We start from the raw sequence: 56,035 nt of genomic DNA on the forward strand, positions 1-56,035 counted from the left end.
GGTTTGTGGCTTTGCAGGCCGGTCATGCGCTGATGTTCAGGCCCGCGCTCTGGCAGCCGCATATGGATCTCTATCTTGAGGCGCTGGTGGCGGAATGATCCTTTCGCCCCGCCCTACCGCTACAGGGCAGTGGTCAGGGGGCGGGAGTGACCTCGATCTTCTGGCGCAGGCTGCCATCCTGGTTGAAGATGAGGATGCGGCCTGCGCCAGTGACAACGCCGATCCAGTCCGGGCCGGGCACAACCGAGGCCGCAATCTCGCCCGCGGGCAGCTGCAAGGCTGCGGGCAGGGGCGCTGTCACCGCAGGTGTATCGGATAAAGGCGCGCGCAGGCGCGTGACAAGCAGCAGGGTCACGGTTATGACACCCGCGATCATGCTCAGCATCAGCACGATCACCAGCGCCTTCAGGAAACGCAGCGAGGGCGGCAGCGCAATTTCTTCCGCATTCTCCTTCGGGGCCTGAGCCATGACTGAACCTTTCACACCTGAATCTTTTCTCGACGACGACGATCTTGCGGCTATGGCCCCGGAAGGCCCGGCTCAGGGCGGGCTGATCACCGTCACCCTCGGCCCGGATGCCGCGCCGCGCCTTGATAAGGCGCTCAGCGCCGCTGTGCCAGAGGAAGCGGCATTGTCGCGCTCGAGGCTCGCGCGTCTGATCGAGGCGGGCGCTGTGAGCCGCGCGGGCGTGGTGGTCACCGATCAGAAGGCGAAGACCGCATCAGGCGAGGTCTGGGAGATCCGTATAGGCCCGGCCGAGGCGGTGGAAACCCTTGCCGAAGCGATTCCGCTGACGGTGATCTGGGAAGATGACGATCTGATCGTGATCGACAAGCCGGCGGGGATGGTGGTGCATCCGGCGCCCGGCACGCCTTCGGGCACCCTGGTCAATGCGCTTTTGCATTATTGCGGCGACCGCATTTCGGGGATCGGCGGCGAACGCCGCCCCGGCATCGTGCACCGGATCGACAAAGAGACCTCGGGGCTGATTGTCGCGGCGAAATCCGACCGGGCGCATCACGGGCTCGCGGCACAGTTCGAGGCCCATACGGTCACGCGCCATTACCTCGCGATCTGCAACGGGGTGCCGGAAGGGTCGGATCCGAGGCTGCGCGGCACGCGCGGGGTCAGTTTTGAACCCGGCGGCGTGATCCGGATCGCGACGAACCTCGCCCGACACCGCACCGACCGTCAGAAACAGGCAGTGACCTGGCCGCCAGAGGGGCGCCATGCCGTGACCCGGACCCGGGTGGTCGAGGGGTTTTCAGGGCAGGCGGCCCTGGTCGATTGCTGGCTCGAGACCGGGCGCACCCATCAGATCCGCGTGCATCTGACCTGGGCAGGCCATGGTCTGATCGGCGATCCGACCTATGGCGGGCGGCGTAAACTGTCGGAGAAACTTCTCGGTGAGGCCGCACTGGCCGCCGCCGCCTTTCCGCGCCAGGCGCTGCATGCGGCAAGCCTTGGCTTCGATCATCCGGTGACAGGTGAGCGGCTGGAGTTTCGCTCCGACCTGCCCGAAGATATGGCGGCACTGCTCGGTGCGCTGCGCGCGGCGGGGGCGCCCGGCTGAGGGCGGCTCCGCATCCCCGAAAGAACCGGCGGTGGGAGGCGGATGCTATTCCTCTTTCCAATCAGGTTTGCGGCGATTAGAAAAAGGAAATTCCGGTTTCTTTCAGGTTTTGCGCCTGAGGCCTTTTCCCGGCCAGAGACTGACGCTTTGGCGCAGAAAATGCGGCAGGAGCAGACTGACCGGGGCAGGTGGAACGCGGATCGAAATTCTGCGGCCGGCCCCGTTCCTGTCGTCAGATCACCGGCGGGACGCCCCCGCAAACGCGAGGACAGATGCGCACCATTACCACGACCGAAGAGCTTGCGTCATTTTGCGCAGCGGCCAAATCAGCCCCCTATGTCACCATCGACACCGAATTCCTGCGCGAGCGCACCTATTGGTCAAAACTCTGCCTGATTCAGATGGCGCTTCCGGGCAAGGACGGCGACGCGGTTCTTGTTGATCCGATCATCGGCGAAGAAATGTCGATGGAGCCGCTTTATGACCTCTTCCGCCATGAGGCGACGGTGAAGGTCTTTCATGCGGCGCGCCAGGATCTGGAGATCTTTTTCGTCGAAGGCGGCGTCTTCCCGGTGCCGCTGTTCGATACGCAAATCGCCGCGATGGTTTGCGGTTTCGGCGAGCAGGTCGGCTATGAAACGCTGGTGAGGAAGATCGCGCGGGCCAATCTCGACAAGACCTCGCGGTTCACCGACTGGTCGCGCCGGCCTTTGTCTGACGCACAGAAGGAATATGCCCTGGCCGATGTCACCCATCTGCGGGTGATCTATGAATGGCTGGCGGCGCAGCTTAAGAAGAACGGCCGCGCGCCCTGGGTCGAAGAAGAGCTGGCGGTGCTGACCGATCCGGCGACCTATACGGTGCATCCGGATGAGGCCTGGAAGCGGATCAAGACCCGCACCTCGTCCGGGCGGTTCCTGGCCATTGTGCGCGAACTGGCGAAGTTCCGCGAAAGCTGGTCGCAAGGGCAGAACGTACCGCGCTCGCGGGTGATGAAGGATGACGCGCTGCTGGAGCTTGCCTCGACCCGCCCGACCTCGATGGAGGAGCTCGGTCGCTCGCGACTCCTGCTGCGCGAGGGCAGAAAGCCCGAGATCGCCGAAGGAATTCTTGCCGCGATCCAGGCCGGGATGGAGGCGCGGACCGAAGACCTGCCCAGGGTGGTGCAGCAACCCGATCAGCCGCAGACCAATGGGGCGCTGGCGGATCTGTTGCGGGTGCTGCTGAAAGCGAAATCCGAACAGCTGGGCGTCGCGCCCCGGCTGATCGCGGCCGCCTCGGATCTGGATGCTATTGCGGCAGGCAAGCGCGATGTCGAAGCGCTGAAAGGCTGGCGCGGCGAGGTCTTCGGTGACGAGGCATTGCGGCTGTGCAAGGGCGAGATCGCGCTGACGGCCAAAGGCACGGAAATCCGTACGATCCGGATCTGATCATCAGCCTGGAACTGTGACATAAGAAGAAGGGGGGCTGTCTGCCCCCCGGCCCGCTGCGCGGCCCTCCCCCCGAGGATATTTAAGGACAGATGAAAGACACTTTCTTTTCACGTGTCTGAAAATATCCCCGGGGGAGGCCGAAGGCCGTGGGGGCAGGCAGCCCCCATCAGCGACCGGCGGAACGGGCGTCATTCGCGCCCTGGACCACGATCTTACGCACATTGGCCAGTCTGATCTTCGACAGATGCAGCGCCACGGTCACTTCTCGCGAGCGTTGCGTATTGACGGGCTGCGTCTCGAACGGGGGCGAGATGCGGAAATCCAGCACAAGAACACCTTCCGGTGTTACCGGTTGCGGCACAAGTGACGCTTCCCACCAGCCCTGGGTCGGCGTCAGCCCCGTCGCCCGGACGATCGCGCCCGAGGAGACCTGCTCGATCTTCATATCAAGCACCGTCTGGACCCGCTCGCGCCTGTCCTGAGGTGTCTCCTTGATCACCACCTTTTCCGCAGGCTCTGATGTCCCGAACCAGTTGAACGGGTTCAGCCGGCTGTCTCTCATTCCGCCACAGGCGGCAAGCGTCAGCAAAAGGCAAACAGCGGTCGCTTTGCGGATCATCCGTCATTCTCCATCTTCCACCCCTTCGGTATCGTGAAAGTGGCGCTTTGAAAAGCCGCCGCAGCAGATCCTTGTCCGCATCCTTGCCCCGCGAGCACTCTGGACCTTGCCCGCGCGCGGCGCTAGGCCAGACTGGCAGAAGGAGAACCGCCATGGCCACGCCCGCATTCGAGGAAATTGCCGAGACCCTGGAATTCCTGGACGACTGGGAAGAGCGCTACCGCCATGTTATTGAATTGGGCAAGGCGATGCCGGCGCTGGATGCCAGTTTCCATGTTCCCGCCTATAAGGTCGAGGGCTGCGCGAGCCAGGTCTGGCTGCGCCCGCAGATCACACCGGAGCGGTTCGACTTCCAGGGCGACTCGGATGCGATGATCGTGCGCGGGCTGATCGCGATTCTGCATGCGCTTTACGCGGGCCTGACGCCGGCCGAGGTCCTCAGGGTCGATGCGCAGGCGGAATTCGCGCGGATCGGCCTGAAGGAAAACCTCTCGGCGCAGCGCTCGAACGGGCTGCGCGCGATGATCGGGCGCATTCGCCTTCTTGCCGGTGCCTGATCGGGGCAACTGATCAGAGTGCGGCGCAGGCGGCTTCCAGCCAGGCCCGGGTCGGCGCGGTGACGCGCGGCCCGATCAGCGCCAGCACTCTTGCGTGATACTGGTCGAGCCAGGCGCGCTCATCCGCCGACATCTGTGCCTTATGGATCAGCCTTCGGTCAAAAGGCGCCCAGGTCAGCGTGTCGAAACAAAGCTGGTCACGGTTGTCGCCAAGGGCAGGGGCCTCTGTCACCACGATCAGGTTTTCAAGCCGGATGCCGAAAGCGCCTTCGCGGTAATAGCCCGGCTCATTGGAAAGGATCATCCCCGGCTCCAGCGGAACTTCCGAGATCCGTGAGATCCGCTGCGGCCCCTCATGCACCGAAAGAAACGCGCCGACCCCATGCCCGGTGCCGTGATTGTAATCGAGACCGCGCGTCCAGAGGAATTGTCGCGCCAGCGGATCGAGATCGCGCCCGGCCAGCCCGCGCGGCCAGCGCGCGGTCGAGACCGCGATCATGCCGCGCAGCACAGCCGTATAACAGCTGCGCGCCTCATCACCCGGGTCGCCGATCGCGATGGTGCGGGTGATATCGGTGGTGCCGTCCAGATATTGCGCACCGGAATCGACCAGCAGCAACTCGCCATCGCGCAGAGCGCGGTCGGTTTCTTCCGTCACCCGGTAATGGATAATCGCCCCGTCTGAACCGGCGCCGCAGATCGTGTCAAAGCTGATGTCATGGAGCAGATTGGTCGCGCGGCGAAACCCCTCCAGCGCCTTAACCACCGCTATTTCGGTCAGATCGCCGGGCGCGTTGGCGTCAAGCCAGCACAGGAATTCGCAGATCGCGGCTCCATCGCGCAGATGCGCTTCGGCGGTGGCCGCAATTTCGGTCGCGTTCTTGCGCGCCTTCGGCAGAAGACAGGGATCGGGACCGGCGCTGACCGCAATGCCGGCCTCCGCCAGCTCAGACCAGACCGCCAGCGGCGCTGATCCCGGATCAAGCCGCACGGGGCCGGAAAGCAGGCGCAGCGCCGGCGCGAAAGTGGCGGGCGGGCGCAACGTGACCTCGGGGCCCAGCATCGCCAGCAACTCCGGATCAAACTTCGCGGGTTCCGCAAAGAGACTGACGCGGCCATCGGCAAAGATCACAGCGAAAGCCTGCACCACCGGATTGCGCGGCACATCGCCGCCCCGGATGTTCAGCAGCCAACAGATCGAATCGGGCAGGGTGACCACCGCCGCCGCTTCGCCGCGCGCGGCCAGCGCCGCCCCGATCCGGCGGCGCTTGTCAGCGGCGCCCTCTCCGGCCAGCGCTTCGGGATGCGCAAAGGCTGCCACACAGGGCGCGCCCGGCCGGTCGACCCAGATCTGGTCGATCAGATTGCCACAGGGTCTGAGCGTCACAGCGCTGCCCTCAAGCGCGCGTTCCAGCCGGTGGATCTCATCGCGCGTATGCAGCCAGGGGTCGAAGCCGATCACACCAGCAACAGCTGCGCTCCGGATCCACTCCGCAGCCTGAATTTCCGGCCAGGGAACCGGCGTGAAATGCGCCAGATCGACCTGATCTTTAACCTGGGTCCGATACCGCCCGTCGATGAAGACGCCGGCCCGATCCGTCAACGCTACACAGAACCCGGCCGATCCGGTGAACCCCGTCAGCCAGGCGAGCCGCGCATCGCAATCGGCGACATATTCCCCCTGATGTGCATCGGCGCGCGGTACGATGAAGCCCCGAAGCCCTTCTGCCGCCATGACCTGCCGCAACGCCGCAAGCCGCCCCGGCCCCTCTTCCGGCGAGGCTGGATTGTCAAAGCTCTGAAACATCGCGGCAGCCCTTTTCATCTGTCCGAAAATATCCCGGGGGAGGAGCCGGAAGGCGACGGGGGCAGCGCCCCCTCAGCCCGTTTTCCGCAGTCCGGCCCGTTTGACTGCTTTCGGATCCTTGTCAAAAAGCCCCGCCAGCTGCTCTGTCATGGCTCCCGCCAGCTGCTCGACATCGGTGATGGTGACCGCACGCTGATAATAGCGCGTCACATCATGGCCGATCCCGATCGCGATCAGCTCGACCGCGCGGCGCTTTTCCACCATCGCGATCACATCGCGCAGATGTTTCTCAAGGAAGCTCGCCGGGTTCACCGACAGGGTCGAATCGTCAACCGGCGCACCATCCGAGATCACCATCAGGATGCGCCGCGCCTCGGGCCGCGCCAGCATCCGGCGATGCGCCCATTCCAGCGCCTCGCCATCGATGTTTTCCTTCAGGAGCCCTTCTTTCATCATCAGGCCGAGATTCGGGCGCACCCGCCGCCAGGGCGCATCGGCACTTTTATAGATGATATGGCGCAGATCATTCAGCCGGCCCGGCTGCTGCGGACGGCCCTCGGCGAGCCATTTCTCACGGCTCTGGCCGCCCTTCCAGGCACGGGTGGTAAAGCCGAGGATCTCGGTCTTGACCTGGCAGCGCTCCAGCGTCCGTGCCAGCACATCGGCGCAGATCGCCGCGATCGAGATCGGCCGCCCGCGCATCGATCCCGAATTGTCGATCAGCAGTGTCACCACCGTGTCGCGGAACTCGGTATCCTTTTCCCATTTGAACGAAAGCGGCGTGGTCGGGTTCGCAACAACCCGTGCAAGCCGCCCGGCATCCAGCACGCCTTCTTCGAGATCAAAGAGCCATGACCGGTTCTGCTGCGCCTGCAGACGCCGCTGCAATTTGTTCGCCAGCCGCCCGACCGCGCCTTTCAGCGGATCAAGCTGCTGATCGAGATAGGCCCTGAGCCGTTCCAGCTCTGCCGGTTCCGCCAGTTCTTCGGCGCGGATCTCTTCGTCAAACTGGGTCGTGTAGACGGTGTAATTCGGATCGGCATCGGAATGGGGCGCGGGGGGCGGCGGCTCCAGCGGCGCCTCGCCCTCGGGCATCTCGGTCTCATCGCCAAGCTCCATCTCGGCATTGTCGTCCATCTGGACCTGAGCCTGAGATTCGTCCTGCTGTTCTTCCTGGGATCGCTCGGGCGAGGCCTCGGCCTCTTCGCCCTGCTCCTCCTCGCCATCCTGCTGGTCGGGGCTGTCCTGATCCTCTTCGGCCTCGTCACCGGCCTCGTCGTCATCGGGACGATCCGGGTCATCGCCCAGCTGATCGCCATAGCCAAGATCCTGGATCACCTGGCGCGCCAGCCGTGCGAAAGCCGACTGATCTGAGAGCACCTCATCAAGGCTTCCCAGCGTGCCGCCGGCCTGTTCCTCGATAAAGCCGCGCCAGAGCGACATCACATTCTCGGCGCCCGCAGGCAATTTACGCCCGGTCGCGAGCGCGCGGACCAGATAGCCCGCCGCGACCGGCAAAGGCGCATCCTGGGCTGAACTGATCTGCGAATAACCCTTGCGATCCGCCTCCTGGCCGATTTTCGCATCGATATTGGTGGCGGTGCCGGGCATCACACGGGCGCCCATCGCCTCGCAGCGCGCGGTCTCCATCGCCTCGTAAATATCGCGGGCCAGCTGTCCGACCGGCGCATATTTCGCCGCCGTCTTCTCATCATGAAACTTGCGCCGCATCGCGAAAGCATCCGCCGTACCACGGGCGAGCATTACCTCGTCCCGCGTCATACGCCGCGACACCTGCGGCAGCCGGACGCCATCGCGGTTCATGCCGGGCGGGTCGACCGAATAGGAAACGGTCATCTCCGGATCGTCGGCCAGCACCTTCGTGGCCTCGGCAAGGGCTTTTTTAAACGGATCGGCGGGATTATCGGCGGGCTTGTTCATGGATGGACCCTGTCACCGGCGCGGGTGGAGATGCAAGGGAAATACCAGGGACCGGGAAGGGGGCTGTCTGCCCCCCGGTCCGCTGCGCGGCCCTCCCCCCGAGGATATTTAAGGACAGATGAAAGAGGCTTTCTTTTCACTTGTCTGGAAATATCCCCGGGGGGAGGCCGAAGGCCGCGGGGGGCAGGCAGCCCCCCGTCTTCTTCTTACCTCATTGCCATCGAGGCGGCGGATTCCGGCAGCTCTTCATTGAAGCAGCGCTGATAGAACTCGGCGACGGTCTGACGCTCCAGCTCATCGCATTTGTTCAGGAAGGAAAGCCGGAACGCATAGCCCACATTGCGGAAGATCTGCGCGTTCTGGGCCCAGTTCAGCACGGTACGCGGCGACATCACGGTCGAGAGATCGCCGTTCATGAAGGCGGTACGGGTGAGGTCGGCTACTGTTACCATCTGGCTCATGGTCTTGCGGCCCTCGGCCGTGTTGTAATGTGGGTTCTTTGCCAGAACGATGGCGGTTTCCGCATCATGTGACAGGTAATTCAGCGTGGCGACCAACGACCAGCGGTCCATCTGGGCCTGGTTGATCTGCTGCACCCCGTGATAGAGGCCGGTCGTATCGCCAAGGCCCACCGTATTCGCGGTTGCAAACAGTCGGAAGGACGGATGCGGCGTGATGATCTCATTCTGATCGAGCAGCGTCAGCTTGCCATCATGTTCCAGCACGCGCTGGATCACGAACATCACATCGGCGCGGCCGGCATCATATTCGTCGAACACGATGGCGACCGGGTTGCGCAGGGCCCAGGGCAGGATGCCCTCCTGGAATTTCGTCACCTGGCGGCCATCTTCCAGCTTGATCGCATCCTTACCGATCAGGTCGATCCGGCTGATATGGCTGTCGAGGTTCACCCGCACACAGGGCCAGTTCAGCCGCGCGGCGACCTGTTCGATATGGGTCGATTTCCCGGTGCCGTGATAGCCCTGGATCATCACCCGGCGATTATAGGCAAAGCCTGCCAGAATCGCGAGCGTGGTATCGGGGTCGAATTTATAGGTGCTGTCGATCTCGGGCACGCGATCTGTGCGATCGGCGAAGCCTTTGACCCGCATATCGGTATCGATGCCGAACACCTCGCGGACAGAGATCTCTTCGGTCGGCTTGATCGCATTATCGGGCATGGTTACGTCCAGATTTCGGGCAAATTTCAGGCGGTCCCGAGTTCATGGAACATTACGCACAGACGTGCAAGAGCGGCTTTGGTCGGGAGACTGTAACCGCCATCGGCGCGAGCCTCAGCAGTGATGTCCCAAGTTTTGGCTCCGCAAACCTCGCCAGCAGGGGATAGCAGATGGGCGCCGGGCTTTTCTCAGCCTGGCGTGGCGCTGTTGCTGCCGGCCGAGCACCGCTCACAGATCACTACGGCGGCGACAAGCACGATCAGCGACAGGCTTGCATGTTGCAGGAGAAACGCTGCCAGCGCGGGCAGTGCAGTCAGCAGTTCAGCCAGCGCCCTGGGCAGCGAAGGCACAAGTTTCGCGTCGATCTGGCCCGTCAGGGTCAGCGGCGCGACAAGGCGATCAAAGCTCAGCCCCGCGATCAGGGCGCTGACGCCGTAAACCGGGATGATGAGCGCCGAAGTGATCTGCGGCCACCAGCCGGCCCGTCGCCAGAGCGGGGTGAAAAGCGCCGCGGCAATTGCCGCGAAGCCAATCAGAAACCAGGGCGTCGAGGTTTGGCCATACAAGCCCAGAACCCGCGCCGGCTCTTCCGCAAGGGCAATGCCAAGCGCCAGCGCAAGTAAGGTCGCCAGCGCCATGACCGCAGCATTCTGCATTCTGCTCATTTTGCCCGCCCGCCCTCATATGGCTTGCGGCCGCAAATGCCTGTGGCGATGCCTCTCAAAGCCGGCTCAGTCGCGGAAATAGCGGCTGTCCTTGATCTGATCCCAGGCCCAGACCACCTCTTGCAGCATCTCTTCCTGGCTGCGGTCGCCGCCATTCATATCGGGATGAAGAACCTTGATCAGGCCTTTGTATTGCTTGCGGATTTCCGTTTTGGTCATGGTGTCGCGGGAATCGAGGATCTCCAGCGCTTTGCGCTCGGTTGGCGGCAGTTTGCGCGTCGCGCCGGTCGAGGCGGTCGAGGGCGCCGACCGGGTGCCCTTTTCGCCAAGGATCTCCAGCGGGTCATTCACCCCCATCCGGGCCCAGGCATTGCCGTCATCCTTTTTGGAAAACGGTTTGGTCTCACGTTCCCAGAGCCGGTCTTTCTCGACGATGCGTCTGAATTCCTCATCCGAGGTGCCGTCAAAGAAGTTCCACTTCAGATTGTATTCGCGAATATGGTCCTTACAGAACCAGAAAAATTCATCGAGCTGCTCACGCGATTTCGGCGCACGGAACTCGCCGCCTCTGTCGCAATCAGGGTAGTCACAGCGATGCGTCGAGGTTGCAGCCGCAGAGACACCGGCGCGGCGGCCGGCGGATTTACGCTTCTTATCCGTGGAAACACGGAGATCGAATTCGAATGGGTTCTTACTGACCATTGGATAGAGGGCCTTATGCTGCCTTTCCGACTCGGGCGGCCAAGTTTAGGTGATTTACCGGCGGATTGAAGAGGGGGTGGGTGAAAATGCCCGTGATTGACGAAATCGAGACAAAGCTGCGCGCGGCCTTCGCGCCGGAGGAGCTGGAAGTGCTGAATGAGAGCCACCGCCATGCCGGGCATTCCGGCGATGATGGCACGGGTGAGACGCATTTCGCGGTGCGCATCCGCGCGGGTGTTTTCGCACCGATGAGCCGGATTGCCAGGCATCGCGCGGTGCTGGCAGCGCTTGATGATATCCCCGGGCGCATCCACGCGCTGGCGCTGGATATCGGCTGAATCCGGCTTACGGGCCGGGGGGGACTGCTGCCCCGGCTGCGGATATGCGAGGCTTTCTTTACGTGGATATGCAGGGAGGATGCCATGCCGTTCAATCCCGAGACCGATTTGCGGATCGAGCGCCGCTTTCAGGCCGCGCCCGACCGCATCTGGCGCTGTCTGACCGAGCCCGCCCTGATCGAAGCCTGGTTCGCGCCGCGCCCCGTTGTCACCCGCGATGTCAGCCTGGATCTGCGGCCGGGCGGCTCCTTCCGTTCGGTGATGGATGTGCCGGGGCATGGCGAGATGCCGGGTCATGGCTGCGTGCTTGAGGTGGTTCCCGGGCGGCGCCTCGTCTGGACCGATCTGATGCGCGGCGGCTGGCATCCGAATGATGGCAGCTTTGGTTTTACCGCAGTGATGGAGGTCCTGCCCGACGGTGCGGGCTCGCTTTACCGCGCCAATGCGCTGCACCGCACGGCGGCCCAAAAGGCAGAGCATGAGAAAATGGGCTTTCACGAGGGCTGGGGCGCGGCTGCCGATCAACTGGGAGAGCTTGCGCTGACGCTTTAATCCCCGGATGCGGCAGGGGGGCTGCGGCTTGCCAGCCTGTTAAGCCGCCACGAGGGCTCGCGCAGTCAGCCCCCATCTGGCCCGCGACCTCTGCTGCCAGCGGGCAACGCCAGCCAGAGGCGCAACAGTCAACGTAAAGCCTGTCTTCGGCCAGCCAGGGCTTGTGCCAGGGGCTGGCAGCATCGATCCAGGCTGCCAGCATGCCGCGCGGGTCGCCGGGATCGGCGCCTCGCGCTTCGGCTCGCGTGGGTCGCGCCTATCGACAAACACCTTATCTCCTGCCGCCAGCAGTGTCGTAGCGGCGTCGGCTGCCATGGTGGTGGTCGCGACATTGGTCAGCGCCAGAAGATTGCGATATCCCCGTTTTTCGCGCGGCTCTGTTATGGACTTCACCCCTGATTCTGCTGCCATTCTGCCAGGCCGGGCACCGTCTGGCGAGGGTGCAGATGAAGGAGCGTTTTGCCATGACCCGGATCCCGCCTCCTGTTTCAACCCCGCGTCTGGCTGCGCTTGCCGTGGTGGCACATGAGGGAAGGGTGCTGCTGGTGCGGCGCCGGAACCCGCCTGATCAGGGGCTCTGGGGCTATCCCGGCGGCAAGGTGGAGTTCGGCGAGCGCGTCTGCGACGCGGCCCTGCGCGAGCTGACCGAGGAAACCGGGATCATCGCGTCTGTCATGGGCCAGCTGCCCGGGCTTGATATCATCGGGCCGGCGCAGGCGGGCACAGCGGGGGTGGCCTGGCATTATTTCCTGGTGCCGGTGGTCTGCCGCTACCTTTCGGGCGAGGTCCTGGCGGCGGATGATGCCGAAGAGGCCGCCTGGTTCCCCTGGGACACGGTGCTGGCCCGCGGCCTTCCGATGAGCGCGGATGTCGATGCGGTTCTGCGCGCGGCGCTTCACGAGGCAGCGACTGCCGCCCCCTGAACTGATCTTCAGGCCGGCCCCTTGTAACCGTCGGGGCAGGCGTCCAGGTATTCGTATATAAGGAAAGGGAAATCGCCATGACCGCCGATCATTCCAGCCCCGACGAGCCCTCCGTCGCCGAGCCATCTGTCGCAGAAACCCCCTCCGCTGATGCCGGTTCGGACAGGGCCCTTGACCCGCGCACCGTCTGGCTGGCCGATTACCGCCCCTTCAGCCATCTGATCGACCGGGTCGGGCTGACCTTCCAGCTTGCGCCGAAATCCACTAAAGTTACGGCAAAGCTGCATCTGCGCCCCAATCCCGAGGCGAAGGGCCGCCATGTGCTGCGGCTTGACGGCGAGGATCTGCGGCTGATCTCGCTGCGCCTTGACGGGGCGCTGCTGGATCTGACCCCGGACGAGAGCGGGCTGACCATTCCCGCCGACCTTCTGCCCGATGGTCCCTTCACGCTGGAAACGCTGGTCGAGATCGATCCGGTCTCGAATACCGCGCTTGAGGGGCTTTACATGTCGAACGGCATGTATTGCACGCAATGCGAGGCCCAGGGCTTTCGCAAAATCACTTTCTACCCCGACCGTCCCGATGTGATGGCGCGCTTTCATGTCCGCATCGAAAGCGATCTGCCGGTGCTTTTGTCCAACGGAAATCCGGCGGGGCGCGGCGGGTCCTGGGCGGAATGGGATGACCCCTGGCCCAAACCCGCCTATCTTTTTGCGCTGGTGGCCGGTGATCTCGTGGCGCATCACGACAGCTTCACCACGCGGTCAGGCCGCGCCGTCGATCTGGAGATCTGGGTCCGTCCGGGTGATGAAAATCGCTGCGCCTGGGCGATGGACAGCCTGATCCGTTCGATGAAATGGGACGAAGAGGTTTACGGGCGCGAATATGATCTCGACGTTTTCAACATCGTCGCCGTCGATGATTTCAACATGGGCGCGATGGAGAATAAGGGGCTGAACATCTTCAACTCCAAATTCGTGCTGGCCAGCCCCGAGACCGCCACAGACGACGATTTCGGCCGGATCGAGGCGATCATCGCGCATGAATATTTCCACAACTGGACCGGCAATCGTATCACCTGCCGCGACTGGTTCCAGCTTTGCCTGAAAGAGGGGCTGACGGTCTTCCGCGATCAGCAATTCTCGGGCGATATGCGGTCCCATGCGGTGAAACGGATCGAGGATGTGGCGCTGCTCCGCGCCCGGCAGTTCCGCGAGGATCAGGGGCCGCTGGCGCATCCGGTGCGGCCCGAAAGCTTTGTCGAGATCAACAATTTCTACACCGCCACCGTCTATGAAAAAGGCGCCGAGCTGATCGGAATGCTGAAGACCCTGGTCGGTGATGCGGCCTGGGATCAGGCGCTTGATCTTTATTTCACCCGCCATGATGGCGATGCCGCGACCATCGAAGACTGGCTGAAGGTCTTTGAAGACGTGACCGGCCGAGATCTGAGCCAGTTCAGCCGCTGGTATCACGAGGCCGGCACCCCACGTCTGAACCTTTGCGAAAGCTTTGAAAACGGGCGCTATACGCTGACCTTCCGCCAGAACAGTCCGGCGACGCCCGGCCAGGCGCAGAAGACGGCGAAGGTGATCCCGATTGCGGTCGGGCTCCTCGCGCCGGACGGGTCCGAGGTGGTGCCGACCCGGGTGCTCGAGATGACAGATACCGAGCAATCCTTCACATTCGACGGGCTTGCGGCGCGCCCGGTGGCCTCTGTCCTGCGCGGGTTCTCGGCGCCCGTGGTGCTGGAGCGTGAGACCACAGCGTCCGAGCGCGCCTTCCTGCTCGCCCATGACAGTGACCTCTTCAACCGCTACGAGGCGGGCCGCTCGCTCGCGCGCGAGATGCTGACCGATCTGGTGCGGGGCAAGGATGACCTTCTGGCCGGCTGGATCCGGGCCCTGGTGCCGCTGATCCGCGATCGGGGGCTTGATCCTGCTTTCCGCGCGCTTTTGCTGCGCCTGCCGGGCGAGGATGATCTGGCCCAGGCGCTGCATGATCAGGGTATCGAACCCGATCCCGACGCGATAAGGGCCGCCCGTCGCCTTGCCGTGCAGGACCTGGCTCAAGCGCTCAAAGCCGATCTGGACGGGCTGATCCGGGGTCTGGCCGATACCGGCCCCTTCCTCCCGGACGCTGCCGGTGCGGGGCGGCGGGCGCTGACCAATGCGCTGCTTGCGCTATTGTCGCGTGTGGAGGATGGGGCCGCTGCGAGGTCGGCCTTTGCCGCCGCCAGCAATATGACCGCAAGCATCGGCGCGTTGACGGCGCTGCTGGATATTGGTGCGGGCGAGGCGGAACTGACGGCCTTCGCGTCCCGCTGGTCCGCTGACCGCAATGTCATGGACAAATGGTTCTCGCTGCAAATCAGCTGCGCCGCACCGGAGCGGGTGGCGGCGCTGGTTGGTGAGCTGACCCAGAGGCCGGATTTCGACCTGAAGAACCCCAATCGCTTCCGCGCGGTGTTCGGCGCTTTCGCGGCCAATCACGCGGGCTTCCACCGCGCGGATGGCTCGGGCTACCGGCTCTTGGCGGACTGGCTGTTGCAGCTGGACCCGCTGAACCCGCAGACGGCGGCCCGCATGTCGACCGCGTTCGAGACCTGGCCGCGCTATGACGCGACGCGCCAGGGTCTGATCCGAGCCGCGCTGAGCCGCATCCTCGCCACGCCCGGCCTCAGCCGGGATCTGTCGGAAATGGCCGGGCGAATGCTCGCGGCCAGGTAACGGCCGCAGGTCAGGAAAACCTGCCGGAAGCCGCAAGCCTCCGGCCAGGATATTGACCTGCAAAGCCAGATGTCTTCACATGAGCGTGAATTTCAGACGTGAATTGTTGGAGGTATACCATTGCCGGTTATCATCGCACTTCTCGGGATCATTGCGACGGCGGCCATCTGGTATTGGCGGATGAAGGCGGCCGGGCAGGCAGCGCAGGATCTGGTCGGCGTCGCGCAGGATGTCATGTCTGCGGCACGCCGCTTTGGCTTTCGGCGCCGCTATAACGAACATCCGGTGGAAAGCCTGCAGGATGGCGATGTCGCCATCGCCGGCGCAGCCCTTGCCTTTCTGGAATTGACGGGTCTGCCGACCTCTGAACAACAGGATGCGCTGCTGATCTCATTGCAACGTCATCTCGGCTATGACCGGGCGGGCGCAGAAGAGGCGGTGATTTTGGGCCGCTGGCTGATCAATGAATCGAAAGGCGTCGATCCGGGGTTGAAACGGCTGACAAAACGGGTGTGGAAACTGAAGGGCGCCGAGGGTTTCGCGCCGCTGATGCAGGTGGTGAAAGACATCGCAGCCGCCTCGCGCGATGGCAACCTGTCGCCGCGCCAGCGTGACGCGCTTGACGACATTGCCCGCCAGTTCCGCGTCAGCTGAGGCGGGTGCGCGCTTTTCCCCTGACCCGAATAGTCAAAGGGCCCCGCAAGGGGCCGTTTTCATATCCGCGCCATCATGGCCCGGATCAGAGTTTCGCTGACCCCGAGCACCAGGGCTGAGCCGATGTCCAGGCCGCCATCTCGGCGCGCTTTTCGGATTTGCGGAACGGGCCCCAGTCGCGGCCAATGCCCTGATTGCCGGCGCCGGCAACAACCCCGTCCCGTGCCACGGCTTTCGAGAAGATCTCGACCGCACAGCTCAGATTCTCGCCACCGTCTTTCAGTGCCGAAACCGATTGCGCGTCACAGCCATGCGAGGCCGCCGTGCGCGGCGAGATCTGCATCAGCCCGATATAGCGCCCGCCACCGCCCGAAGCTTTCGGGTTCCAGGTGCTTTCATGTTTCGCAACCGCATGCATCAGCCCGACCCAGAAGGCGCGGCGTTGTTCGACCGATGCCGATTTATAGGCCGGGCACCAGCTTGCGATATCAGAGGGCACGCGCGCCGAAAGCTCGGCATCCTTCTGAGACACGGCGGCCAGGGCCTCATAGGTCCATTCCTTTGATCCGGAATAGCGCTCCCAGCCCATTTGCGAGGTGGCGATGAAACTCTCGGAGGGAACTGCTTTGGTTCTGCCACCGGCCTGAACGCAGGCGCTCAGAGACAGGGCAACCGTTACTGCCGCAAGGGCACGCAGACCCAACCTGGAGATTTTCATGCTTCTTGCCTTCTATGGCCTCGGGACAATGCCGAAAGGGCGAACCGGATAAGAGGCAGGCCAGGGGAATCGACGGTGCGGCAATAAGCGGCAAAGCCCGGATATGCAAAGTTCTGTGCGAAAAACCGGCGGGTTCTCGCCAGTGCTCCTGGCGGGAACCTGGCGGGATTTTGCCCGAAGCGGCATTTTCCTGCGGTTTTTCCCTGCATCTGGCCCGGGATCTCCCCCAGCCTTTCCTGTGCGAAAGCCGCCCCGGTCAGGGCCAGCCGGGTCTTGCCCCCGACCCGCGCGCGCCCTAAACACCGTCGGGACCGCTTAACGGGGTTTTTTTCCGGCCTCCCGCAGCGTGTGATTCTGTCAACCGACCCGATCCCGACCTGCCGCAGAGGTGGACTATGCTCGATCTGACCTATACGCCCCCCGTTCCGAAAGTTATCGCCGGTGCGAAACATGACTGGGAACTGGTGATCGGGATGGAGATCCATGCCCAGGTCGCCTCGAATTCCAAGCTGTTCTCGGGGGCCTCGACCACCTTCGGCGCCGAGCCGAACACCAATGTCAGCTTTGTTGACTGCGCGATGCCAGGCATGCTGCCTGTGATCAATGAATTCTGCGTCGAACAGGCGGTCCGCACCGGGCTGGGCCTTAAGGCGGAAATCAACCTGCGCTCGGCCTTTGACCGCAAGAACTATTTCTACCCGGACCTGCCGCAGGGCTATCAGATCAGCCAGCTCTATCACCCGATTGTGGGCGAGGGCGAAGTTCTGGTCGAAATGGGCCCGGGCGTCGCGCGTCTGGTCAGGATCGAGCGCATCCACCTCGAACAGGATGCCGGCAAGTCGATCCATGACATCGACCCGAACCTGAGCTTTGTCGATTTCAACCGCACCGGTGTTGCGCTGATGGAAATCGTCTCGCGCCCCGATATCCGCGGGCCGGAGGAAGCCGCAGCCTATGTCGCCAAGATGCGCCAGATCCTGCGTTATCTCGGCACCTGTGACGGCAATATGCAAAACGGCAATCTGCGGGCCGATGTCAACGTCTCGGTCTGCCGCCCGGGCCAGTATGAGAAATACCAGGCGAGCCAGGATTTCAGCCATCTCGGCACGCGGTGCGAGTTGAAGAACATGAACTCCATGCGCTTCATCCAGGCTGCGATTGATTTCGAGGCCCGCCGCCAGATCGCCATTCTCGAAGATGGCGGCGAAGTGGTGCAGGAAACCCGGCTCTACGATCCCGATAAGAACGAGACCCGCTCGATGCGCTCGAAAGAAGAGGCGCATGATTACCGTTATTTCCCATGCCCCGATCTTCTGCCGCTGGAAATCGAACAGGCCTGGGTCGACGGGATCGCGGAATCGATGCCCGAACTGCCCGATGCCAAAAAGGCGCGGTTCATGTCGGATTACGGGCTGACCGATTACGACGCCTCGGTGCTGACGGCTGAACTGGAAAATGCCAGCTATTTCGACGCGGTCGCCAGGGGCAGGGATGGCAAGCTCTCGGCCAATTGGGTGATCAACGAGCTGTTTGGCCGGCTGAAAAAGGAAGGCCAGGAAATCGGCGAAAGCCCGGTATCCAGCGCCCAGCTTGGCGGCATTGTCGATCTGATTTCCGCGAATGTGATTTCGGGCAAAATTGCCAAGGATCTGTTCGAGATCGTCTGGACCGAGGGCGGCGACCCGGCGGTTCTGGTCGAGGAACGCGGCATGAAGCAGGTGACGGACACGGGTGCCATTGAGGCGGCGGTCGATCAGATCATCGCTGAAAACCCCGCCCAGGTTGAAAAAGCCAAACAGAACCCGAAACTTGCAGGCTGGTTCGTAGGCCAGGTGATGAAGGCCACCGGCGGCAAGGCGGCCCCCGGTGCGGTCAACGATCTGGTGATGAAAAAGCTCGGCCTCTGAGGCACGGCCAAAGGGTGGTTGCCTTCGGGCAACAGAAAACAGACAGGCTCCGGCATGGCTTGACCGCCCCGGGGCCTGTGTTAATTTTCGGCCCAGGGGCGTGAAACCGTCGCTCCGATGGCATGGGGACGACCCCGTTGCCTCAGGTTCTGCCCGGGACGGCCCGGCTCTTCTGGAGGCATGGCCGTAATGGCATGGATTTTTCTGATTGTTGCCGGGGTGCTCGAGGTTCTCTGGGCCTATAGCATGAAACTCTCGGATGGGTTTACGAAGCTTTGGCCCAGCGTCATCACGCTGGTGGCGATGGTGTTCAGCTTCGGGCTTTTGTCACTGGCGATGCGGGTGCTGCCTCTGGGCACCGCCTATACGATCTGGACCGGGATCGGTGCGGTCGGGGCGTTTGTGGTCGGGATCATATTCCTGCACGAGCCTGCGACGGCGCTGCGCATTCTTGCCGCCTGTATGATCGTCGGTGGTCTGATCCTGATGAAGCTGTCCTCCTGACCGCAGGAACGGGCTGACAATCTACCATCACCTGGGGCGCGCTGATGGGCGCCCCACAACATAGGCTGCCTGATGCGGTAATGGGGCAGATTACGGAAAAACCGTTTTGTGATTTGGACTTACAGAGAAGAATTCACTAAACTGCCTGCAAGAAACCAAAGCCGGAGAGCAGGATGCAACGGTTCGAATATAAGGTTGTTCCGGCGCCCCGCAGGGGCGAAAAGGCGCGTGGCGTCAAATCCGCGGAGGAGCGTTTCGCGCTGGCCCTGAGCACGGTGATGAATGAGCTGGGCGCCGAAGGCTGGGACTATGTGCGCGCCGACAGCCTGCCTTGTGATGAGCGTTCGGGTCTGACCGGCACGAAAACCAGCTTTCAGAACATGCTGGTCTTTCGCCGCGAAATCCTTGCCGAGGCGCCGCGCGCTCCGGTATTCACGCGGGCTGCGGTGGCGCCTGCGGCTGCGCCCGCAGAGCCTGCGCCCGCGATCCCCGTTGCCGCCGCCCCCGAGACTGCCGCCGTTCTGGCCCCGGTTCTGCATGCCCAGCCCCGTGAGGTGAATTCTGCGCCCTCGCTTGGTCCGGCGCGACCCGAAGTCGCGGCGGAATAGGCCCGCAGGTTATGATCCCTGCGCGGCGCGCAGGGCTTCGGGCAGGACTTCGGCGACCAGATCCAGCATCGGCTCCGGCCCGAGGCTGATGCGGATACAGCGATCCAGAGGCGCGACACCAGGCATGCGGATGAACAATCCGCGTGCCTCGCATTGCGCGAGGATCCGGCGCGCGTAATCGCCATCGCGACCGCAGTCCATCGTGACGAAATTGGTGGCCGAGGGCAGGGGCTCCAGCCCGTTTTCGCGGGCGATCGCGCCCATCCGGTCGCGGGCCGCGCTGATGCGGGCGCGGATGGTCGGGATCCAGTCCGGGTCCTGCAGCGAGGCCAGCGCGCCCGCGAGGCTGATCCGCCCCATGCCGAAATGATCGCGGATCCGGTCGAAACTTCCGGTAAGATCGGGCGCGGCAATCGCATAGCCGACCCGCGCCCCTGCCAGCCCCCAGGCCTTTGAAAAGCTGCGCAACCGGATCACCTGCGGATGGTCGGCGGAAATATCGGGGATCGCCTCATCCGGGGCGAGCTCTGCATAGGCCTCGTCCAACACGAGGAGCGTTTCCGGCGGCAGCGCATCGGCAAGCGCGCGGATCGTGGCGCCGGGATGATGGCTGCCCATCGGATTGTCGGGATTGGCGAGATAGAGGAGCCTCGCGCGATGGGTCTTTGCCGCTGCAAGCAGCGCCTCGGGGTCTTCATGCGCGCCAAGATAGGGCACCCGGACCAGGTCGGCGCCGGCACCCGCGACGTGGAAATTGAAGGTCGGATAGGCGCCAAGGCTTGTCACCACCGTCTCGCCGGGTTGCAGCACCATCCGGCACAAAAGACCAAGCAGCGTATCCACCCCCGCCGCAATAGCGATATGGTCGGGCGTGCAGCCGTGGCGGGCGGCAAGTGCCTGTTTCAGGTCGTAATTTTCGGGGTCTGCATACATCCACACCTCGGACGCCGCAGCCTGCATCGCAGCCAGCGCGCGGGGTGAGGGGCCAAAGCCGCTTTCATTGGCGCCCAGCCGGGCGCGGAAGGGGCGGCCGGTGCGGCGCTCCAGCGTCTCGGGGCCGGTAAAGGGCACGGTGGCGGGAAGGGCGGCAATGCGGGGCGTAAGGAAGCGGCTCATGATGCGCGACAATGGCCGCTTCACCGTGCCCCGGCAAGAGGCGGGATACGCCTCTGCGGGGGGATATGGCCCGGGTCGCGCGTCTCAGCCGCGCAGCAGGCCTGCGAGCTGGTTGAAGATCTGGTCATTGGCGGCGATGACCGACCCGCTGTCGAGCGGATCCTGATTTTCGCGGATGCCTTCCACCAGACCGCCGGCCTCTTTGACCAGCAAAAGACCCGCAGCCATATCCCAGGCCTTCAGCTCGCGCTGGAAACAGCCCTCATAGCGCCCGGCGGCGACCCAGGCGAGATCAAGCGCCGACGATCCGGACGAGCGCACGCCAGCGGTGCCGGGGCTGACCAGCGAGAGGTCTTTCATCGTCGCAGGCAGTGTTTTTTGTGCGCCATGCGGGACGCCGGTGACAAACAGCGATTCATGCAGGCTGCGCCGCCCCGAGACCCGCAGGCGGCGATTGTCATTCAGCCAGCAGCCCGAGCCTTTTTCGGCATAGAACATCTCGTCCTTCGGCGCGTCATAGACCACCGCCGAGACGATCTCGCCCTTATGTTCCAGCGCGATAGAGATCGACCAGTGCGGGATCCCGTGCAGGAAGTTATTGGTTCCGTCCAGCGGATCGACGATCCAGCGCCGCGTCGGGTCCTGGCCTTCGGTGCCGCCGGTTTCCTCGCCCAGCCAGCCGTAAGACGGGCGCGCGCCCATCAGGTCTTCCTTGATGATGCGCTCGGCCTCGCGATCGGCTTTCGAGACGAAATCGCCCGGACCTTTGGCGGAAACCTGGAGGTTCTCGACCTCGCGGAAGTCCTTGACCAGCGAGCGCGCAGCCTTGCGGGCGGCCTTGATCATAAGGTTCAGGTTGGCGCTTCCCTGCATGGGCGGACTCCGGGTCAGGCATTGGCTGGAACGGATGGGCCTTACAGGGAAAGACGCGGGAAGGAAAGGGCCGGAAGCAGCCCGCAGGCGCGGTCAGGGCCGGGAATTGCGACCTTTTGTGCTATGGCGCTGTGGCTGTCCTGGCCAAAGAATGGCTCAGGGACTGACGGCAGGGAAAAGATGCAGCCAGAGATCGTGACACTTGCCGGGCCGGACAGGCTCCGGTTTTACGATTGCGCGCGGGCAGAACTGCCGGTCGCCCTCGGCGCGTTGGAGGTCTGGAACCTGATCATGACCGGGCCACAGCCGCTGATGCAACTGGCCTTCCGGATCCGCGATGCGGTCTCCGCGCGGTTCGGCGTGCGGCGGATCGGCGGCTTTTCCGGCACAAGCCACGACAGGGTCGGGACGGGGGATCGGCTGGATTTCTTTCTGGTCGAACATGCCGGGCCGCATCTTCTGGTTCTCACCGAACGCGACCGCCATCTCGATGTGATGACCTGTATCTCGACTGCGGGAAATATGGTGGCGATCACCTCATCGGTGATCACCCATAATCTTTATGGCCGGATCTATATGCTGCCGGTCGGCATCGCCCATCGGTTTATTGTGCGCAATATGCTCCGGCGATTGCGGCACCGGCTGATGCGGCGCTGAACCCGCCGGCCGTCCTGCGAGGGTGCGGCGCCTGTGATCAGTCGAGGATCTCGACCTTCATCTTCGACTTGCCCTCTTGCTGCACCATCGCGAAGAGCACCTTCGCATTGGCGCGGCTGAGGCGCACGCAGCCCGCCGAGGCCGGGCGGCCAAGCTTTGATTCCTGATCGGTGCCATGGATCGCATAATTGCCGCTGTAGAAAATCGAATAGGGCATCGGCGCGTTGTTATAGAGTGAGGATTTATGGTTCTTCGACAGCCATTGCGGCTTGAAGCTGCCTTTGGGCGTCACTTTGCCCTTCCGCGCGGTCGAGACCGGCCATTCATGAAGAACCTCGCCATTATACCGAACCTCCATCATCTGCCGCGAGATCGAGACGCGAACCTCGATGGTCTCACGCCGGAGTTCCTCGACAATTGCCGCCGCCCGGGTCACGCCCGAGGTCGCCGCCTCCAGCACGATTTCCACCGGTATGGCAGGGTCTTGCGGCAGCGAGGCAGATGCAAAGGGCTCTGACACCAGGGGTTCCACAGTGCCGGTCCAGGTGGTTCCGGTCTCGCTCGTTCCGGGTTCTGATGTGAGAGTGCCGGGTATCGGCGCTCCGCTCAGCCCCTCAACGCTTTCGGGTTGTTCCAGGATCTGGGCTGTATCTTTACCCGTGTCCAGCGTCGCTGCAGAAAGAATTTCCTCTGCGAGGGTGCCCGCCTGTTTCACCGGATCTTCGGTGCCCGGATCCGCGGTGATGATTTCGGGTTTTATGAACTTCGCGCCGGGGGCGGCAGCGGGGCTGCTGGAAGGGCTGTCGGTCACTGCGCCGGGTTGAGTTTCTGCCTGCAGCGGAGCCGCGGCCAGGGCCAGGATAAGCGCCAGAGCGGGCAAGAAATCTGCGCGCATAATACTCTCCGTCATCGTCAAATCGGAAAACAGGTGGTCATGGCTCAGCTTTTGGCGGGGCTGGAAAATAGTCAACGACGATTCGGTCAATGCCAGGTTATGAAATCCCGCCTTTTGCAGCGAAAAGCCGCTTAGAACAGCAAAGTTGCAGTTCAGCCACGCTGCAGCCGCACCGCCTCGATCCGGGCAAGCCGCAGGAAATGCGCCATATAGGGGCGGGTGCTGTCCTCTTCGCGCGTGGCGGCATACATGCGTTTCAGAACCGGTTCCGGCCCCAGCGGACGGGTGACATAGTCGCTGGACCTGCACACTTCGCGCATCACCCAGTCGGGCAGCACTGCCACACCCCGGTTCGATCCGACAAGCATCAGGATCACCGCCGTCAGCTCGGCCGTGCGATGGCCACGGGGTTCTACCTTGGCCGGGGTCAGGACTTCGGTGAAGAGATCGAGCCGGTCGCGGCTGACCGGATAGGTGATCACCACCTGATCGCGGAAATCTTCGGCCCGAATGAACTCTTTCGCCGCAAGCGGGTTTTGCGACGAGGCCACGAAGGTCGGATGATAGTCGAAGAGCGGATTGAAGGTGATACCGTTTTGCGCGGCCGGGTCCGAGGTGATCACCAGATCGACCTCTTCACGATTGAGCGCCGGCATGGCATCAAAGGCGAGGCCCGCGCGGATATCGACATCCACCTCGGGCCAGGCGCGGCGGAACATTTCCAGCACCGGAAACAGCCAGTCATAGCAGGCATGGCATTCCAGCGTGATATGCAGCCGCCCTGATTTCCCCGATCTCAGGGCAATGAATTCCTCTTCCAGCGCGTCGATTTCGGGCAGGATACGATCTGCAAGTTTCAGCATCCGAAACCCTGCCGCTGAAAGCCGCATCGGTTTCGAGCGCCGGACAAAGAGCTCCATCCCCGCCTGATCCTCCAGCCCAGCGACCTGATGCGACAGTGCCGACTGGGTCATGTTCATCATCTCGGCGGCGCGGGCGAGGCCGCCTGCGGTATGGATGGCGCGGATGGTGCGAAGGTGGCGGATCTCGATATACATGTGCCGTATTCATAAAGATGCTGAGGATTATGAATTTGTCTCACATTGGGGAATCTGCGACAAGGGGCTTGTTCACGGAGACCCGATCATGACGAAAACGCCGCGCATCTCGTTCGAGTTTTTCCCGCCGCAGGGGCTCGATGCCTCGTTCCGGCTTTGGGATACGGTGCAGGCGCTGGCACCGATGCAGCCGGAATTCGTTTCGGTTACCTATGGTGCGGGCGGCACGACGCGCAAGCTGACCCATGAGGCGGTCGGGATCATCCATCGCAATTACGGGCTGAATGTCGCCGCACATCTGACCTGTGTCGATGCGTCGAAAGCCGAGACGATGGAGATTGTCGAGAGCTATTACGAGGCCGGGGTGCGCGAGATCGTGGCGCTGCGCGGCGATGCACCCAAAGGTGCGGCCGCCTGGGAAAAGCATCCTGAGGGTTTTGCGTCTTCGGTCGAGCTGGTCGGGGCGATTGCAAAGACCGGCAAGTTCAAAGTGCGGGTCGGTGCCTATCCGGAACCGCATCCCGACAGCGCCTCGACGCAAGCAGATGTCGATTTCCTCAGGCGCAAGATCGATGCCGGTGCGACTTCGGCCATGACCCAGTTCTTCTTTGAGGCGGATACGTTCTTCCGCTTCCGCGATGCCTGCGTAAAGGCGGGGATCACGGCGCCGGTCATTCCGGGGATCCTGCCGATCACTTCCTGGGACGGGGCGAAGAAATTCGCGAAACGCTGCGGGACGGATGTACCGGCGAAGCTTGACGAGGCCTTCACCCGCGCCAAACGCGACGGGCGTGAAGAGCTTTACGCGCTGGCGCAATGCACCCAGCTTTGCGACCGGCTGATCGAGGGCGGGGTTGAGGATCTGCATTTCTACACGCTGAACCGCCCGGAGCTGACGCGCGAAGTGGTGCGCGCGCTTGGAATCCAGCCGCAGCTGGTTCTGGAAAACGTCGCCTGAGGGCGAGCGAAGGCAGTGCTGCATCCGGATAGAGGCCGCTTGCAGCCTGAAGCAATCTCCCTGGCGGTTCCGTTCCCTCGCTGCGGCGAGAAGGACGGGGCCGCATTTTTTATTGTCGCGAGGGGGGTGCCCCGGCTGCCCGGGCTCGGCTATCTTCGGGCGGTGAGCGGGGCCTGAAGGGCCGATGACGGGGAAATGAGATGGCAAAACAGGTCATGCTTCTGAACGGGCCGAACCTGAACCTGCTGGGCAAGCGCCAGCCGGAGATCTACGGGCATGAGACGCTCGCCGATATCGAGGCAATGGTGGCCCGGCTGGCGGAGTCGTTCGGGTTCGGGCTGGTGGCGCATCAGTCGAACCATGAGGGCGCGCTTGTGGATCATATCCATGAGGCGCGGGACAGCTCCGTTGCGATCATCATCAATCCCGGCGCCTATTCGCATACTTCGGTGGCCATCCTTGATGCGCTGAACGCATTCGAGGGGGTGGTGATCGAGGTGCATATCTCGAACATCCACAAACGCGAGGCGTTCCGCCATCATTCCTATGTCTCGGCGCGCGCCGATGGGGTCATCGCGGGCTGCGGCACCGAAGGCTATGCTTTTGCGCTGCGTCGCATTGCGACGCTGATCGGCTGAAGCCGGATCACCCGGGCGAAGCGTTTCCTTTCAAAGGAAACGCGCCGATTTCTTTGAAGAAATCGTCCACCTCTGGTCAGGCGCGTGATGGCAAGGACGCGGCGCGCGCTTTGGCCAGGGTGGCCAGATCAGGCGCGCGAGCACCGCTTTGACGCCGTCACACGGCGAGAAGGCGCCGCAATACAAGATCGCCTGTGTCTGCGAGAAATCCGGCATCCAGGCCATGACCTGATTGGGGCGCGGGTAAAACGTCCCGATGCCCCCGATCACCGGGGGGCGGGCAGGGAAGACCAGTCAGGTAACGTGCTGCATCAGCCCCCGCAACGTCGCTGTGAAGGGGAGCCAGGCGGCGCGGGATCAGGCCCGCGACGTCTGATCCCTTGCCGGGGACGCGCGAAGGCCAGCGCTTCGGTGATGATTGGCAAGGGGATCCAATGGCCCGGGGTCAGGAACAGGATGCCGGTCACCGAAAGTGCGGTGCGGGGGCTTATATCTATCCTTGCCGCTGACGCTGACCGAACCGCTTTGTGCTGCGATCAGACTGGCAAGAAGTCGGTCTTGCCCGAACCGTTGCGGCCGATGATGGCAACTCCCGGCGCTGACGGGTTCAGGTCCGGGCCTGCCGGAATGCTGGCGTCCCCATGAACCCGCGCAGCTCCGGCGCGAATGATCAGAGGCGGGGGCAGATCAGTCCGCAGGGGCAAAGCGGCGGCTGGTTCCGGGATTGCGGTAAGACAGATCGGGCTGGGGCCGAAGCGCGCGTCTGTGACCTGTCTGTGCGTCGGGCCCGGCGCTGCCTGGTCCCACTGGAACGTCAGCGCAGATGCTACGGCCTGTCACTGCGTGCTGTTCAGACAGAAACAGCCCCGGCGACAGATCGTTCCGGGGCTGGGTTGGAACAGGGCGGCCGGCAAACCGAACGGCATCCGACGAGCGCATGCGTGGTCGAAACCGGCAGATGCGCCTCAGGGTCAGCAGGCTGCGACGTAGCGCTGGCCGGCCGAGTTGCGGTAATAGCACTGACCTTTGGTCGAGGTCTGGCCGAGATAGGTGCCTGCGGCTGCGCCCAGAGCCGCACCGATCAGCGCGCCTTTGCCCATATCGTCGCCCGAAGACAGAGCGGCGCCTGCGGCTGCGCCGGCGACGCCGCCAAGCACGGTGTTCTGGGTAGGCGTGGTCTCGACACAGGCGGAAAGCGCCAGGCCGGAGAGCGAGAGAGCAAGGACGATCGCTTTCATGACAACCTCATATGGTTCGCTCCGCAGAGCTTTGGAGAGCTTTGGTTTTGGGCCGCGCGGTAAACGCGGCCCGATGCCAAAAGGTTCCCTGACTGCGAAGCCTCAGTCAATTATCACTTTCTGACAGCGTTCAACCCTGGCGGGCTGCCGCTACTGAGGCTTCAAGAATCCCGAGCGCTTCGGTGAAATGCGCCTCGGCGATCGTCAGCGGCGCAAGGAAGCGCACCACATTGCCGTAAACGCCACAGCTGAGCAGAATCAGCCCGCGCTTCAGCGCCTCGGCGATGATGCGTTTCACGATATCGCCATCGGGTTCGGTGGTGCCGGGTTTGCCGAATTCGGCCGCGATCATGAAACCGGGGCCGCGGATGTCGATGATCTCGGGCGTGGTGGCGCGGATCTCTTCCAGCTTCTGCTTCAGACGCGAGCCGAGCTCGGTGGCGCGGGCATTCAGGCCCTCTTCCTCAACCACATCAAGAACCGCATTTGCCGCCGCCACCGAAAGCGGGTTGCCGGCATAGGTGCCGCCAAGGCCGCCGGGCTGGCTTGCATCCATCAGGTCAGCGCGCCCGGTCACAGCCGAGATCGGGAAGCCGCCGCCAAGACCCTTGGCCATGGTGGTCAGGTCTGCCGCCACGCCATGTGCTTCCATCGCGAACAGCGCGCCGGTGCGACCGATGCCGGTCTGAACCTCATCGGCGATCAGCACGATGCCATGCTGGTCGCAAAGCGCACGCAGGGCTTTGATCAGATCGGTCGGCAGCGGATAGAAGCCGCCTTCGCCCTGGACAGGCTCGAAGATGATGGCGGCGACGCGCTCGGGGTCGACATCGTTTTTGAAGAGCTTGGTGATGCCGTCAAGCGTGTCTTTGGTGGTGATGCCATGGATCTCCTGCGGGCAGGGAACATGGAAGACATCGGGCATCATCGCGCCGAAGCCCTTTTTATAGGGCTCGACCTTGCCGGTCAGGGTCATGCCCATGAAGGTCCGGCCATGGAAGGCGCCGCCAAGGGCGATCACCGCATTGCGGCCGGTGGCGCGGCGCGCAATCTTGATTGCGTTTTCAACGGCTTCGGCGCCGGTGGTGACGAAGATCGTCTTCTTCTTGAAATCACCCGGGACTGCCTCGTTCAGGCGCTCGGCCAGACGGATATAGTTTTCATAGGGCAGAACCTGGTGGCAGGTATGGGTGAACCGGTCGAGCTGATCCTTGACCGCCGCGATCACTTTCGGGTGGCGGTGCCCGGTATTGACGACCGCGATCCCGGCGGCAAAGTCGATATAGCGGTTGCCCTCGATATCCCAGACTTCGGCGTTTTCGGCGCGGTCGGCATAGATCTGCGTCGACATGCCGACGCCTCTGGAAATGGCATCTTCGCGGCGTTTGGCGACTTCGGCGTTTTTCATGGCAGGCTCCTCTGGGCACCGGGCGGCGCGCGCGCGGCAATGGCAGCGGCGGCTGTACGACCGTCGCTTTCTTGCGCGCATTCGACCAGATCGCCGGGCGCGGATCAATGAAAGCCATGAGGCCAGATCGGCGCATTCCTTCGCGCCAGTATGACCAGATCGGGGAGGGCGCCCATGATTGCAGCGAATTTTACGGGTTCTCTGCGAAAACGCCGGAAATTCGCGCTGGCGGGCGAAAATCTTCAGCTTTCGTTAACCAGGTGCCGCCAATCTCGGATCTGCGAATGAGGCGAGGTGACATGGCGGACGGTCAGCTTTCGAACCCCACACACCCCACCCCACCCCGTACGGAGGAGGAACGTCTTACGGTTCTTCGTCTCATTCGTTCCCGCAGGGTCGGCGCGGTCACCTTTCACCGGCTGATCCTGGAACACGGCTCCGCTGCCGCAGCACTGGCCGCTTTGCCGGCGATTGCCCGTGCGGCAGGGGTCCAGGATTATGAATGCTGTCCTGAAGGCGTTGCCAGGGCGGAACTCGCGGCCGGGCGCAGTCTCGGGGCGCGACTGCTTTTCCATGGTGATCCGGATTACCCAGATTTGCTGGCCGCGACCGATGACGCGCCGCCCGTCCTGTGGATGCAGGGCAATGCCACCCTGTTGCGGCGGCCACTTGTCGCGATCATCGGCGCGCGCAATGCGTCTTCTCTTGGTGTCCGCATGGCGCGCAGGCTGGCCAGGGATCTTGGCGAGGCGGGGTTCTGCACCGTATCGGGCCTTGCGCGCGGCATTGATGCCGAGGTGCATCTCGCAACGCTTGCGACCGGCACCATCGCTGTGCAGGCCGGCGGTGTCGAGGTGATCTACCCGCAGGAGAATGCCGGTCTCGCGGCGGATATCGCCCGCCAGGGGCTGCGGATCTCGGAACAGCCGCCGGGGCTTCAGCCGCATGCACGGCATTTCCCGCTCAGAAACCGCATCGTGGCAGGGATGGCCCGGGCGGTGCTGGTGGTCGAGGCGGCGGCGCGGTCCGGCTCACTGATCACGGCCCGGATCGCGCTGGATCTCGGGCGCGAGGTTCTGGCGGTGCCCGGCCACCCGTTTGATGCGCGCTCGGGTGGCTGCAATCATCTGATCCGGGATGGTGCGGCTTTGTTGCGGGATGCGGGGGATGTGTTCGAGGCGCTTGGAACCGGCCCCAATATGCCGGACCTGACCCGACACCCGGCAAGGCCTCTGACGGGGACGGCTGCGACAAAGCTGCCCGAACGTGATCCGAAGATTGGGGCGCCCGGGCCCGAAAAACCGGCTCGTCCCACCGTTCTGAGCGAGACCGTCCGGCTGCATGGCATGATCCTGGACCGACTTGGCCCCAGCCCTCTGGCCGAAGACCAGCTGATGCGTGATCTTTCGCTGTCCAGCGCGGCGCTGGTGCCGGAATTGCTGACACTCGAGTTGCAGGGGCGGATCCAGCGGCAGCCCGGCGGGCTTTTGTCGCGACGCTGAAGTGATGCAACAGTCCGGGACCCGCCAGGCGATTGTCAGCGTCACAGTTGACAATTGCCCCTGTTACACCACATCTGGGACCGCCCATATTGCCTGTGTAGAATACGTTCCGGAAAGGGATTCATGCCTGTCGTCGTTGTAGAATCTCCTGCCAAGGCCAAGACTATCAACAAATATCTTGGGCCGGACTATATCGTTCTCGCCTCTTATGGCCATGTTCGCGACCTGCCGCCCAAGGATGGTTCGGTTGATACCGAACACGATTTCGCGATGAAATGGGAGGTGGCGCCCGAGAGCAAGAAGCATGTCCGTGCTATTGCCGAGGCGCTGAAAACCGATGACGCGCTGATTCTGGCCACCGACCCTGATCGTGAGGGCGAGGCGATTTCCTGGCATCTGAAAGAGGCGCTCGCCTCTTCGCTGAAAAAGGGCAAGACGGTCAGCCGGGTGACCTTTAACGCCATCACCAAAGATGCGGTGACCAAGGCGATGAAGGAACCGCGCGAGGTCGATGAGCCGCTGGTTCATGCCTATCTGGCGCGGCGCGCGCTGGATTATCTGGTCGGCTTCACCCTGTCGCCGGTGTTGTGGCGCAAGCTTCCAGGTGCGAAATCGGCGGGCCGCGTGCAATCGGTCTGTCTGCGCCTCATCGTCGAGCGCGAGATGGAGATCGAAGCTTTCAAGGCGCGCGAATACTGGACAGTCAGGGCGATCCTGACCACGCCGCGCGGCCAGGAGTTCGAGGCGTCGCTGGTCACGCTGGCTGGCGCAAAGCTGCAGAAATTCGACATTCCCACGCTGGCCGCGGCCGAGATGGCGGTGCATGCGGTGACCTCGCGCCAGTTCACCGTGGCGGGCGTCGAGAGCAAACCCGCGAGCCGCAATCCCTGGCCGCCCTTCATGACCTCAACCCTGCAGCAAGAGGCCAGCCGCAAATTCGGCATGGGGGCGAAGCAATGTATGAACGCGGCGCAGCGCCTCTACGAGGCAGGCTATATCACCTATATGCGGACCGACGGCATCGATATGGCGCCCGAGGCGGTGATGGCGACGCGCTCCGAGATCGGCCGGCGGTTCGGTGACGCTTATGTCCCGAAAAGCCCGCGCATGTATAAGAACAAGGCGAAAAATGCCCAGGAGGCGCATGAATGTATCCGCCCGACCGATATGTCGGTGGATCCGTCAAAGCTGCGCGTCGAGGAGGACCAGCGCCGCCTCTATGACCTGATCTGGAAACGCACCATCGCGAGCCAGATGGAAGCCGCCCGGATGGAGCGGACCGTGGTCGAAATCACCTCGCCCGATGGTCAGGTCGGTCTGCGCGCCAATGGTCAGGTCGTGTTGTTCGACGGCTTCCTCAAGGTCTATGACCAGGGCCGTGACGAGGAAGAAGATGATGAGGGTCGCCTGCCGCAGATCATGCAGGGCGAGGCGGTAAAACCGGCCTCCGGGGCGCTGAAAGAGGCGTTTTCCAAAGCAGCCGCGCGGGCTGCGGGCGATAAGGAAGAGCGCATCGCTTCGGCCGTGCTGGGCGAGGGCGGCGCGGTTCTGGCCTCGCAAAGCTTCACCCAGCCACCCGCCCGCTATACCGAGGCGACGCTGGTCAAGCGGATGGAGGAACTCGGGATCGGGCGCCCCTCGACCTATGCCTCGATCCTGACGACGATTGTCGATCGCGAATATGTCCGCAAGGACAAGAACCGGCTGATCCCCGAAGATAAGGGGCGGCTGGTGACGGCCTTCCTGTCGAATTTCTTCCACCGCTATGTCGAATATGATTTCACCGCCGCGCTGGAAGGCGAGCTGGATGATGTCTCGGCGGGCGAGCGGGATTACAAGGATGTGCTGGCACGGTTCTGGCGTGATTTCTCGGCCGCGGTGGCGGAAACGGCAGATCTCCGGATCGGCGAGGTTCTGGATAAGCTTGATGAATTCCTTGCGCCGCATCTTTATCCGCCCCGCGCAGACGGATCTGATCCGCGTATCTGCCCGACCTGCGGCACAGGCCGTCTGCATCTGAAAACCGCGCGTTCGGGCGGGGCCTTTATCGGCTGCGGCAATTATCCGGAATGCCGTTACACGCGGCCCATCGCCGGCGATGCGGAATCGGCGGCCTCGGATGGGCGGATCCTCGGTCAGGATGATCAGGGCAACGAGATCTCCCTGCGGGCAGGGCGCTTCGGCCCCTATGTCCAGCGCGGTGAAGCGACCGAGGCGCAGCCGAAGCCTGACCGTTCCAGCCTGCCCAAGGGCTGGACCCCGGACACACTGACGCTGGAACGCGCGTTGCAGCTTCTGTCGCTGCCGCGCCAGATCGGGGCGCATCCGGAAGATGGCGAGGCGGTGGAAACCAATCTCGGCCGGTTCGGACCCTATGTGAAACATGGCAAGACCTATGCCAATCTCGCCGATGCGGAAGAGGTGTTCAGCCTTGGCATGAACCGCGCGGTGGAACTGCTGGCGCAGAAGAAACTGCGCGGGCCGGGCGCGCGCGGTGCTGCGGCGCAGCCGCTGAAATCGCTGGGTGAGCATCCTGATGGCGGCGAGATCCAGGTGATGCCCGGGCGCTATGGGCCTTATATCAAATGGGAAAAGGTCAATGCGACACTGCCCAAAGACATCGCACCCGAGGCGGTGACGCTGGAAGAGGCGCTTGCTCTGGTGGCTGAGAAGGCCGCGAAATCTCCGGCGAAGAAGGCGAAAAAGGCCCCCGCCAAGGCGGCAACGGCCAAACCTGCGGCAAAGAAAGCGCCCGCGAAAAAGGCTCCGGCAAAGAAAGCTGCGGCTGAGGGAGTGGCGGCACCTGCGGTTAAGAAAACCGCTGCGAAAAAGCCAGCTGTGAAGAAGGCGGCTGCGTCAGAGGCCTGACCGGCTCTCTGTGCGGTTCCCGGCCCGACTGGCCGATCAAAACGGGCGGGGGATTTCCTCCGCCTTTTTCTTTGCGTGATCGGGTGGCAGGAGGCGGGGAGGAAACCGGAGGTCCAAAGAAAAAGGGCGGCCCGCAAGGCCGCCCTTTTGTCATTCTGTCCGCGCCGCTCAGAGCAGCGCTTTGACCTTTGCCACAGTGGCTTCGGCGGTGATGCCGAATTCTTTGTAAAGACGGTCATAGGGGGCCGAGGCGCCGAAGGAGGACATGCCGACGAAATCGGCCTTAGCTTCCTTGCCGCGCTCGCCCAGCAGCCAGCGATCCCAGCCCTGACGCACACCGGCCTCGATGCCGACGCGCACCGGACCTGCCGGCAGCACCTTTTTGCGCCAGGCTTCGTCCTGCTGCGCGAAAAGCTCCATCGAGGGCAGCGAGACCACGCGGGTGCCGATGCCTTCGGCCTGCAACAGGTCACGGGCCTTCATCGCAATCTCGACCTCGGAGCCGGTGGCGATCAGGATCGCCTGACGCTTGCCCTCGGCTTCGGCCAGAATATAGCCGCCTTTGGCGGTCATGTTCTGGTTGGTATGGGTCTTGCGCACGGCGACCAGGTTCTGCCGCGACAGCGCCATGACCGAAGGCGTGGTTTTCTGGGTGAACGCGATTTCCCAGGCTTCGGCCACTTCGGTCAGATCGGCCGGGCGGAATACCAGCGTGTTCGGGGTCGAGCGCGAGATCGCCAGATGCTCGACCGGCTGGTGGGTCGGGCCATCTTCGCCAAGGCCGATCGAGTCATGGGTCATGACATAAACGACCGGAAGACCCATCAGCGCCGACAGGCGCATCGCGGGGCGGGCATAGTCGGTGAAGGCCATGAAAGTGCCCGAATAGGGCCGGACGCCGCCATGCAGCGCCATGCCGTTCATCGCCGAGGACATGCCGTGCTCGCGGATGCCCCAATACATGTAACGGCCCTTGCGGCTGTCGACGTCAAAGGCGCCCAGATCGGCGGTTTTGGTATTGTTCGAACCGGTCAGGTCAGCCGAACCGCCGAAGGTCTCGGTCAGGATCGGGTTGATGACGTTCAGAACCTGCTCCGACGCCGAACGGGTCGCGAGTTTCGGCTGGGTCTCTGCGGCCTGTTTCTTAAGCGCACGGATGGCGCCTGCGAGTTTCGCCGGGACATCCAGCGCGAAGCTGCGCTCGAATTCGGCTTTTTTGCCGGTGGGAAGGGCCGCGAGACGGGTTTCCCATTCTGCGCGGGCGCTCGCACCCGGCTTGCCCAGCGATTCCCACCAGGTCTTGATCTCTGCCGGGATGGTGAAGGGAGCAGCGGTCCAGCCGTAAGCGGCTTTTGCGGCTTCGAGCTGCGCCTTGTCGGTCAGCGCACCATGGCCTTTCGACGTGTCCTGCGCGGCATGACCAAGCGCGATATGGGTCTTGCAGTCGATCAGCGCCGGGCGCGGGCTGGCCTTGGCTGCGGTAATCGCGCGGTCGATATCTTCCGGGTCATGGCCGTCGCAATGGAACACATCCCAGCCCGAAGCGGCAAAGCGCGCGCGCTGGTCGGTCACGTCCGAAAGCGACACTTTGCCGTCGATGGTGATGTCGTTATTGTCCCAGAGCACGATCAGGCGCGACAGCTTCTGGCGGCCGGCAATGCCGATGGCCTCCTGGCTGACACCTTCCATCAGGCAGCCGTCACCGGCGATGACATAGGTGTAATGGTCCTGGATTTTCGCGCCGTATTTGGCACGCAGGTGTTCCTCGGCCATGGCGAAGCCGACGGAATTCGCGATGCCCTGACCCAGCGGGCCGGTGGTGGTTTCGACGCCCGAGACATGGCCATATTCCGGGTGACCGGCGGTGATGGCGCCCCATTGGCGGAAGTTCTTGATCTGATCCAGCGTCACATCGGCATAGCCGGTGAGGTAGAGCAGCGAATAGATCAGCATCGAGCCGTGTCCGGCCGACAGGATAAAACGGTCGCGGTCGGCCCAGCGGGGCGCGGTCGGATCGAATTTCAGATGCTTTGAGAAGAGCACCGTTGCGACATCGGCCATGCCGATCGGCATGCCGGAATGGCCTGAATTGGCGGCTGCCACCGCGTCGAGCGTCAGCGTGCGGATGGCGGCGGCGCGCATCCAGTGATCGGGGTGACGGGCGCGAAGGGCTGCGATGTCCACTTGGGTGATCCTCTGCGATGATAGCGGAAACAGGAAGCGGCATAGTCCCGCCCAGGCCCAAGATCAAGCGGCGAGGCAGCTCTGATGGCAAGCCGCTGGCCGGAAAGGGGAAATAAGCGCGGCGATGCGGCGCCCAAAACGCGCTAAACTGAGGTGAAGGGGTTTCGCCTGCGATTCGTGCAGGCTATCCTTGCAGCAAGACCAAAAGCCGGTGAGGGCGGGTATGCAGGAAATTGTCGAGTTCGAGCGTCGTATTTCATCGGCCTTGCGGCGGATAGAGGCCGGGTTTTCCGCCATCGACGCCGCGCGGGCAAACGGGGCGGAGCAGCTGGCGCTGGCCGAAGAACGGGCCAGAGAGGCCGAAGCGGCGCGGCTCCGGGCTGAAATGGCGCGTGATGCCCAGACGGCGCGGGCCGCCGGGGCGGTCGAGGCTGCGGAACGCGCGGGGCGTCAGGCCGCGGATGAGATTCGCGCCGCCAGAGCCGAGGCGCGGGCCGAGTTCGAGGCCCTGGGCGGGCGCGAGGAGCCCACCCTTGTCAGAATGCGCGAACGCCTCGCCGAGGCGCGTGAACGCGAGGCTGCGCTCAGGGCCGCTTATGAAGAGCAACTGGCCGCGCTTACCGAACAGCTTGATGCCCAGGGGCTGGAGCTGGCGCGGATGACGCGCAGCGCGGCGACGCTGCGCGAGGAACTGCGCCGGATCACCGAAGCCTCGGCAGCGGGGCTGGTGGATGCGGCAGCGGTGAACCGGGCGATGCTGACGGAGCTTGATGCGCTGCGGGCGAGCCGGCTGGCCGAGATGGCCGAGCTTGACGGGATCGCCACCGCATTGAGCATGCAGATCGGGGAGGCGGAACATGCCTGATATCGAGGTGATGATCGGCGGGCGCGGTTTTATGGTGTCCTGCCAGCCGGGAGAGGAACATTTCCTGCGCTCGGCTGCGGCGCAGCTGGATGTCGAGGCGCAGCCACTGGTGGCGTCGATGGGACGGCTGCCGGAAACGAAGATGTTGCTGATGGCGGGGCTGATGCTCGCTGACCGGACGGCGGCGCAGGAAGAGGAAATGCGCGAGCTGCGGGCGAAGCTTTCGATGCTGGAGGACCGGCCGGAGCCGGAGGCCAAACGTATCGAGGTGCCGGTGATCCCGCCACAGGTGCCGCTGACCTTCGCCGAACTTGCCGCCCGGGCCGAAGCCCTGGCCGAGCGGGTCGGTGAGAAAGCCACAGAGGCGCAGCGCAGCGCCGTGGCCGAGATAGGGCAGGGCACCCTGAAAAAGGCACCGGCCAAATCGGGCGCGATCCTGCAGGCAGAGGATGCGAAGCCCGAAGGCGATCTGGTCAGCGCTGCGGGGCGCGGTCCCAACCTGTCGCCTGTGCCGGACTATGACCCGGAAGGCGACCTGCCGAACGTCTTTGCCCGGCCGGATACCGATCCGGAAGAGCCGGCGCCCGGTGACCAGTCAGACCCTGCAGATGCCCCCCCCGGAGGACGGAAGAATGAGAAACGGATCTGTCGCAGCTGCGGCTCTTTTTGCCACGACCCTGATCGCCACTATGGCCCAGGCCGAGGCGCAGGACAGCACGTTCCAGACCACCCGCTACCTGTGTGAGCGCGGCGTGGAAGTGCCGGTCACCTATGTGAATGCGCCGGATCTGTCGCTGGCTGTGCTGAATGTCGAAGGGACACAGATCACGCTGGAGATCGAAACCTCTGCCTCCGGTGCCCGCTATGGCTGGCCCTCGGATGGGGCGCATTACATCTGGTGGACAAAGGGCGAAACCGCCTTCCTGATGTGGTCGGAAGGTGGTGAGGAAAAGACCATCCTCGACGGCTGCCAGCAGCAATAAAGCAAATCGCCCGGGCTGCTGCTCCGGGCGGTTGCCAGAAGCCGAAATCTTCAAAGATTTCGGCACGGTTCCTTTGAAAGGAACCGGCGCGGGTGGGACGCGCGCGCCCTCAGCCGTTGGCTTCGCGGATCTTGTCAGCGGCTTCCTTGTTAAAGCTGACGCCGTTCTTCTCGAACAGCGCATCCAGCTCGCCCGAAAGCGTCATCTCGGTCACGATATCGCAGCCGCCGACGAATTCGCCTTTGACGTAAAGCTGCGGGATGGTCGGCCAGTCGGAGAAATCCTTGATCCCCTGACGGATTTCCGCATCGGCCAGCACATTCACATCGGCAAAGTCGACGCCCATGTAATTCAGCACCCCCGCGACGCGGCTGGAAAAGCCACATTGCGGCATGGTCTTGGTGCCCTTCATGAACAGCACCACAGCGTTTTTCTCGACGGTTTCGCGGATCTGATCCTGCGCGCTCATTTCAGTTTCCTCTCGGCTCGCCAGTGCTCGGCCCGGCGTTTATGCGGCGTAGCTGCCGCCATGTTTCAGAAAGCCCTGCAACTGCCGCAGCACCCGGCAAGGGGAAGCAGCGCGGAAAGTGCCGCCGGACCCTGCAGAGACGCTCCGGCATATATGCTCATTCCGGTGCCTTGGTGGTCAGTGCCAGGGCATGCAATTCTCCATGCGCCCCGTCCATCTTGCCCTTCAGGCTGGCATAGACGGCGCGCTGCTGCTGCACGCGGTTCATATCGCGGAAGCTCTCGTCGATCACTTCTGCCGCCCAGTGATTTCCGTCTCCCGCGAGATCGGTGATGGTGATCTTTGCCTCGGGGAAGGTCTCCCGGATCAGGGCCTCAATATCCTTGCCTTCCATTGGCATCGGGCTGCTCCTTGCTCATTCGCTGAAAGATGTAAGCTCTGGTTGCAGGGGCTGCAAGGGAGATGGCTCAGCGCGCCTCTTGCCAGTCACTGCGCAGCAGGCCGAAAAGATGCAGATCGACATTGCGCCCGACATCCGGGCGATACCAGTGTTCGCGCTGCACGCCCTCGCGCCGGAAGCCGAGCTTTTCATAAAGCGCCATCGCGCGCGGGTTCTCGCCCGAGGCATCAAGCCAGAGGCGGCGCGCCTGCAGCCTGTCGAACCCATAGCAGATCAGCTGTCCGACAAAGGCGCGCCCGCGCCCGCCGCCGGTCACGGCCAGCGCGAGGCGGCGCAATTCTGTCCTTCCTGACGGATCGCCGATCTCGCAAAAGAGAGCATAGCCGATCGCGGTGCCATTCTCTTCGGCGATCAGCAGACGGGAATCGGGTGCGGAGACATAGGCGGCCAAAGCGGCCTCGTCCTCGTCGGTGATGAAAGCGCGGTTTTCGGGACGCTGCGCGAGGGCGCGAATAAAGGCGAAATCGCTGACGGTGGCCAGTCTCAGATCGATTGGATGCAGAACCATCTCAGCCCCTTATCTTCTGCCATTCCGGCGCCAGCATCGAGAACGCATGGCAATCGACCCAGATGCCGCCCCGCTTCCAGCATTGCCGCATATTGCCCTCGAAGGTGAAGCCCGCGCGCCGCATCGCGGTCATGCCGGCAGCATTGTCGAACACCACGTCACACATCAGACGATGCGCGCCCAGCTCGTCAAACACCACTGCCAGCATGTCCCGGATCAGTTTTTGCCCCTGGCCCGGACCATCGACCGCGAAATTGTCGAGATACCAGACCTGGTCATAAAGCATATGCAATGTCGCAAAGCCCGCAAAACCCTGGTCCTCGCGGATCAGGATCTCGCAATCTTCGGCCTCCAGCATCTCGTGCAGCTGGTCGATGCCCTTATCCATCAGGGCAGAAGGGTGGGCCTTGATCAGGAGGTCCACCCGGGCAAGATCATCCGCTGTTGCGCGCCGGATCACAGACCCACAGCAGTGGCAAAGGCACTGCGATACAGTTCCGAAAGCCCGGCGAGGGAGGCGCTGTCCTCGCCGAACGTCACCTTGTCGCCGCCGAAAGCGCCGATCCGGGTGACTGCGACGCCCGCGGCGATGGCTGCGGCCTCGATCTCAGCCGCAGCGCTTTCGCGGACTGCGAGCAGATAGCGCGCCTGATCTTCGCCAAAGAGCGCCGAGGTGTCGCCCGGGATCAGGGTGATGCCGGTGCCGGCCGCTTCTGCCATTTCAAAAGCCGCCAGCGCCAGGCCGCCATCGCTGAGATCAGAGGCTGCGGTGATCGATTTGCGATGGGCGCGGACGAAATCGCCGTTTTTCTTTTCTGCGGCCAGGTCGACCGGCGGCGCATCGCCGCGCTCGTCGCCAAAGGCTTCTGCGATCAGGGCGGACTGGCCGAGATGGCCAAAGCTTTCGCCAATCAGCAGCGCCACGTCACCGGCTTGCGGCTTGCCGTTGATCAGATCATCAAGCGAGGCGAGGATCCCCACCGCGCCGATCGTCGGCGTCGGCAGGATGCCCGAGCCATCGGTCTCGTTGTAAAGCGACACGTTGCCCGAAACGATCGGCATGTCGAGCGCCGAAACCGCCTCGCCGATGCCTTTGATGGCACCGACGAATTGCCCCATGATTTCAGGCTTTTCGGGGTTGCCGAAATTCATATTGTCGGTGGTCGCCAGCGGCAGCGCGCCCATGGCGGTCAGGTTGCGATAGGCCTCGGCCACTGCCTGTTTGCCACCTTCGAACGGGTTCGCCCTGACATAGCGCGGCGTCACATCCGAGGTGAAAGCCAGCGCCTTGGTCGTGCCGTGCACGCGCACGACGCCTGCGGGCAGGCCCGGGGTGACGACGGTATCGGCGCCGACCTGGCTGTCATATTGTTCGAACACCCAGCCCTTATGGGCGTAGTTCGGGCTCGACAGCAGCACTTTCAGCCCGTCGATTGCCCCGATCTGCGGCACTGCGCCCAGCGGTTCGGCTTTCGGCGTTTCGACCCAGGGGCGGTTATATTCCGGCGCGCTCGAAGACAGCTTTGACAGCTGGATATCTGCCTTGATCTCATTACCGTGCAGGATCAGGAAGCGGTCTTCCGGGATCGTCTCGCCCACGATGGCGAAATCGAGATCCCATTTCACAAAGATCGCGCGGGCGACATCTTCCAGCTCGGGGTTCAGAACCATGAGCATCCGCTCCTGGCTTTCCGAGAGCATCATCTCATAGGCGGTCATATTGGCTTCGCGCTGCGGCACCTGATCAAGCTGCAGTTTGATCCCGAGGCCACCCTTGTCGCCCATCTCGACCGCCGAACAGGTGAGGCCCGCAGCCCCCATATCCTGGATCGAGATCACAGCGCCGGTCTGCATCAGCTCAAGGCAGGCTTCCAGCAGGCGCTTTTCGGTGAAGGGGTCGCCGACCTGAACAGTGGGGCGTTTTTCCTCGATCGTGTCGTCGAATTCGGCGGAGGCCATGGTTGCGCCGCCAACGCCGTCACGGCCGGTCTTGGCGCCCAGGTAGACCACCGGCATGCCGACTCCGCTCGCCGCCGAATAGAAGATCTTGTCGGTATCGGCGAGGCCCGCCGCGAAAGCGTTCACGAGGCAGTTGCCATTATAGGATTTGTGGAAGCGCACTTCGCCGCCCACGGTCGGCACGCCGAAGGCATTGCCGTAGGAGCCGACGCCCTCGACCACGCCCTTCACCAGATGCGCGGTCTTGTGATGCGAGGGCAGGCCGAACGACAGCGCATTCATCGCAGCGATGGGCCGCGCACCCATGGTGAAGACGTCGCGCAGGATGCCGCCGACGCCGGTCGCGGCGCCCTGATGCGGCTCGATGTAAGAGGGGTGGTTGTGGCTTTCCATCTTGAAGATGACCGCCTGACCATCGCCGATATCCACCACGCCGGCATTCTCGCCCGGGCCGCAGATCACCTGCGGGCCGGTCGTGGGCAGGGTGCGCAGCCAGACCTTCGATGATTTATAGGAGCAATGCTCGTTCCACATCGCCGAAAAGATGCCTAGCTCGGTGAAAGAGGGCGCGCGGCCGAGGATCTCCAGCAGGCGCGCATATTCGTCGGGTTTGATCCCATGCGAGGCGATGAGCTCCGGGGTGATTGCGGGGTCGCGTGCGGCGTCTGACATGATCGGGCCTCCGGGTCTGCAGCTCTGGTCTGGTCGGGCCTGCTGCGGCACTTCTGCGGCAATGCAGGAAATCTGCGCGCGTCTTATTGCATGACGCGCGCCTGGGGAAGGGCTCTGCCCGGTTTGCGGCAGGAATAGGCGTCAGGATAATGCGCAGATGCGACAAAGGCGCCGCCGGGGCGCGCAGCCTTGCTGCCGCTGGTGGGTTTCTCCGGCGATTCTGCGCGTGCAGCGGCCCGTTGGCACAAAGCAAAAAAAAGGCCGAGCAAAGCTCGGCCCAAGTCCAACAGGGAGGTATGAGGCCGATCAGGTTGCCCCGATCCGTGCCTCGTAGCCTGATTTATGGGCTGTTTGCGAATTATGCAAGTGCAGCAATGTCGCAGTCCGGGCAATGCTGCCATGCGCTCTCCGCATGGCTGCTTCTTCGCCTTGTTTGCGGTAACGCCGCAACGCAGATTCCGGTCTCATCCTGAACCCGGCAGGGAGGGTCAATGGCCGGCCCATTCCCTCGGAACCGCCATCGTGGGCCGGTCAGCACCCCCTCAGGAATGAGGGCTGTGTTGCACAGGATATGGCAGAGAGAACGGGTACCGCCGCAGGGCGAAAGTGGTCTGTGCCTAAGCGAGGCGTCTCAGCTGCCGTGACTGCGGCGGAAGGTCGAGATCTCTTCCGTCACGAAATCGCGGAAGGCGGCCACGCGTTTCGAGTGCCGCAGTTCCTCGGGATAGGCGAGGAAGACCGGCACTTCGCCCGATTCGATGTCTTCCAGCACCCGCACCAGATGCGGGTTTTCCTCGGTCGTGTAATCGGGCAGCACACCGATGCCGAGATGGTTGATCACGCCCTGCTGCACACCGAAATAGTTGTTCACATGCAGCGTCGAGGGGATGTCATATGCCATGATCTCCTGCACCAGCCGCGCGCCTGCCGCTACCTGGGGGGTGCCGGGATGCTGGCAGATCAGGCGGTGCTGGCTGAGATCGGCCATGGTTTTCGGCGTGCCGTTGCGGGCGAGATAATCCGGCGTCGCGTAAAGGCGCATGCGGATATTCATCAGCCGGCGACGGATCAGATCGGCCTGGCTGGGTTCTTTCATGCGGATCGCGACATCGGCCTCGCGCATCGGCAGGTCGAGGACACGCTCTTCGAGCATGAGGTCAATCTTGAGCGCCGGGAATTTGTCGTAAAGCCGCGCGAGACGGGGAGCGAGCCAGAGCGTGCCAAACCCCATCGTCGTGGTGACGCGCAATTCGCCAAAGACCTCATCCTCGCTGTCGCGGATGCGGGCTGCGGCGGCATCGAGCCGTTTTGCCATGGCCTGTGTGGCTTCGAACAGAAGCTCGCCCTGTTCGGTCAGGATAAGACCGCGCGCATGACGGTGGAACAGCGTCACATCGAGGCTTTCCTCAAGTGCGCGGATCTGCCGGCTGACGGCGGATTGCGACAGATGCAGCACCTCGCCCGCATGGGTGAGGCTGCCTTTGTCGGCCACCGCGTGAAAAATCCTCAGCTTATCCCAGTCCATCTGTCTGCCCTGTTCCATCGGGTCGGGACAGTAGCACAAGCTATGCGCCGGGGGAAAACCTGATCACGCATTTTTGCTGTGACGACAGGGATTTGGCAGGAAAGTCACGGATGCCCCGACGGCAGGCCCTTTCACGGTGTATCTGTTGCGCCTATGATTGCAGCATAAGGCGGTGAACCCGTCAGATTTTCCACCCGGTGAGAGGGCAGGCAGATGGCAGTTGGCGTTTTTGATTCGGGTTTGGGCGGGCTGACGGTGCTGGATGCGGTCTCGCGCCGCCTGCCGGAAGTGCCCTTTGTCTATTTTGGCGACAATGCCCATGCGCCTTATGGCGTGCGCACCGCCGATGACATTTACAACCTGACCTGTGCGGCAGTGGAACGGCTCTGGGCCGAGGGCTGCGATCTTGTGATCCTCGCCTGTAACACGGCGTCAGCTGCGGCTTTGCGGCGGATGCAGGAGACCTGGCTGCCGTCTGACAAGCGGGTGCTCGGTGTGTTCGTGCCGCTGATCGAGGCGCTGACCGAACGGCAATGGGGCGACAATTCGCCGCCGCGCGAGGTTGCGGTGAAACATGTGGCGCTGTTTGCGACGCCTGCAACGGTATCCTCGCGCGCCTTCCAGCGCGAATTGGCGTTTCGTGCGATCGGGGTCGATGTCGAGGCGCAGCCCTGCGGCGGTGTGGTCGATGCGATCGAACAGGGTGATGAGATCCTTGCCGAAGCACTTGTGCGCAGCCATGTCGAGGCGTTGAAGCGCCGGATGCCGCAGCCCGAGGCCGCGATCCTTGGCTGCACGCATTACCCTTTGATGGAAAAGACCTTTCAGGAGGCTCTGGGCGAGGGGGTCAGGGTTTACAGCCAGGCGAGGCTGGTGGCCGAAAGCCTGAGCGACTACCTGGAGCGGCGGCCGGAAATGCTTGGACCGGGCACCGTGTCGAAGTTTCTGACCACCGGCGACCCGGTCTCGGTTTCGGCCCATGCGACACAATTCCTGCGTCGCGGCATCAAATTCGAAAAAGCCTGAAACAGTCGGGAAGATCATGGCGGCGACGGCCGGAGAGGTCGTCGCGCGCGGACAGAAGGTCTCAGCCCAACGGTGCGATCAGCGTTTTCAGCGCCGCGAGCGGGTCTTCGGCGCGCCAGATCTCTTCGCCAATCGCGAAATGGTCGGTGACGGGGGCGAAACGGGTGATCAGCGCGGGCGTCAACGCGCCTTCGGCGATCACCGGCACTTCGATCACTTCTGACCACCATTCGAACAGGTCCCAGTCGACCTGGCTGCCATCGCCGAGACCGGTTTCACCGACCGGGCCAAAGGCCACGTAATCGGCACCGGCTTCGGCGGCATTCATCCCCTCATGGCGGGTGATGCCGCAATGGGCGCCGATGATCGCATCCTGGCCGAGATCTTTGCGCGCCTTTCTGACCGAACGCGCGCCATCGGTGAGATGCACGCCGTCAAGACCGTGACGCTCGACCAGCAGCAGGTGGTTGTCGATCACCACCGCCACGTCGCGCTGATGCGCGATATCGCGGCAGATATCAGCGGCCAGACCCTGGTCATCGATGTTTTTCGTGGCCAGCGAGATGCGCAGACAGGCGATTTCCACCGCATCAAGCACCCGCGCCAGCTGGTCCGGGAACAGGTCGGTCTGGAAGCTCGGGGGGGTGATCAGATTGATCTGCGGGCGGTCATCTGCGGCCATAATCAAAGGCTCCGTAACTGTGTCGGGCGGATTTAGCAGCGTTTGCGGGCTTTGGCTATGGGCGGAAGGGGGCGCTGCCCCCGTCTGCGCTTTGCGCAGCCTCCCCCGGGATATTTTTGGACAGATGAAAGGGCTTTGCTTGTTTGCGCCCGGCTGAGAGGCTATCTGGCGGGCGGTTTTCAGATGGGGGCGCGCAGATGGCACAGGCTGATATTGTGGATCCGGTGATCGTGCTGGTGCGGCCGCAGATGGGCGAGAATATCGGCGCGGCGGCGCGGGCGATGCTGAATTTCGGACTGGACCGGATGCGGATTGTCGATCCGCGCGACGGCTGGCCGAACCCGAAGGCCAATGCGATGGCGAGCGGGGCGGGGCGGGTGCTGGATCAGGCCGGGGTGTTCCCGGATGTGGCGCACGCGGTTGCGGATTGCGATTTCGTTTTTGCCACCACGGCGCGGTCGCGCGAGCTGGTGAAAGAGGTTGTCACGCCCGAGCGTGCCATGGCGATGGCGCGCGAGATGGGGGCGGCGGGCAAGAAGATCGGGATCCTCTTCGGGCCGGAGCGGGCGGGGCTGGAGAATGGCGATATCATCCATGCCAATGCGATTGTGACGGTGCCGGTCAATCCCGAATTCTTTTCGCTGAATCTTGGCCAGTCGGTTCTGCTTCTGGCCTATGAATGGGGGCGCCAGGGCAGTGAGGTTCCGGCCTCGGCTATGGGCTTCGCGCGGACAGAACTGGCGAGCCGCGAAGAGGTGGAGCGGCTGGGCGATCATTACGAGATGCGGCTGGAGGAGGCGGGGTTCTTCTTTCCGCCCACCAAAGCTGCGGGCATGCGGCTGAACCTGAGGAATATGTGGGGGCGGCTGGCGCTGACCCGTGCCGAGGTACAGACTTTGCACGGGATGCTGCGTCAGATCCTGTTTCGCAAGGGCCAGGAAAGTGGCCAGGATGAGCCGCGCGGGTAATTTCCGGCGAACCCCTGCCGGTGGCCGCGAGAGGGCCCCGGCTCGGTCTTTGCCTGGCGGGGCGGATCGGGTAAACTTGCGCCAAATCTAAAACAAAGGCAGGCAGGCGTTATGATTACCCGCAGATTTTTCACCGCGACCGCTGGTTTTGCGTTGCTTTCCGGCTGTGTCGGGGGCGCCTCCCGCATGGGCAGCGCGGTTCCTGGCAGCCGTGAGACGCCGGCGCCGCGTGCGGTGGCGGATCGCGGCTGGGACAGCTGGGTTGCGAATTACCGCAACCGGGCCGCGGCGCGGGGGATCTCTGCCGGTACGCTCGATATGGGGTTCCGCCATGCGGGATTCCTGCCCGAGGTGATCGAAAGAGACCGCAACCAGACCGAATTCAAACGCTCGCTTGAGGATTACCTGTCAATCGCGGCCTCGGATGAGCGGGTCTCGCTCGGGCGCGAGATGTATGCCCGCTATGGCGCGACGCTGGCCGCCATCGAGCAGCGCTACGGGGTCGAGGGCAATGTCGTCGCAGCCTTCTGGGGGCTTGAGAGCTTTTTCGGCACAAGGCGCGGCAATGTGCCGGTGATCTCGGCATTGTCGACGCTCGCCTATGAGGGGCGGCGCGCGGCGTTTTTTGAGAGCCAGCTTGATGGCGCGCTGAAAATCCTTCAGGCCGGTGATGTTCCTGCTGACCGGATGGTCGGCAGCTGGGCCGGTGCCATGGGGCATACCCAGTTCATCCCGACCTCGTATCTGCAATATGCCGTTGATTTTACAGGCGACGGGCGGCGTGACATCTGGTCGGACGACCCGACCGATGCTCTGGCATCGACCGCGAATTATGTGGCGCGCACTGGCTGGCAGCGTGGCCTGCCCTGGGGGATGGAGGTTTCGCTGCCCTCGGGCTTCAACGCAGGCCTTCTGGGGCGCGGTAAGGGGAAATCGGCTGCGGAATGGGAGGCGCTTGGTGTTTCGCGCAGCGGCGGCGGCGGGCTTTCCGGGGGCTCGATCATCCAGCCGGGCGGGGCGGGAACACCGGCCTTCCTGCTGACGCAGAATTTCAACGTGATCCTGCGCTATAACAATGCCGAGAATTACGCGATCGGCGTCGGGCATCTGGCCGACCGGATCAAGGGCGGCGGACCGGTCAGGGCGGATTTCGGGCCGGACCGCACCGGCCTGACCAAGGCCGACCGTCAGGATCTGCAACGGCGCCTGACCGCGCGCGGCTTTGACACCGGCGGCAGCGATGGTGTGATCGGTCCGAAATCGCGCGAGGCGATCTCGGCCTGGCAGGCCCGCAGCGGTATGGCGGTGACGGGTGAGCCCTCGGCCGCGCTGCTTGCCTCTTTGCGATAGGCCTCAGGCTTTGGTGATGCGGGGCCGGGCGGTTGCGGTGGCGAATTGCTCCAGCACCGGCCCGGCGCCGTGTTCCTCGGCCAGCCGCAACAGCCCGAAGCGGATCGCTGCCATCTCGCGGTAATAGCGCAGGAAGGCGGCATTGATCGCAGCGCCCGAAACCGCCCCCATTACCGGCACCGCCTGGGCCATGAGCTTCTGGCCAAGGGCCGCGGCAAGTTTCGGTGCGATGGTGGCGATCAGCTGGTTCAGCGCCGGCCCGGTCAGGGCAGCGCGGGCCGAGAAAAACGCCGTATTGATCCCGTCATCCGCCGCAATCGGGCTGCCCGAGCCAAAGGTGCGCAGCGCTTCTGACATGATCCAGGGATCGTCGGGGTCGTAACCCAGCTTTTCAGCCTCACGCCGGATCGCATGCAGCAGCACGGTGATTGTGAACGGAAGTTCGGCAAGCCCGCCCATGATCCCACCGGCCCCGCCGGCAATCCCTGCACCAATCGCGGCGGCAAGCGTGCCACGATCCCCGCTGCCGGGAAGCCTGCCGCCCTGGCGTGCCACCATCCAGGCCCGCTCCAGCGCTGCCGCAGTCACAGTTTCGGCTCGCTCGCGAAATCCTGCGGGAAGGATCGACATCTGGTCTTCCAGCCTGCCGCCAAACCGGGTCAGAAGCGCCATAACCGGCCCATTGGCCTTTTTCCAGCGCAGCGCGAGGGCATCGACGCCGGCACGGCATTCGGCGGGCAGCGGCAGGTCGGGCAGGGTCATGTTTTCATGGCTCATATCCCGCATATGGGGAGGGCGGAGCGTCGCACAAGACCAGGCCCCGAACGCAAGCGATACCGCGTGGCCGGGCGGCATCAGGTGGCGCGCGAAACCACGCCGGAAACCCCTGCCCAGGCACCCGCTTTCAGCTCGAGCCCCAGAACCCGGTCGGGGTTGGTCGGGGGCGGCATCACGACATCAGCAAGTTTTTCAAAGCCGAAGCGGCTGTAATAGGGCGCGTCGCCCACCAGGAGCACCCGCTCCCAGCCCAGCTTGCGCGCCTCGGCGAGGCTTTCCGAAATCAGCAGCCCGCCCAGACCCTCGCCCTGACGCGTCGGGTGGACCGCGACCGGGCCGAGAAGCAGAATGTCCACCGTGCCGATCTTTGCCGGCCAGTAGCGGATCGCCCCTGCGAGGATCCCGTCGCCATCGCGCAGACAGAGGCACAGAGGCGCAATGGTCGGCACGCCGTCCCGCAGCCGATATGACGACAAAGCCGTCCGCCCCGGCGCGAAGCAGAGGTCGTAAAGCGCCTCGACCTCCCACCAGTCTGCCTCGCTCTCTTCTTCAAGCCTGTAGACCACAGCGCCTGTCCTCTTCCCTGTGCCGCGTCCGGGCGTGGCAGCGCTTTGCCTGCCATGCCAATATGGATGTGATTGTGACAGTGTCGCCCGCGCGCCGAAGGGCCGCATCTTCTTTTTGAGAAGAATACCCGTGCCGGAGGTATTCCATCCGGGACAGCGACGCGCTCAGCGGGTCAGAGCGCGCGCCAGCCGATATCGCGTCGGCAGAAGCCTTCGGCCCAGTCGATGCCATCAACCATTCGATAAGCGGCATCGCGCGCGGCTTTCAGCGTGTCCGCGCGGCCCGTCACATTCAGCACCCGACCGCCACTGGCCAGTACATCGCCATCACGCGCAACGGTGCCGGCATGGAACACCATATGGCCGCTGTCTTCGGGCAGGGTCTCAAGCCCCTGGATCCGGCTTCCCTTCACATAGGCGCCCGGATAGCCCGCCGCCGCCATCACCACGGTCAGCGCATGATCATCGGCCCAGTTCACCTTTGCCTGCGAAAGCCGCTGATCTGCGGTTGCAATCAGATGATCCAGCACCTGGGCGCCCAGCCGCATCATCAGGACCTGGGCTTCCGGGTCGCCAAAGCGGCAATTATATTCCACCAGCCGCGCGCGGCGTTCGCCATCGGGGCCGTCATCGATCATCAGCCCGGCATAAAGCACACCCTGATAGGGCGCGCCGCGCCGCGCCATCTCGCGGATGGTTGGCAGCACGATCTGTTCCATCGCCTGGGTCTGGAGCGCCTCGGTCAGCACCGGTGCCGGGGAATAGGCGCCCATGCCGCCGGTATTCGGGCCGGTATCGCCATCGCCGACCCGCTTATGGTCCTGGGCCGTGCCATAGGGGACCGCGGTCACGCCATCGGTCAGGATGAAGAAGCTCGCCTCTTCGCCCTGCATGAATTCCTCGATCACCACCTCGGCGCCGGCCTCGCCGAATTCGCCGCCGAACATATCGTCGATCCCGGCCAGGGCCTCGGCCTCGGTCATCGCGACGATCACGCCTTTGCCGGCCGCCAGCCCATCGGCCTTAACCACAATCGGCGCGCCCTGGGCGCGGATGTAGTCCTTGGCAGGTTGCGCTTCGGTAAAGCGCGCCCAGGCCGCAGTCGGTGCGGCGCAGGCGTCGCAAACCTCTTTGGTGAAGCGCTTAGACGCTTCAAGCTGTGCTGCCTCGCGGCTCGGGCCGAAGGTCAGGATCCCGGCGGCGCGGGTCGCATCCGCCACACCTGCGGCAAGGGGGGCCTCGGGGCCGACGATCACGAAATCAATGGCGTTCTCTTCGCAAAACGCCACCACGCGCGCCTGGTCAAGAATATCAAGGCTGGCACATTCCGCGATCTGCGCGATGCCTGCATTGCCAGGCGCCACGATCAGCCGGTCGCATTTCGGGTTCTGCTTTACCGCCCAGGCCAGCGCATGTTCACGCCCGCCGCCGCCAAGGATCAGGATATTCATCTGCTGCGCGCCCCGTTCCGGTCTGATGGTTCTGGCGCCTGATAGTCGCCACAGCCGCTGGTGGCAAGCGCCCGAAACGCCCCTGGCCGGATGCTTTGCCACCTTGAAGCCGGGGGGCGCCCGGCCTAGTCTCGCGCCCGTCACGAAGGAAGGCACCATGGCCCGAAAACGCAGCATTTTCGAAGAGGTCGGCGAGACCTCGAATAACCCGAAACAACCGGGGAAGTCCGGCGTTACAGGCGGGATGATCGATCAGGGCCACAGGGGGGCGCGCGGCGCGATCCGGGTCTGGCTGATCGTGCTTTTCCTGCTGGTCGTCGCGATGATCGTGGTCGGAGGGCTGACGCGCCTTACCGGCTCGGGGCTCTCGATCACTGAATGGCGCCCTGTCACCGGGGCGATCCCGCCGATGGATCTTGTCTCCTGGACGGCGGAATTCGATAAATACCGTCAGACACCGCAATACGAGCTGGCGAATGCCGGCATGACGCTGGATCAGTTCAAGACGATCTATTGGTGGGAATGGGCGCATCGCCAGCTTGGCCGCCTGGTCGGCCTGATCTGGGCCGTTGGTTTCCTTGGCTTTCTTGTCACGAAATCCATCCCGCCGCGCTGGTCAAAGCGGCTTTTGCTGATCGGGGCGCTTGGCGGGCTGCAGGGCGCGATTGGCTGGTGGATGGTGTCTTCGGGCCTGTCGGGCAGCATGATCCGTGTCGCGTCTTACCGGCTGGCGGTGCATCTGGGGCTGGCCTTTGTCATCCTTGGCTTCATCGGCTGGTATGTCTTCCTGCTGTCACGCAGCGAATCCGCACTGATGACGGCACGGCGGGGCAGGGAGGCCAAGCTCTTCTCGATGTCCACCGGCCTGATGCATTTCGCCTTCCTCCAGATCCTTCTCGGGGCGCTGGTCGCGGGGATTGACGCCGGGCGTGCTTTTCCGACCTGGCCCCTGATGGGCGACAGCTTTTTCCCGGCGGATGCGTTTTACGCGACCGATATGGAGGGCAATGTCCTGCCGGTCTGGCATGCCTTCTTTGAAAACCCGGGCCTGGTGCAGTTCATGCACCGGATGGCGGGCTATCTTCTGTTCATTTTCGGCGTGGTCGTCTGGCTGCGCGGCCGCAAATCCGCGCATCGTGATACCAGGTTTGCGTTTAACATGGTTATGCTGATGCTGGTGGCCCAGGCCGGGCTTGGCATCATGGCGGTTCTCACCTCGGCGCATCTGCATGTGGCGATCACCCATCAGATCGGTGCGGTGATCCTCTGGGTGCTGATCCTGCGCGCGCGTTACCTGTCGCAATACCCGGTTGCGGGCTCGATCCGGAAAGGAACCGCCTGATGGCTGATGTCTATGACGCGCTGATGGCCCATGCCCGCGAGACCGCGGCGCTGGAACAGGTTGCGGGGCGGCTGTCCTGGGATCAGGAGACGATGATGCCGCGCGACGCCGCCGAACAGCGCGGCGAGGAAATGGCAGCGATGGAGGGTGTCTTGCATGCCCGCCGCTCTGACCCGCGTGTCGGTGACTGGCTGTCAAAGGTTGATCCGGTCGAGCTGGTCGCGAAAGCCCAGGTCGCAAAGATCCGCCGCTCTTACGAGCGCGCGCTGAAAGTGCCGGCACGCCTCGCGCAGGAGATCGCGCGGGTGACCTCGCTTTCCCAGGGCATCTGGGCCGAGGCGCGGGCGAATGAGGCGGTTACGTCTTTTCTGCCGACGCTGGAACAGGTCGTCGCCCTGAAGCGTGAAGAGGGGCAGGCGCTGGCCTCCGGGGGAAAGGCGGGCGGCGACAGCTATGACGCGATGCTCGATGATTACGAGCCCGGGATGACCGGCGCTGAATGCGCCGCGATGTTCGACGCGCTGCGTCCGCGCCTGGTGGCTTTGCGCGAAAAGATCCTCGCCTCACCGCGCAAACCTGCCGCGCTGACCGGCAGTTTCGGGGCAGATGCCCAGATCCGCCTGTCGCGCCGCCTTGCGATGGTCTTCGGCTATGACATGCAACGGGGCCGCATCGACACCGCCGTGCATCCGTTCTGTTCGGGTTCGGGGGATGATGTGCGCATCACCACCCGCGTCGCAGAAGGCGATCCCTTCAACTGCCTCTATTCCACCATCCACGAGACCGGCCATGCCGCTTACGAGCAGGGGGTCGATTCTGATTTCCTGCTGACGCCGATTGGTGGCGGCGTCTCGATGGGGGTCCATGAAAGCCAGAGCCGGATCTGCGAGAACCAGCTTGGCCGCTCGCGCCCCTTTACCGAATGGTTGTTCGGTGAGATGCGCGACCGTTTCGGCGAATTTGGCATCACCGATCCCGAAGAGTTCTTCGCCACCGTCAACCGTGTCGCGCCGGGCTATATCCGCACGGAATCGGATGAGGTGCATTACAACCTCCATGTCATGCTGCGTTTCGATCTGGAACGCGCGCTGATGGGGGGGGATCTGACGGTCGCGGATCTGGAATCTGCCTGGAATGACCGTTTCCTCAGAGATTTCGGCGTGGCGGTCGACAAGCCCTCGAACGGGATGCTCCAGGACGTGCACTGGTCGGTCGGTCTCTTCGGCTATTTCCCGACCTATACTCTGGGCAACCTTTACGCTGGCTGCCTTTTCAAGGCGTTGCGCGCCGATCTGCCGGGGCTCGACCAGGATCTGGCCGCAGGCGAGATCGGTGCCGCAAATGACTGGCTCAGGGAAAACCTCCGCCGTCACGGCGCGCTTTACGGCCCGCGCGAGACCATCACCCGCGCCTGTGGCGAAGAGCCATCCGCAGGCCCGCTTCTGGATTATCTCGAAGCGAAATTCGGCGCGATCTACGGGTTCTGAGGCGCATTCCGGGGCCGCAGCGCCACCAGACCCATCGCCAGAACCGAGATGCCCGCGCCGATCAGAAACGGCGCGGCTGATCCCCAGCTGACCCAGGCCCAGCCAGCGGCGGTATTGCCGATCAGCATCACCGCACCGCTTGCAAGGTTGAAGGCCCCGAAGGCGCTGCCCCGGAGCGCGGGTGGCGCGGTCGCCGCAATCATCGCGCCCAAAAGCCCCTGGCTGAACCCCATATGCAGCCCCCAAAGCGCCACACCGGCCAGAAAAACCGGCGCGCTTTGCGCAGAACCCAGCACCAGATGCGCGCCCGCCAGAAGGCCCAGACCGATCATCAGCGGCACCTGCACCGGATCCTTCCCGGATGCGGCCAGCCGGTCCGAGAAGATCCCCACCGGCCAGGCCGCCAGGGCATAAACCGCATGCAGAGCCACGATGATCAGCGGCACCCAGACCGGCGAGAACCCGGCCTCCAGCGCTTTCAACAGAAGGAATGCCTCGGAAAACCGCGCCAGCATGATCAGCCCCGCCAGCGCGATGACGCCCCTGACCGGAGCGGTCAGCCGCAGCGCGTCGCGAAACCGGAAGCCGGAGCCCTTGCCGGCCTGTGCCGCGACCGGCTCTTTGACCCGAAAGATCAGCAGAAAAATCGCGAAAGCCGCCGGCAGCGCCGCAAGCCAGAATACCATCCTGATATCCCCGGCAAAAACCAGCATGGCGGCAATCGCGAGGAGCGGCCCCAGAAAGCCGCCCAGACTGTCGAGCGATTTCCTGAGGCCAAAGGCCGCGCCCCGTATCGCGGCCGGTGTGGCGGTGGCGACCATCGCATCGCGTGGCGCAGACCTGATCCCCTTGCCGACCCGGTCCATCGCCTTGGCCAGCACGACCTGATCAAGGCTCATCGCCAGGGGAAAGATCAGTCGCGACAGCGCGCCAAGCCCATAGCCCAGCACCGCCAGCGGTTTTGCCCGCCCGGACCAGTCTGCCAGAACCCCCGAAAGCGCTTTGGTCACCGTGGCCACCGCCACAGCCAGCCCTTCGATAAAGCCGATGACCAGCGCCGAGGCCCCCAGCCCACTGGCCAGAAACAAGGGCAAAAGCGTGTTCACCATCTCGGAGGACACATCCATCAGCAGGCTGACAAAGCCCAGTATCCAGACCATGCGAGGGATCGGTGAAACGGTCATTCAGAGCGCGAGCCCCTTCCTGCTGACACTAATGCTCCGGTGGGCGGGATCCCCCGCCCGGGACGGCGCGCAGGCTTTGTCGCCTCACTCACGCGCGGCGAAAGCGGTAGACCCGTGCCGGCGGCAGATTGGCCCAGACCTTATGGCCTCTGTCCACCGCCAGGCCCAGATCGCTGATGATCTCGGGCGGCACCGGCGGGCGCGGGCCATAGGTGAATTGTACATATTCTCCGTCCGGCTCCAGCACATCGAAGGCCGCACCGACAATCGCGCGGCGCACCGGGTCCGGCATCGACAAAAGCGGCAGGCCCGAGATCACCGTCGACACGCCGCTGCCGACAAGCGCCTGCACCTCCTGCGCACCGGTCTTATGCACGGTCACGCGCGGAAATTTCCGCCGCAGGAAATCGACAAATTCATCATCAAGCTCGAAAAGCGTCAGATTCTCGGGCGGCAGGCCGCGCGCAAGAATCGCTTCGGTAAACCGTCCGGTGCCGGGGCCGAATTCCACCACTTTGCCGCTATGGGGGCCGATCTTTGCGGTCATCGCACGGGCCAGCACCCGCGATGAGGGCGCGATGGCCGAGATCTGTCGGGGATTGCGCATAAGGCGCCTCCGGAACAATGCGAGATCACTTTCCATCGCTTATCCTGTCCTCATACGGGATTACTCCCGTGTCATGTCTCAGGTCCATCCGCCGGATGAGCCGGTCTTTTGCAGCATCTCTCGCGGCACCATCGTTTCCGACACGGTCCTGCCGCGCCGAGCGCGCCGCCGACCGGAAGGCCGGCCACAGATGCCGCCTCTGACGCTGTCGCGGGCCGTAAAGGCCGTTGCCGTCGCAGCCTGGCGGGTCATGCATCAAGACGGATGACACGCATGGGAGGAGATATCCGGCTCAGTGCCCGGGCTCAGGTCTTGCGGAACTGATCAAGGCTGACAACTTCAGCCTCCTGGCGCGGCGCGGGGGCGGCATCCTCTGCCTCGTCCTCGCCTTCCTCTGCCTCGTCTTCCTCATCGTCATCATCATGCTGGCTTTCAAAGCGCAGCCCGAATTCGACCGAGGGATCGACAAAGGTCAGCACGGAATCAAAGGGGATCACCAGCGGTTCGGGCGAGTTGCCGAAGTTCAGCGTCACGGTGAATCCCTCATCCGTAACCTCAAGCCCCGAGAACCAGTGTTGGAGCACCACCGTCATCTCGGTCGGGTAGCGCTCTTTCAGCCAGTCGGCGATGGCAACATCGGGATGGGTGGTGTCAAAGGTGATAAAGAAGTGATGCGCTCCGGGCAGGCCATGTGCCGCCACATCGTCCAGCACCGAGCGGATCAGGCCGCGCATAGCCTGATGCATCAGGTTTCCATAGTCGATACTGCGCGTCATCCGGTTCCCCTGCCATTTCGCGCCACCATAAAACATCTGGCCGTCAAGGAAAGGGGCGAGCGCGCGCCTCTGGCCTAAAACTCGCGGCCTGCGGACAGGGAGCCAGTGAAACTGACCCGATTTGAAGCAGTCACAAATGCGAGAGCAGCAGGGCGGCACCGGCAGCCAGTGCCAGAACAAGCGGCATCGGAAGGCGCAGCCGCCAGAGCGCGACGCCGCTCGCCAAAGCGATGGCAAGCGAGAGGGGTTTCAGCGTCGCGAGGTCAGGCAGCAGCATCTGCACCGGTCCGGCGCTGATCTCGCGATGGTCGGTGAACAGCACATGCAGAGCGAACCAGAGCGAGAGATTGGCGATCACCCCGACGACGGCAGGCGTGATCCGCGCCATGGCTCCGGCAAGCACCGGTACCGCCAGCAGCCTGTCGATAAAGGGGCTCGCGGTGAAGATGAACAGAAATGACGGCAGGAAGGTCATCCAGAGCGCAACGCCCGCGCCACCAAGCGCCATAAGGGGTCCGCCGTCCTGAAACCCCGCGATCCAGCCGGTGAATGAGGTCACAAGGATCAGCGGCCCCGGCGTCGATTCCGCCAGTGCCAGCCCGTCGATCATCTGCCCGGTGGTCAGCCAGCCGCGCAGATCGACCATTTCCTGCGCCATCCAGGCCATCAGTGCGTAAGCGCCGCCAAAGGCCAGCGCCGCCAGTTTCGCGAAAAAGACCCCGATCTCTGCCAGCCGCTCTGGCCCGAAAACCACCAGCAGGGCCAGCGGCACAAGCCAGAGGCCCAGCCAGAGCGCCCCTTGCCAGACGGCCTCCCGCCAGATGTCACCGGCACCCCGGGCGGGCGCGGGCGGTTCCGTGGCCGAGGGGCTGGCCGCGCGCAACGCCGGTCGCGATTCCGGTCGCGATGCTGACCGGAGCGCCTGCAGCCCGCCCCAAAGCGCTGCCGCCAGCAGGATCAGCGGGAAGGGCAGGGCAAAGACAAACAGGCCGAGAAAGGACAAAAGCGCGATGATCCGCGCCTCCTGCGTTCGCAGCGCCCTTTGCCCAAGCCGGATCAGGGCCGCCGCGACAATCGCCAGTACCGCCGCCTGGATGCCGGTAAACAGCACCGGAATCAGGGGGATGGTGCCAAACCCTGTATAGAGCGCCGCGAGGACTGTGATCAGCACCGCGCCCGGCGCCACAAAAAGCCCGCCGGCGATCAGCCCGCCTTTAATGCCGCGCAGCCGCCAGCCGATCCAGGTTGCAAGCTGCATCGCCTCGGGGCCGGGAAGCAGCATGCAAAAAGACAGCGCGCGCGCATACTCCTCTTCGTTGATCCAGGACTTTTCTTCCAGCGCCACGCGGTGCAACAAAGCGATCTGCGCCGCCGGGCCGCCAAAGGACCAAAGGCCGATCCGCCAGAACGCCGCCGACAATTCGGTCAGCGACGGCGCCGGGGCGCGACCGGGAAAGGGCACCTCGCGGCTGTCTGAGGGGGGGCTGGCTTTTGTCGGGCTGGCTGAAGTCATGGCTGCCAGGACGCTAGCGGGGTTTTGTGACGGGGGGAAGACGTGCCCATCATGCGCC

General features: G+C 63.7%; 53 protein-coding genes and 1 pseudogene (1 of these 54 cut by a window edge). 25 read left to right on the plus strand and 29 right to left on the minus strand.

The window, feature by feature from the left end; all coding sequences use genetic code 11:
* Nucleotides 1-98, plus strand: partial view of an alpha/beta hydrolase family protein gene (locus BLW25_RS04730; RefSeq protein ID WP_216279331.1) — the end only. The gene continues 670 nt to the left of window position 1, outside the view; 98 of the gene's 768 nt are visible here — the last part of the coding sequence; the start codon falls outside the window, past its left edge; its stop codon occupies nt 96-98.
* Nucleotides 99-133: 35 nt separating this feature from the next.
* On the opposite strand, the gene BLW25_RS04735 is transcribed toward BLW25_RS04730, so the two are convergent.
* Nucleotides 134-469 carry a DUF6476 family protein gene (locus BLW25_RS04735; protein ID WP_092896805.1) on the minus strand — a complete coding sequence of 112 codons (336 nt, stop codon included), beginning with the start codon at nt 467-469 and terminating at the stop codon, nt 134-136.
* Nucleotides 470-521: 52 nt separating this feature from the next.
* On the opposite strand from BLW25_RS04735, the gene BLW25_RS04740 reads away from it, so the two are divergent.
* Both BLW25_RS04740 and rnd read left to right on the plus strand, forming a co-directional pair.
* Nucleotides 522-1,574: an RluA family pseudouridine synthase gene (locus BLW25_RS04740; protein WP_092901518.1), complete on the plus strand. Its 1,053-nt coding sequence runs from the start codon at nt 522-524 to the stop codon at nt 1,572-1,574.
* A 272-nt stretch (nt 1,575-1,846) separates the two neighbouring features.
* Nucleotides 1,847-3,004, plus strand: a complete 1,158-nt coding sequence (gene rnd, locus BLW25_RS04745; protein ID WP_092896808.1) for a ribonuclease D — start codon at nt 1,847-1,849, stop codon at nt 3,002-3,004.
* Nucleotides 3,005-3,173: 169 nt separating this feature from the next.
* Here the strand turns inward: rnd and BLW25_RS04750 are convergent, their stop codons facing one another.
* Nucleotides 3,174-3,626 (minus strand): hypothetical protein, encoded by a 453-nt coding sequence (locus BLW25_RS04750; protein WP_092896811.1) that lies wholly within the window; start codon nt 3,624-3,626, stop codon nt 3,174-3,176.
* Between the two features lie 152 nt (nt 3,627-3,778).
* On the opposite strand from BLW25_RS04750, the gene BLW25_RS04755 reads away from it, so the two are divergent.
* On the plus strand, nt 3,779-4,183 hold the full coding sequence (locus BLW25_RS04755) for a SufE family protein (RefSeq protein WP_092896813.1): 405 nt from the start codon (nt 3,779-3,781) through the stop codon (nt 4,181-4,183).
* Between the two features lie 13 nt (nt 4,184-4,196).
* On the opposite strand, the gene BLW25_RS04760 is transcribed toward BLW25_RS04755, so the two are convergent.
* The 5 genes from BLW25_RS04760 to BLW25_RS04780 all read right to left on the minus strand — a co-directional run bounded on the left by BLW25_RS04760 (nt 4,197) and on the right by BLW25_RS04780 (nt 10,479).
* The gene (locus BLW25_RS04760; protein WP_092901521.1) at nt 4,197-5,990 is read right to left on the minus strand and encodes an aminopeptidase P family protein; all 1,794 of its coding nucleotides are present in this window, start codon (nt 5,988-5,990) and stop codon (nt 4,197-4,199) included.
* A 72-nt stretch (nt 5,991-6,062) separates the two neighbouring features.
* Entirely contained in the window at nt 6,063-7,931 is a 1,869-nt protein-coding gene (gene cobT / locus BLW25_RS04765; RefSeq protein WP_092896816.1) for a cobaltochelatase subunit CobT, read from the minus strand.
* A 206-nt stretch (nt 7,932-8,137) separates the two neighbouring features.
* Entirely contained in the window at nt 8,138-9,112 is a 975-nt protein-coding gene (gene cobS, locus BLW25_RS04770) for a cobaltochelatase subunit CobS (protein WP_092896819.1), read from the minus strand.
* A 188-nt stretch (nt 9,113-9,300) separates the two neighbouring features.
* Nucleotides 9,301-9,777, minus strand: a complete 477-nt coding sequence (locus BLW25_RS04775; protein ID WP_143040442.1) for a hypothetical protein — start codon at nt 9,775-9,777, stop codon at nt 9,301-9,303.
* A 66-nt stretch (nt 9,778-9,843) separates the two neighbouring features.
* Nucleotides 9,844-10,479, minus strand: coding sequence for a J domain-containing protein (locus BLW25_RS04780; protein ID WP_092896825.1), 636 nt, complete (start codon nt 10,477-10,479; stop codon nt 9,844-9,846).
* 86 nt (nt 10,480-10,565) lie between these two features.
* On the opposite strand from BLW25_RS04780, the gene BLW25_RS04785 reads away from it, so the two are divergent.
* From BLW25_RS04785 to BLW25_RS04805, 5 genes are all read left to right on the plus strand, one after another.
* Nucleotides 10,566-10,817 (plus strand): BolA family protein, encoded by a 252-nt coding sequence (locus tag BLW25_RS04785; protein ID WP_092896828.1) that lies wholly within the window; start codon nt 10,566-10,568, stop codon nt 10,815-10,817.
* 84 nt (nt 10,818-10,901) lie between these two features.
* On the plus strand, nt 10,902-11,369 hold the full coding sequence (locus BLW25_RS04790) for an SRPBCC family protein (protein WP_092896830.1): 468 nt from the start codon (nt 10,902-10,904) through the stop codon (nt 11,367-11,369).
* 464 nt (nt 11,370-11,833) lie between these two features.
* A complete protein-coding gene (locus BLW25_RS04795) occupies nt 11,834-12,292 on the plus strand; it encodes an NUDIX hydrolase (protein WP_092896833.1) in 459 nt (152 codons plus the stop codon).
* Nucleotides 12,293-12,369: 77 nt separating this feature from the next.
* On the plus strand, nt 12,370-15,021 hold the full coding sequence (gene pepN / locus BLW25_RS04800; protein ID WP_092896836.1) for an aminopeptidase N: 2,652 nt from the start codon (nt 12,370-12,372) through the stop codon (nt 15,019-15,021).
* A 120-nt stretch (nt 15,022-15,141) separates the two neighbouring features.
* On the plus strand, nt 15,142-15,675 hold the full coding sequence (locus BLW25_RS04805) for a hypothetical protein (protein ID WP_092896838.1): 534 nt from the start codon (nt 15,142-15,144) through the stop codon (nt 15,673-15,675).
* A gap of 85 nt (nt 15,676-15,760) precedes the next feature.
* Here the strand turns inward: BLW25_RS04805 and BLW25_RS04810 are convergent, their stop codons facing one another.
* Nucleotides 15,761-16,393 (minus strand): transglycosylase SLT domain-containing protein, encoded by a 633-nt coding sequence (locus BLW25_RS04810; protein ID WP_092896840.1) that lies wholly within the window; start codon nt 16,391-16,393, stop codon nt 15,761-15,763.
* Nucleotides 16,394-16,788: 395 nt separating this feature from the next.
* Between BLW25_RS04810 and gatB the strand changes: the two genes are divergently transcribed.
* The 3 genes from gatB (at nt 16,789) to BLW25_RS04825 (ending at nt 19,412) form a co-directional block, all read left to right on the plus strand.
* Complete coding sequence (gene gatB / locus BLW25_RS04815) at nt 16,789-18,300, plus strand: Asp-tRNA(Asn)/Glu-tRNA(Gln) amidotransferase subunit GatB (protein ID WP_092896843.1); 1,512 nt, start codon at nt 16,789-16,791, stop codon at nt 18,298-18,300.
* Between the two features lie 189 nt (nt 18,301-18,489).
* The gene (locus BLW25_RS04820) at nt 18,490-18,804 is read left to right on the plus strand and encodes a DMT family transporter (protein WP_092896846.1); all 315 of its coding nucleotides are present in this window, start codon (nt 18,490-18,492) and stop codon (nt 18,802-18,804) included.
* A gap of 173 nt (nt 18,805-18,977) precedes the next feature.
* The gene (locus tag BLW25_RS04825) at nt 18,978-19,412 is read left to right on the plus strand and encodes a DUF4177 domain-containing protein (protein ID WP_092896849.1); all 435 of its coding nucleotides are present in this window, start codon (nt 18,978-18,980) and stop codon (nt 19,410-19,412) included.
* Nucleotides 19,413-19,421: 9 nt separating this feature from the next.
* Here BLW25_RS04825 and BLW25_RS04830 read toward each other — a convergent pair whose 3' ends face one another.
* Together BLW25_RS04830 and BLW25_RS04835 are read right to left on the minus strand one after the other, a co-directional pair.
* Complete coding sequence (locus tag BLW25_RS04830) at nt 19,422-20,528, minus strand: pyridoxal phosphate-dependent aminotransferase (RefSeq protein ID WP_092896852.1); 1,107 nt, start codon at nt 20,526-20,528, stop codon at nt 19,422-19,424.
* Nucleotides 20,529-20,612: 84 nt separating this feature from the next.
* Nucleotides 20,613-21,401, minus strand: a complete 789-nt coding sequence (locus BLW25_RS04835) for an inositol monophosphatase family protein (RefSeq protein ID WP_092896854.1) — start codon at nt 21,399-21,401, stop codon at nt 20,613-20,615.
* A 180-nt stretch (nt 21,402-21,581) separates the two neighbouring features.
* Here BLW25_RS04835 and BLW25_RS04840 point away from each other — a divergent pair, with 180 nt between their 5' ends.
* Nucleotides 21,582-22,058 (plus strand): DUF2867 domain-containing protein, encoded by a 477-nt coding sequence (locus BLW25_RS04840; protein ID WP_092901524.1) that lies wholly within the window; start codon nt 21,582-21,584, stop codon nt 22,056-22,058.
* A 37-nt stretch (nt 22,059-22,095) separates the two neighbouring features.
* Here the strand turns inward: BLW25_RS04840 and BLW25_RS04845 are convergent, their stop codons facing one another.
* Nucleotides 22,096-22,953 (minus strand): L,D-transpeptidase, encoded by an 858-nt coding sequence (locus BLW25_RS04845; RefSeq protein ID WP_092896857.1) that lies wholly within the window; start codon nt 22,951-22,953, stop codon nt 22,096-22,098.
* 152 nt (nt 22,954-23,105) lie between these two features.
* Nucleotides 23,106-24,011, minus strand: coding sequence for a LysR family transcriptional regulator (locus BLW25_RS04850; protein WP_092896859.1), 906 nt, complete (start codon nt 24,009-24,011; stop codon nt 23,106-23,108).
* 88 nt (nt 24,012-24,099) lie between these two features.
* On the opposite strand from BLW25_RS04850, the gene metF reads away from it, so the two are divergent.
* Both metF and aroQ read left to right on the plus strand, forming a co-directional pair.
* Nucleotides 24,100-24,969, plus strand: a complete 870-nt coding sequence (metF, locus tag BLW25_RS04855) for a methylenetetrahydrofolate reductase [NAD(P)H] (RefSeq protein ID WP_092901528.1) — start codon at nt 24,100-24,102, stop codon at nt 24,967-24,969.
* A 200-nt stretch (nt 24,970-25,169) separates the two neighbouring features.
* Nucleotides 25,170-25,607 carry a type II 3-dehydroquinate dehydratase gene (gene aroQ, locus BLW25_RS04860; protein ID WP_092896862.1) on the plus strand — a complete coding sequence of 146 codons (438 nt, stop codon included), beginning with the start codon at nt 25,170-25,172 and terminating at the stop codon, nt 25,605-25,607.
* A 971-nt stretch (nt 25,608-26,578) separates the two neighbouring features.
* Here the strand turns inward: aroQ and BLW25_RS04875 are convergent.
* Nucleotides 26,579-26,845, minus strand: a complete 267-nt coding sequence (locus BLW25_RS04875) for a glycine zipper 2TM domain-containing protein (RefSeq protein ID WP_092896870.1) — start codon at nt 26,843-26,845, stop codon at nt 26,579-26,581.
* A 130-nt stretch (nt 26,846-26,975) separates the two neighbouring features.
* Entirely contained in the window at nt 26,976-28,253 is a 1,278-nt protein-coding gene (locus tag BLW25_RS04880; protein WP_092896873.1) for a 4-aminobutyrate--2-oxoglutarate transaminase, read from the minus strand.
* A gap of 299 nt (nt 28,254-28,552) precedes the next feature.
* Here BLW25_RS04880 and dprA point away from each other — a divergent pair, with 299 nt between their 5' ends.
* Both dprA and topA read left to right on the plus strand, forming a co-directional pair.
* On the plus strand, nt 28,553-29,755 hold the full coding sequence (gene dprA, locus BLW25_RS04885) for a DNA-processing protein DprA (RefSeq protein ID WP_092896876.1): 1,203 nt from the start codon (nt 28,553-28,555) through the stop codon (nt 29,753-29,755).
* Nucleotides 29,756-29,878: 123 nt separating this feature from the next.
* The gene (topA, locus tag BLW25_RS04890) at nt 29,879-32,623 is read left to right on the plus strand and encodes a type I DNA topoisomerase (RefSeq protein ID WP_092896879.1); all 2,745 of its coding nucleotides are present in this window, start codon (nt 29,879-29,881) and stop codon (nt 32,621-32,623) included.
* Nucleotides 32,624-32,791: 168 nt separating this feature from the next.
* Here the strand turns inward: topA and tkt are convergent, their stop codons facing one another.
* Complete coding sequence (gene tkt / locus BLW25_RS04895; RefSeq protein ID WP_092896881.1) at nt 32,792-34,807, minus strand: transketolase; 2,016 nt, start codon at nt 34,805-34,807, stop codon at nt 32,792-32,794.
* Between the two features lie 223 nt (nt 34,808-35,030).
* On the opposite strand from tkt, the gene BLW25_RS04900 reads away from it, so the two are divergent.
* The 3 genes and pseudogenes from BLW25_RS04900 (at nt 35,031) to BLW25_RS24250 (ending at nt 36,655) form a co-directional block, all read left to right on the plus strand.
* Complete coding sequence (locus tag BLW25_RS04900) at nt 35,031-35,672, plus strand: hypothetical protein (RefSeq protein ID WP_092896884.1); 642 nt, start codon at nt 35,031-35,033, stop codon at nt 35,670-35,672.
* Nucleotides 35,665-36,030 (plus strand): annotated as a pseudogene (locus tag BLW25_RS24885) (cell division protein ZapA); the annotation flags it as partial. The gene BLW25_RS04900 and the pseudogene BLW25_RS24885, both read left to right, overlap by 8 nt.
* 331 nt (nt 36,031-36,361) lie before the next feature.
* A complete protein-coding gene (locus BLW25_RS24250) occupies nt 36,362-36,655 on the plus strand; it encodes an MliC family protein (protein WP_171909478.1) in 294 nt (97 codons plus the stop codon).
* A gap of 109 nt (nt 36,656-36,764) precedes the next feature.
* On the opposite strand, the gene grxD is transcribed toward BLW25_RS24250, so the two are convergent.
* The 6 genes from grxD to BLW25_RS04940 form a co-directional block, all read right to left on the minus strand.
* Complete coding sequence (gene grxD / locus BLW25_RS04915) at nt 36,765-37,124, minus strand: Grx4 family monothiol glutaredoxin (protein ID WP_092896892.1); 360 nt, start codon at nt 37,122-37,124, stop codon at nt 36,765-36,767.
* 157 nt (nt 37,125-37,281) lie between these two features.
* Complete coding sequence (locus tag BLW25_RS04920) at nt 37,282-37,524, minus strand: BolA/IbaG family iron-sulfur metabolism protein (protein ID WP_092896895.1); 243 nt, start codon at nt 37,522-37,524, stop codon at nt 37,282-37,284.
* Nucleotides 37,525-37,591: 67 nt separating this feature from the next.
* Complete coding sequence (locus tag BLW25_RS04925; RefSeq protein WP_092896898.1) at nt 37,592-38,092, minus strand: GNAT family N-acetyltransferase; 501 nt, start codon at nt 38,090-38,092, stop codon at nt 37,592-37,594.
* A gap of 1 nt (nt 38,093) precedes the next feature.
* Nucleotides 38,094-38,516, minus strand: coding sequence for a GNAT family N-acetyltransferase (locus tag BLW25_RS04930; protein ID WP_171909479.1), 423 nt, complete (start codon nt 38,514-38,516; stop codon nt 38,094-38,096).
* Between the two features lie 32 nt (nt 38,517-38,548).
* Nucleotides 38,549-40,723: a phosphoribosylformylglycinamidine synthase subunit PurL gene (purL, locus tag BLW25_RS04935; protein ID WP_092896903.1), complete on the minus strand. Its 2,175-nt coding sequence runs from the start codon at nt 40,721-40,723 to the stop codon at nt 38,549-38,551.
* Between the two features lie 631 nt (nt 40,724-41,354).
* Nucleotides 41,355-42,248, minus strand: a complete 894-nt coding sequence (locus BLW25_RS04940; protein WP_092901534.1) for a LysR family transcriptional regulator — start codon at nt 42,246-42,248, stop codon at nt 41,355-41,357.
* Between the two features lie 213 nt (nt 42,249-42,461).
* On the opposite strand from BLW25_RS04940, the gene murI reads away from it, so the two are divergent.
* Nucleotides 42,462-43,274, plus strand: coding sequence for a glutamate racemase (gene murI, locus BLW25_RS04945; RefSeq protein ID WP_092896906.1), 813 nt, complete (start codon nt 42,462-42,464; stop codon nt 43,272-43,274).
* A 61-nt stretch (nt 43,275-43,335) separates the two neighbouring features.
* Here the strand turns inward: murI and BLW25_RS04950 are convergent, their stop codons facing one another.
* The gene (locus BLW25_RS04950; RefSeq protein WP_092896909.1) at nt 43,336-43,956 is read right to left on the minus strand and encodes a thiamine phosphate synthase; all 621 of its coding nucleotides are present in this window, start codon (nt 43,954-43,956) and stop codon (nt 43,336-43,338) included.
* A 197-nt stretch (nt 43,957-44,153) separates the two neighbouring features.
* Here BLW25_RS04950 and BLW25_RS04955 point away from each other — a divergent pair, with 197 nt between their 5' ends.
* Both BLW25_RS04955 and BLW25_RS04960 read left to right on the plus strand, forming a co-directional pair.
* On the plus strand, nt 44,154-44,924 hold the full coding sequence (locus BLW25_RS04955) for an RNA methyltransferase (RefSeq protein WP_092896912.1): 771 nt from the start codon (nt 44,154-44,156) through the stop codon (nt 44,922-44,924).
* A 111-nt stretch (nt 44,925-45,035) separates the two neighbouring features.
* Nucleotides 45,036-46,274 (plus strand): lytic murein transglycosylase, encoded by a 1,239-nt coding sequence (locus BLW25_RS04960; RefSeq protein ID WP_092896915.1) that lies wholly within the window; start codon nt 45,036-45,038, stop codon nt 46,272-46,274.
* Between the two features lie 3 nt (nt 46,275-46,277).
* Here the strand turns inward: BLW25_RS04960 and BLW25_RS04965 are convergent, their stop codons facing one another.
* The 3 genes from BLW25_RS04965 to purD all read right to left on the minus strand — a co-directional run bounded on the left by BLW25_RS04965 (nt 46,278) and on the right by purD (nt 49,068).
* On the minus strand, nt 46,278-47,036 hold the full coding sequence (locus tag BLW25_RS04965; protein ID WP_092901536.1) for an EcsC family protein: 759 nt from the start codon (nt 47,034-47,036) through the stop codon (nt 46,278-46,280).
* A gap of 92 nt (nt 47,037-47,128) precedes the next feature.
* Nucleotides 47,129-47,617: a GNAT family N-acetyltransferase gene (locus BLW25_RS04970; RefSeq protein WP_249495308.1), complete on the minus strand. Its 489-nt coding sequence runs from the start codon at nt 47,615-47,617 to the stop codon at nt 47,129-47,131.
* 173 nt (nt 47,618-47,790) lie between these two features.
* Nucleotides 47,791-49,068, minus strand: coding sequence for a phosphoribosylamine--glycine ligase (gene purD / locus BLW25_RS04975; protein WP_092896921.1), 1,278 nt, complete (start codon nt 49,066-49,068; stop codon nt 47,791-47,793).
* 157 nt (nt 49,069-49,225) lie between these two features.
* Here purD and ctaA point away from each other — a divergent pair, with 157 nt between their 5' ends.
* Nucleotides 49,226-50,410, plus strand: a complete 1,185-nt coding sequence (gene ctaA / locus BLW25_RS04980; RefSeq protein ID WP_092896923.1) for a heme A synthase — start codon at nt 49,226-49,228, stop codon at nt 50,408-50,410.
* Nucleotides 50,410-51,897, plus strand: a complete 1,488-nt coding sequence (locus BLW25_RS04985; RefSeq protein WP_092896926.1) for a carboxypeptidase M32 — start codon at nt 50,410-50,412, stop codon at nt 51,895-51,897. Before ctaA ends, BLW25_RS04985 begins: the two co-directional genes overlap by 1 nt.
* Here the strand turns inward: BLW25_RS04985 and BLW25_RS04990 are convergent.
* From BLW25_RS04990 to chrA, 4 genes are all read right to left on the minus strand, one after another.
* Complete coding sequence (locus tag BLW25_RS04990; protein WP_092896928.1) at nt 51,885-53,081, minus strand: MFS transporter; 1,197 nt, start codon at nt 53,079-53,081, stop codon at nt 51,885-51,887. The genes BLW25_RS04985 and BLW25_RS04990 overlap by 13 nt on opposite strands.
* 88 nt (nt 53,082-53,169) lie before the next feature.
* Nucleotides 53,170-53,688 (minus strand): class I SAM-dependent methyltransferase, encoded by a 519-nt coding sequence (locus BLW25_RS04995; RefSeq protein ID WP_253188212.1) that lies wholly within the window; start codon nt 53,686-53,688, stop codon nt 53,170-53,172.
* Nucleotides 53,689-53,993: 305 nt separating this feature from the next.
* A complete protein-coding gene (locus BLW25_RS05005) occupies nt 53,994-54,464 on the minus strand; it encodes an SspB family protein (protein ID WP_092901539.1) in 471 nt (156 codons plus the stop codon).
* Nucleotides 54,465-54,594: 130 nt separating this feature from the next.
* Entirely contained in the window at nt 54,595-55,977 is a 1,383-nt protein-coding gene (gene chrA, locus BLW25_RS05010) for a chromate efflux transporter (RefSeq protein ID WP_092896934.1), read from the minus strand.
* Nucleotides 55,978-56,035: the final 58 nt, after the last annotated feature.

It is taken from the genome of Rhodobacter sp. 24-YEA-8, from assembly GCF_900105075.1.
GTDB lineage: Bacteria > Pseudomonadota > Alphaproteobacteria > Rhodobacterales > Rhodobacteraceae > Pseudogemmobacter.

Excerpts from the sequence above, each read along its gene's own strand:
- BLW25_RS04735 (WP_092896805.1), bottom strand. The coding sequence starts at position 469 with ATGGCTCAGGCCCCGAAGGAGAATGCGGAAGAAATTGCGCTGCCGCCC.
- BLW25_RS04740 (WP_092901518.1), top strand. The coding sequence starts at position 522 with ATGGCCCCGGAAGGCCCGGCTCAGGGCGGGCTGATCACCGTCACCCTC.
- rnd (WP_092896808.1), top strand. The coding sequence starts at position 1,847 with ATGCGCACCATTACCACGACCGAAGAGCTTGCGTCATTTTGCGCAGCG.
- BLW25_RS04750 (WP_092896811.1), bottom strand. The coding sequence starts at position 3,626 with ATGATCCGCAAAGCGACCGCTGTTTGCCTTTTGCTGACGCTTGCCGCC.
- BLW25_RS04755 (WP_092896813.1), top strand. The coding sequence starts at position 3,779 with ATGGCCACGCCCGCATTCGAGGAAATTGCCGAGACCCTGGAATTCCTG.
- BLW25_RS04760 (WP_092901521.1), bottom strand. The coding sequence starts at position 5,990 with ATGTTTCAGAGCTTTGACAATCCAGCCTCGCCGGAAGAGGGGCCGGGG.
- cobT (WP_092896816.1), bottom strand. The coding sequence starts at position 7,931 with ATGAACAAGCCCGCCGATAATCCCGCCGATCCGTTTAAAAAAGCCCTT.
- cobS (WP_092896819.1), bottom strand. The coding sequence starts at position 9,112 with ATGCCCGATAATGCGATCAAGCCGACCGAAGAGATCTCTGTCCGCGAG.
- BLW25_RS04775 (WP_143040442.1), bottom strand. The coding sequence starts at position 9,777 with ATGAGCAGAATGCAGAATGCTGCGGTCATGGCGCTGGCGACCTTACTT.
- BLW25_RS04780 (WP_092896825.1), bottom strand. The coding sequence starts at position 10,479 with ATGGTCAGTAAGAACCCATTCGAATTCGATCTCCGTGTTTCCACGGAT.
- BLW25_RS04785 (WP_092896828.1), top strand. The coding sequence starts at position 10,566 with ATGCCCGTGATTGACGAAATCGAGACAAAGCTGCGCGCGGCCTTCGCG.
- BLW25_RS04790 (WP_092896830.1), top strand. The coding sequence starts at position 10,902 with ATGCCGTTCAATCCCGAGACCGATTTGCGGATCGAGCGCCGCTTTCAG.
- BLW25_RS04795 (WP_092896833.1), top strand. The coding sequence starts at position 11,834 with ATGACCCGGATCCCGCCTCCTGTTTCAACCCCGCGTCTGGCTGCGCTT.
- pepN (WP_092896836.1), top strand. The coding sequence starts at position 12,370 with ATGACCGCCGATCATTCCAGCCCCGACGAGCCCTCCGTCGCCGAGCCA.
- BLW25_RS04810 (WP_092896840.1), bottom strand. The coding sequence starts at position 16,393 with ATGAAAATCTCCAGGTTGGGTCTGCGTGCCCTTGCGGCAGTAACGGTT.
- gatB (WP_092896843.1), top strand. The coding sequence starts at position 16,789 with ATGCTCGATCTGACCTATACGCCCCCCGTTCCGAAAGTTATCGCCGGT.
- BLW25_RS04820 (WP_092896846.1), top strand. The coding sequence starts at position 18,490 with ATGGCATGGATTTTTCTGATTGTTGCCGGGGTGCTCGAGGTTCTCTGG.
- BLW25_RS04825 (WP_092896849.1), top strand. The coding sequence starts at position 18,978 with ATGCAACGGTTCGAATATAAGGTTGTTCCGGCGCCCCGCAGGGGCGAA.
- BLW25_RS04830 (WP_092896852.1), bottom strand. The coding sequence starts at position 20,528 with ATGAGCCGCTTCCTTACGCCCCGCATTGCCGCCCTTCCCGCCACCGTG.
- BLW25_RS04835 (WP_092896854.1), bottom strand. The coding sequence starts at position 21,401 with ATGCAGGGAAGCGCCAACCTGAACCTTATGATCAAGGCCGCCCGCAAG.
- BLW25_RS04840 (WP_092901524.1), top strand. The coding sequence starts at position 21,582 with ATGCAGCCAGAGATCGTGACACTTGCCGGGCCGGACAGGCTCCGGTTT.
- BLW25_RS04845 (WP_092896857.1), bottom strand. The coding sequence starts at position 22,953 with ATGCGCGCAGATTTCTTGCCCGCTCTGGCGCTTATCCTGGCCCTGGCC.
- BLW25_RS04850 (WP_092896859.1), bottom strand. The coding sequence starts at position 24,011 with ATGTATATCGAGATCCGCCACCTTCGCACCATCCGCGCCATCCATACC.
- metF (WP_092901528.1), top strand. The coding sequence starts at position 24,100 with ATGACGAAAACGCCGCGCATCTCGTTCGAGTTTTTCCCGCCGCAGGGG.
- aroQ (WP_092896862.1), top strand. The coding sequence starts at position 25,170 with ATGGCAAAACAGGTCATGCTTCTGAACGGGCCGAACCTGAACCTGCTG.
- BLW25_RS04875 (WP_092896870.1), bottom strand. The coding sequence starts at position 26,845 with ATGAAAGCGATCGTCCTTGCTCTCTCGCTCTCCGGCCTGGCGCTTTCC.
- BLW25_RS04880 (WP_092896873.1), bottom strand. The coding sequence starts at position 28,253 with ATGAAAAACGCCGAAGTCGCCAAACGCCGCGAAGATGCCATTTCCAGA.
- dprA (WP_092896876.1), top strand. The coding sequence starts at position 28,553 with ATGGCGGACGGTCAGCTTTCGAACCCCACACACCCCACCCCACCCCGT.
- topA (WP_092896879.1), top strand. The coding sequence starts at position 29,879 with ATGCCTGTCGTCGTTGTAGAATCTCCTGCCAAGGCCAAGACTATCAAC.
- BLW25_RS04900 (WP_092896884.1), top strand. The coding sequence starts at position 35,031 with ATGCAGGAAATTGTCGAGTTCGAGCGTCGTATTTCATCGGCCTTGCGG.
- BLW25_RS24250 (WP_171909478.1), top strand. The coding sequence starts at position 36,362 with ATGGCCCAGGCCGAGGCGCAGGACAGCACGTTCCAGACCACCCGCTAC.
- grxD (WP_092896892.1), bottom strand. The coding sequence starts at position 37,124 with ATGAGCGCGCAGGATCAGATCCGCGAAACCGTCGAGAAAAACGCTGTG.
- BLW25_RS04920 (WP_092896895.1), bottom strand. The coding sequence starts at position 37,524 with ATGCCAATGGAAGGCAAGGATATTGAGGCCCTGATCCGGGAGACCTTC.
- BLW25_RS04925 (WP_092896898.1), bottom strand. The coding sequence starts at position 38,092 with ATGGTTCTGCATCCAATCGATCTGAGACTGGCCACCGTCAGCGATTTC.
- purL (WP_092896903.1), bottom strand. The coding sequence starts at position 40,723 with ATGTCAGACGCCGCACGCGACCCCGCAATCACCCCGGAGCTCATCGCC.
- BLW25_RS04940 (WP_092901534.1), bottom strand. The coding sequence starts at position 42,248 with ATGGACTGGGATAAGCTGAGGATTTTTCACGCGGTGGCCGACAAAGGC.
- murI (WP_092896906.1), top strand. The coding sequence starts at position 42,462 with ATGGCAGTTGGCGTTTTTGATTCGGGTTTGGGCGGGCTGACGGTGCTG.
- BLW25_RS04950 (WP_092896909.1), bottom strand. The coding sequence starts at position 43,956 with ATGGCCGCAGATGACCGCCCGCAGATCAATCTGATCACCCCCCCGAGC.
- BLW25_RS04955 (WP_092896912.1), top strand. The coding sequence starts at position 44,154 with ATGGCACAGGCTGATATTGTGGATCCGGTGATCGTGCTGGTGCGGCCG.
- BLW25_RS04960 (WP_092896915.1), top strand. The coding sequence starts at position 45,036 with ATGATTACCCGCAGATTTTTCACCGCGACCGCTGGTTTTGCGTTGCTT.
- BLW25_RS04965 (WP_092901536.1), bottom strand. The coding sequence starts at position 47,036 with ATGACCCTGCCCGACCTGCCGCTGCCCGCCGAATGCCGTGCCGGCGTC.
- purD (WP_092896921.1), bottom strand. The coding sequence starts at position 49,068 with ATGAATATCCTGATCCTTGGCGGCGGCGGGCGTGAACATGCGCTGGCC.
- ctaA (WP_092896923.1), top strand. The coding sequence starts at position 49,226 with ATGGCCCGAAAACGCAGCATTTTCGAAGAGGTCGGCGAGACCTCGAAT.
- BLW25_RS04985 (WP_092896926.1), top strand. The coding sequence starts at position 50,410 with ATGGCTGATGTCTATGACGCGCTGATGGCCCATGCCCGCGAGACCGCG.
- BLW25_RS04990 (WP_092896928.1), bottom strand. The coding sequence starts at position 53,081 with ATGACCGTTTCACCGATCCCTCGCATGGTCTGGATACTGGGCTTTGTC.
- BLW25_RS04995 (WP_253188212.1), bottom strand. The coding sequence starts at position 53,688 with ATGCGCAATCCCCGACAGATCTCGGCCATCGCGCCCTCATCGCGGGTG.
- BLW25_RS05005 (WP_092901539.1), bottom strand. The coding sequence starts at position 54,464 with ATGACGCGCAGTATCGACTATGGAAACCTGATGCATCAGGCTATGCGC.
- chrA (WP_092896934.1), bottom strand. The coding sequence starts at position 55,977 with ATGACTTCAGCCAGCCCGACAAAAGCCAGCCCCCCCTCAGACAGCCGC.